We start from the raw sequence: 54,444 nt of genomic DNA, 5'->3' as shown, positions 1-54,444 counted from the left end.
CGCCGTCCTGCGCGATGAAGCCGAAGCCCTTTTCGGCGTTGAACCACTTCACAGTGCCTGTAGCCATGTCATTTCTCCTTCGGAAACGGTGCTCGGAGTACGCCCTGTGCGTCCTCCGTGTCGCCGCGACGATCAGCCCGTCGGAAAATGAACCTTTTGGCAACCACAACTGCAACCTGTCTCGACAGTAGCACGGCGCACCCGGCCGCCCGACCGCGAATAATTCTGCTCCGCAGGCTGGGCAGGGGCATATTCCTCGTCCCCCGTGCCTCATTCTCTCTTAGAGATCTCCTGGAGCCGACGAATATTTGCCACTATTTGCCACGTCAGCGGGTCAGGAGCGCGCTCGCGCCGAGGTGGAGCGCGGGGTCGGCCGCCGCGGTCATCGCTACTCCGCCCCGGCGCGTGGACGGGCGGGCCCGTCCGGTGGATTCTCCACGGCCCTCGAGGGGTTCTCACGCGGGGCGGGTCCACCTAGGCTCGCGGCATTCCGCCGTGCACAGATTTCGTCGGAACGCACGCCGGTCGGCAGCCCGTTGGCTGTCCGTGTCCCGGGCCCCGGGCAAGGATCGAGTCTCAGCCTCTGCAGAGCAGTCGGCTTTCGTCACACGTTGTGGTCGGCTCCCGTGCTCGCCATGTCCTGCTTCCCCTCGTCGCGAGACCGGCGCGGTGCCTCCCGCATGCCGTCGCGCGGTCCGATGCGGGGCACACGGCTCCCGATCGCGCGCCCGTGCCGCGCGGGGAGTCCCAGACGGCCGCCGCCGGGGATCGAACGACCGGCGGCGGCCGTCGGAAGGCGCTTGCGCGGGCGGACCTGTGGCCGTTCGTGCGCGCAGCATCCGCCCGGTTCAGGCGCGCAGCAGCCGCCCGGTGATCTCCCGGTACTCCCGCAGCGCGAGCCGGAGTTCGGCGGACTGCGTCTCGGGATCCCGGTCCTGCCAGCCCGCGCGCAGGGCGCGCCGACGTTCCGTGAGGGCGTTCATCAGCGCCTCGGTGGCTTCGTCGAAGGCGTTCTCTGCCTCCTCCAGGGCCTCGCCCGGAGCGTCCGCGAAGGTGTTCATGGCGTGTCCGAGGCGTCGGACGATCCTGTCCCGTTCGCCGGTCGGGAGCAGCGGTTCCACACCCGGGGCGCGGCGCCCGGCGAGGCCCGGGGGCCGGTCGGCGGGTTGTTGGGCGCGTGTCTGGTCGTACATCGTCGTATCCACCGTTCCCGTGGTGATGGGGGCCGTCGCCCGAAGACGCCTTTGGCCTTCTCGGCGGCCGGCTTCAGGCTGCCGGAAGCCCGATCGGCCCTGCCATCACGGCCCTGCGCCGTCCCGTCAGTCAACGTCCGGCGACGATCCGTGTCAACGCGGCACCGACCCGAGCGCACCCTGCCCGGGGGCCTGACCAGCGGTCTGCGAGGGCTTCCCGGCACGGGGAGTACGGTGGCGGGGAGAAGGAGGGTGCGTCGTGCCTGTCCGACAGGTCGTCTCCAGTACGCCACCCATCCAACCACGGGCAGCCCGTGACCCCGGCCGCACCTCCGTCCCAGCGGCCTCCGCCGAGGTCAAGGAGCTCCTCCATGTCACCCGGCTCCACCACACCCACCGTGGCGACCCCGCCCGTCACCGCATCGCCGCCCCGGGACCACGACGGCTCCTCCCCCTTCCCGCCGGACGGCCCGTTGCCCGTGAGCGGCGCGGGGGCGGCTGTATGTGGCCGCGCCGACGGTGATCGTGGTGGCCGTTGCCGGCTCTCGGCCTGGTCGGCCGGCTGTTGCGGGGTCGGCTCACCCACACCGTCGACATCCTGCTCGCCGTGGTCCTCTGCACGATCAAAACGATCACGGGCAGCCGCATGATCGGTTAGCCCCTTTCGCATGGTCACCACGACCGGGCCACCAGCCTGTGGCCGCCGGGCCCGCTCTCCTTCGGTGAGAGCCCGCACCCCCTCCACCACGCCGACCCCACCAGCGCACGGCACGGCGTCGACAGCGGTCGGCTCACCCGGTCGGCCGCAGTCATACGACTCCTCGAGCGCCTCGGCGGCTGCAGGACGCGCGCCGGCCGACGCAGGTTCGGGCCGCGGCCTGTCGTGCTGCGTCTGGCCCCGCACAGGGACCTGCCCCGGGCCATCGACGGCGCGTGGTGGCCTCGTTCGTACGACCTCCTCGCCGAACTTCCGCAACTGCTCGCCGGGTTGGCGGCCAGCGGGGTGAGTTCCTGTGTCAGTCACGTGAGCGGGGCCACCAGGGCGCCGCCCAGCTCGACGTGTTCCGGGGAAGGGCTCACGGGTTTGAGGGCGAGGCGTGCGGTCGGAGCCCCGAAGGGCATGGCGCTCAGCGGAGGACGGCCGGTGGTAGCGGACATCGTGCGGACCCGCCTCCGGACTCCCTGCGCGTGGGCAGTTGTCCGGCGTCGTTGCTCACCAGGAACGACACCGGCATCGGGGTCGGTGTGCGAAATGCTCCCGATGACCTCACGTTGCTCCTCGAACAGGCCGAACGGACCGCCGTCGGCCGTCGCCTCACTCGCGCCGGCTGTCCGCTCCCGGGGAGCGGCTGGTCTCCAGCCAGGACCGCGCCGGCTCCGCCGCCCGTGTCGTGTCCACGACGAGCTCGAGGCGCGTTCCTCCCCCGGCGCCCGCGGGATAGCTGCGCTGCTCGGTCGCCGCGAAGCAACGTCGGAGCACTTCCGCGACACGACGGGCGACCTCGGGTGAGGCCGCGACGATGCGTACGTCGGCGTGCCCTTCCGAGGGGGTTTGCCTGGGCTGCTGCATGGCGACCTCGGGTTGTCTGGGCACGGATGAACGGACCGGATGTTGACTCTACTCCGGCGCGTCCCGCGGCTCACGCGCGTGACCAGCGGCCTTCCCGGCCGCAGTGAGCCGCGGAGTACCGTGGAACGAGGAATCCACTCCGCGCTTCCGCCGGCGGACAGACAGGTGAGTGTGATGCCCGACTCCGACTCCCCGCGTGCGACCAGGCTCCTGCCGGACACGCTCCACCAGGTGGCGAAGCCCGGGACGGCCGTCGTACGGCTGGAGACGACACATGAACGGCAGGGCGTTCTGGACGGGGCATGGTGGCCGCGGTCCCGTGACATCGCAGCCGAGCTGCCCGCCCTGATCACCGCACTGACCGAGTATCTCGGGCCGGTCACACGCATCGGCCTGGACGCCAGCGCCTGGGAGGAACTGCCGACGCGACTGATCATCGACGACCGCGTCGTCCACATCGACTCCTTCCCGGTCGGCGACGACACCGTCCTCGTCACCAGGGGCGACCAGGACCACTTCTCTCTCCTGGTGGTCCCGCCGCATGCGACGCCTGAGGCGGCACGCGCCGCGATGGCCGAAGCGGTACGCGCCGACAACATCACCCAGGCCGCACAGATCCTCATCGACACCGGCACCGGCCGGGTGGAGCCGGGGACGTGACGACGGTCGGTCCGGTGCCGGGATGTCTGTCCGCGTCCGCTGCCGCGCGCTGGACGTCCACCTCGCCGACGTGGTGAACGTGGCGCTTGCCGCCGACCGCGACACGGACGCGATCCTCGCCACCACCCACGACGCAGCACGTGCAGGACGGTCGTCACCCTCGCCCGAGAGCACGAGCTGAGGACTCGCCTCCGCTCATCTACGTGAAAGTGCAGGTCTGCGCCATGCTTTGACGTGAGTGAGGCGCCTCCTCAAGGCGCACGTGCCCTCTGCGTGCCCAATCTCGGGGCACAGGAGTACCGGTAAAACGCAGCAACGGGTCCCAAATGAAATAAGCCCCAGGCCGCTGACCTGGGGCTTCAAGAAGAGCGGGTGACGAGAATCGAACTCGCGCTCTCAGCTTGGGAAGCTGATGTTCTACCATTAAACTACACCCGCGTAAGTACGGACCAACGGCCTGGTGGGGCCGGTGTCCGACGCTCGCTCACTGTACCTCATCGCGGACCCCCGGTGCTCGTACCTCGGGGGTCTGAGCGCGTTTCAGGGGGGTATCCGGCTGCGGGTGGGCCGAGTTGGGGCGTACCGTGGGGGGCTGGGAGAGGGTCCGGGTGGGGCCGGAGTGCCGCCTGGAGAGTCGTCTCTTTGATCCCGTAGTGTGGCTTTTGTCGTCGGGGCGGTAAGCCCGACGGGGCTCTTGGGGAAGGGACTTGAGGGACTTGATGGAACGCACCGTCGTCCGCTGTGCGGACGGGCACGTCTTCAGCACCGCTTCGTTCCCGATGCAGCAGGCCGAGCGGCTCGGCCCCGGCCGGCTCATGCGGTGCCCCCGGTGTGCCCGGCTCCGCAGTGTGGTGCCGGTCGCCCTGGAGAAGCAGGGATAGGGGCACCGGGAGGGAAGCAGTGGCGGACGCGTCGTAGTCGCGCGGTCACACAGGCGCGCGGAGTCGTCACGATTGTCACGGCTCCGCGCGCCTTGCGTATCCTCGCTACGTGCTTCTCTCAGACAAGGACATCCGGGCCGAGATCGACGCCGGGCGGGTACGGATCGATCCCTACGACGAATCCATGGTGCAGCCGTCGAGCATCGACGTACGGCTGGACCGGTACTTCCGGGTGTTCGAGAACCACCGCTACCCGCACATCGACCCCTCGGTCGAGCAGCCCGACCTCACGCGGCTCGTCGAGCCGGACGGCGACGAGCCGTTCATCCTGCACCCCGGGGAGTTCGTGCTCGCCTCGACGTACGAGGTCATCACGCTGCCCGACGACCTGGCGTCCCGGCTCGAGGGCAAGTCCTCGCTCGGGCGGCTCGGTCTGGTCACGCACTCCACCGCCGGGTTCATCGACCCCGGCTTCAGCGGGCACGTCACCCTGGAGCTGTCCAACCTCGCCACCCTGCCCATCAAGCTCTGGCCGGGGATGAAGATCGGGCAACTGTGCATGTTCCGGCTGACCTCGCCCGCCGAGTTCCCCTACGGCAGCGAGCGGTACGGCTCCCGGTACCAGGGGCAGCGCGGGCCGACGGCCTCGCGGTCCTACGTCAACTTCCATCGGACCCAGGTGTGAGGGCGGCCGCGGCATGAGCGAGGTGCGGGAGAACCTGACCTACGAGGCGTTCGGCGTCGCCGTGCGCGAGCTGGCGCAGACCATCGCCGACGACGGGTACGAGCCGGACATCGTGCTCAGCATCGCCCGAGGCGGTGTGTTCGTCGCCGGCGGGCTCGCCTACGCGCTCGACTGCAAGAACATCCATCTCGTGAACGTCGAGTTCTACACCGGCGTGGGGACCACCCTCGAGATGCCGGTCATGCTGGCGCCCGTGCCCAATGTGATCGACTTCTCCGACAAGAAGGTGCTCATCACCGACGACGTCGCGGACACCGGCAAGACGCTGAAGCTGGTCCGCGACTTCTGCCTCGACACCGTCGCGGAGGTCCGTTCCGCGGTGGTCTACGAGAAGTCCCACTCCCTGGTGAAGTGCGAGTACGTCTGGAAGCGCACCGACGACTGGATCAACTTCCCGTGGAGCGTTCTGCCTCCCGTGCACAGGTCGGGCCAGGCGCCGAAGGAGAACAAGGAAGCGGTGTGATCTGCCGCTTTCCGGTTCCTGCGGGCTGACGCTGCGCGGGGAGCCGTACCGACTGGCAGGGCCCTGGGCACCCTGTTACACAGAGGATGTGGGCATCCCTCGTGGTCCGGTCAGGGGGCTGGCCGCACTCCTTGCGGCGGTTGCGGTCCCGCTCGCCGTCTGTGCGCTCCTGCTGCCCGTACGAGGGAGCCTCTCCCAGACCAACGCGGTGCTGATCCTGATGCTGGTCGTGGCGGCGGTGGCCGCCCTCGGCAACCGCGGGGCCGCGATCATCACGGCCCTGTCCGCCGCCGTGTGGTTCGTCTTCTTCTTCACCACTCCGTTCGCCAGTTTCACCTATATCGACAACGCGGACGACATCATCACCGCCGGGCTGCTGCTCGTCGTCGGGCTCGCGGTCTCTCATCTGGCTCGCCACTACAACCGCGAGCGGGCCATCGCCACCATGCTGCAGCGCAGCCTGCTGCCTCGTGCGCTGCCGGACACCAGCGCCGTCCACGCGGCGTGCCGCTACGTGCCGGCCGGGGCCGAGGTCGGCGGGGACTGGTTCGACGTGATCCCGCTGCCGGGGTTCCGCACCGCTCTGGTGATCGGGGACGTGGTCGGCCACGGCCTGGGGGCGGCGGTCACCATGGGACGGCTGCGTACCGCGGTCCGCAATTTCTCCACGCTCGACCTGCCGCCCGACGAGCTGCTGGCCCGCCTCGACGATGTGGTTCTCCATATGGACGCGGAGGCGGCCGGTACGGGCGCGGAGGGAGCCGTCGTGTCCACGTGCCTGTACGCGATCTACGACCCGGTCTCCCGCAGCTGCGCGATGGCGAAGGCCGGTCACTTTCCGCCCGCCATCGTCCGTCCGGACGGCCGCGTGGAGCTGCTCGACCTGCCCGCGGGCCCTCCGCTCGGCATCGGCGGCCTGCGTTTCGAGGCCGTCGAGCGGCAACTGCCGAAGGACACACAGCTCGTGCTCTACACCGACGGGCTCATCGAGGACCCGGACCGCGACATCGGGACCGGCCTGGCGCTGCTGTGCGACGCGCTCTCCGGCGCGGGGACCGATCCGGAGCGGACGTGCGAGACGCTCCTGAAGGCGGTGCTGCCCGCCCGTCCCATCGACGACGTCGCTGTCCTGATCGCCCGCACCCGGGCGTTTCCGCGTGATCATGTTGCCGAATGGGACATTCCGGCCTCCCCCGAAGCGGTGGCCGCCCTGCGCATGGAGGTGTCCGCGAAGCTGGCCGAGTGGAACCTGGGGGAGGCGACCTTCACCACCGAGCTGATCCTCAGCGAGCTGGTCACCAACGCCATCCGCTATGGGGACCCCCCGGTCCACCTGCGCCTTCTTCGCGAAGCCAGTCTGGTGACGGAGGTCAGCGACGGCAGCAGCACCTCCCCGCACCTGCGCTACGCCGCGGCCATGGACGAGGGCGGTCGCGGAATCTTCCTCGTCTCCCAGTTCGCCGAGCGGTGGGGCACCCGCTTCACTCCCAGGGGGAAGACCGTGTGGGCCGAGCAGCCGGTCCCGACGGTTCCCCACGACGCCCCCGTCCTGGTACCGGTCGGGTGACCGGCCGTCGCCCAACTGCGGGCCCCGGACGGCCCGGAGACGTCCCGGCCCCTGGCCGGCCTCGCTCGCTCAGACGACCGCGGGCCTGCGCGGGTCGACGGGGTTGATCCCGGCTTCGTCGAAGCGTTGCTCCAGGGCCTCGGTGCCGTGCTCCCTGCGGAACGCGATCTCGGACGCGGTCACCGGGAGCAGCCAGAGCAGGCGGGCGTGCCCGTCCGGCAGGGCACACTGTTCGAGGTCGGGCCCGTGCAGGTAGGGCAGGCTGACCAGCAGGTGCTCGCAGGTCGAACCGGGCGTCCAGGGTTCCCCCATCGGCAGGCTGTGGCCCAGGTCCAGAAAGTGCGGCTCCGGCTCGCCGCAGTGGTAGTAGGCCGTCATCGCGAGAACGTCGGCGAAGCGTGGATCGCCGGCGGGCGCCGTCATGACGAACTCCAGGCCGTGCCCGTGATGGTGGGCCAGTGCCCAGCATCCGACCGTGACATAGGTCCACACGTTGCCGCGCGGCCCGGGTCCCACCTCGAGGATCCGCAGCTCTGGGACCATGCCGCGACGCCCGTCGCCCAGGTCGTAGGGCACCGCGTTCACCGAGTGCCCGGCGAAGAACTCGCGCACGTGTCGGTCGAGTGCTTCGGCGGCCCCATCCGTCGTCATACCGGGGATCATGCCAGGCGCCGCATGGGGGCGGGGCGGGGGCGGTCCGCCCCCGGCCCGCCCCGAAGGCCGGCTGACGACCGTCGGTCCGCCCCGCCCCAGCAGCCGAATCGCCGTCCGGCCGGCCGCCGCCGGACGGCGATTCACCGCTGAAGATGCCATATATGGCATGTGTGGAAGGATGGCGTTTGTGGCATTTGGTGCGAACTTTCGAACCCTCTGCTGGGAGGGCTCGGACAGGCGAGAGGAGTGCACCATGATCGCCAAGCTGCTCGGCAAGCTGTCCTTCACCCGGCACTTCGGTGCGTACGGTGCTCACGAATGGGACGCGTACGCCGGCGACTGAGTCTGACAGGACTCCCGGCGGGCGCCCGCGGGCGTCCGCCGACCCCTCTTCATGCTGCCGACGACATCGGCCTGGACAGGCACGGGAGTCGGGGGACGATCTCATGGGCCGAACCAATGAGCCGCCGCGGTTGCCCGAAGGCGGCTTCGCCGCCTGGAGTCGCGACCGGCTGGCGATGGCGCGCCGTGGCGCCGAGGAGTGCGGAGACGTCTGGCAGTTGGAGCCGGGCATCTACGTGGCCGCCGCGGCCGGGCCGTGCGAAGAAGTCCTGCGCCGCGCACAGGACTTCCCCAAGGCGCCCTCGCCCCTCTTCCCGCCGATGAGGCGGTCGAGCGGAGCACCGACGCCCGAGGAGCGTGCGTACGCGCACGCCGCCCGCATGCGCGGACTGCGCGCGCAGGCGGTCGCGGCCCGGATCGGCGAGATCGCGCCCGGGACCGCCCGGTTCGCCGACGAGTGGCCGACGGGCGAGGACGTCGAGATCCTGCCCCCGGTCCGGCACACCCTGGCGGAGATCGGCGTGCACTACCTCTTCTCCGAGGACGCCCCCGCCCTGCTGCCCTTCGCCGCACAGCTCTTCCTGGCCCGGGAGGTGCTCGTGCGCCCCTCGCGCTGGTCCTGGCCGCGCTGGGTCCCCACACCGGCACGGCGGTTCCGCACGCGGCAGCAGGTCGCCTTCACCGACGCGCTGCGGCCCGTCGTCGCCCGGCGCCGTTCATCGGGCCGGCTCGGTGACGACATGCTGGGACAGATGCTCCGCCCCTCCCCGCGCTACGGCCTGCTGCCCGAGGAGGCCGTTCTCGACACGCTCCCCGGCATCACCGTCGCCACCTTCGAGACGCCGTCCCGGGCAGCCGGATGGATCCTGCTCCACCTGGCCCGGTACCCCCAAGCGGCGGACCGCGTCGCGGCCGAAGCCGCCCTGCTGCCCGCGGACCCGGCCGCGACGACCATCACCCACCTCGAGAGCCTGCGGTACACCCAGGCCGTGGTGCGCGAGGTGCTGCGACTGCACCCCCCGAGCTGGCTGCTGACCCGTCGCGTCGCGCGGCAGACCCAGCTCGCCGACTACACCGTCGAGGCGGGGGCCACCATGCTCGTCTGCCCCTACACCGCCCACCGCGACCCGCGGGAACACCCCGAGCCGGACCGGTTCCGGCCCGAGCGCTGGCTCGACGATGCGGACCCGCCGGCGAAACCCGGCGCCTTCCTCTCCTTCGGCACCGGGCCGCACGGCTGCGAGGGAACCGCGCTGGCCATGGCGATGCTGACGCTCCTGACCGCGCAGACCGCCCGCCGCCGGCGGCTGAGCGAGCCGCCCGGACCGGACCCCAGCCATCAGGTCACCACCTTCGAGGGGCTCGCGCCCGCCGGCCTGCGCCTGCGTGCCGTGCCGCGCGGCTGACAGCGGTGGTCAGCTCCCCGCGGGCCGCCCGTCGAACTCGTCGGCCAGGATGCCCATCATCACCAGGTCGTGGTACCGGCCGGCGGAGAAGACGTGCTGGCGCAGACGCCCCTCCTCGGTGAAGCCGAGTCGACGGGTCAGTGCCAGTGACGCCTCGTTGTGGGCGAAGATCGCTCCCAGGCATTTGTGATAGCGCCGCTCGGCGAACATGAAGCGCAGCAGCAGGGCCACGGCTTCCGTCCCGTAGCCCTTGCGCCGGTGGTCGGCGCCGATCATGACGTCGAACTCGAACCAGCCCGAACGACGGCCGGTGCGATGTGAGCCGACCGTGCCGACCAGCTCCCCCCTGGCCGTCGTCTCGACCGCCAGCAGGAAGCGGTCGTCCGCGCCCTCGGTGACGGCCTGCCGCCTCGCCCAGGCACGGTAGCTCTCGGCGGACCGCGGCAGGTCCGGCCGGCTCCCTCGCGCGTCGCCGGCGAGGCGCATGAACGCTGTCCAGTCCTCGGGTTCGACGGCGCGCAGCCGTACCCGTTCACCGGTCCAGGACGATGCCATGCCCCATTCGATCACGCTGCGGTGCGCGTGCGGCCGAGGGGCACGCCGAACGCAGCGGCACCCGGCACCCGGCATCCGTCCAGGGTGCTAGAACGTGCCGAGCTTCACGATCGACAGCAGGGCGATCAGCTGGATCGCGGACGCGCCCAGTGCCTTCGGCCAGGGCAGGTCGTGGGAGCGGGAGACCATCATGGTCAGCAGGGCGCCCGCGCCGACCCAGGTGGCCCAGCCGAGCAGCTGGACGAAGCCGGCGTCGCCGCCGAAGAACATGGCGAAGACCAGGCGGGGGGCGTCCGTGAGGGCGGTGATCAGCATGGACAGGCCCACCGTGGGCTGCCAGGCGCCGTCGCCGCCGAGCTGGCGGGCCAGGGTGTGGGTGACCACGCCCAGGACGAACAGCCCCAGCACCATCACGACCGCGGTGATCAGCACGATCGGCACCGCGTTGGAGAGCGTGGCGCTGATCGCCTCCTTGCGGGCGCCGTCGAAGCCGAAGACGGCGAGCAGGCCGTACAGGAAGGTGACGATCAGGGCGGGGGCCCACATCGTGTAGTCCCGCATGCGCAGGAACGTACGGTCGGGGGAGAAGACGACCCCCTTCAGCAGTTCCTTCCAGTGCAGGGGCGGGCCGAGCGGAGCGGCGGGCGCGGCCGAGCCGGCCTGGTAGGTGGCGCCCTGGGTGTAGCCGGCGGCCTCGTCGACCGAGAACGCCTGGGTGTGGCCCGGGTTGTTGGCGGCGTACGGGTCCTGCACGCCGCCCTGGCCCGGGTAGCCGCCGTCGTCGAAGTACTCCGGGCCGTCGTCGCCCTGGCCCGGGTAGCCGTAGGACTGCCCCTGCTGCGGGTACGGCGGCTGCGGCGCCGACGGGTAGCCGTACGACGGTCCCGCGGGGCGCCCGTACGGCTGCCTCTGCTGCCCGTACGACGCTCCCTGCCGTCCGCTCGACGGTCCCGCGGGCCGGCCGTACGACGGTGCCTGCGGCGCCTGCTGTCCCTGGGGGGTGCGGTTGTCCCGGCCCCCGCGTCCGATCCTGAATCCAGCCACGCCTTCGAACGTACCTGGTCCCGGAGGGTGACGTGCCGGGCCCGGCGATCCGGGCCCGGCTTTGCGGCCGACCTGTGACATCCCCTAAGGGACCGTCAGGGGCGGAACCGGGGGTTCCTCAGGGGCGCCCCCCGTGGGCCGGCGGCTCAGTCGGCGAAGAGGGCGCCGAACTGGGGGGTGCCGTCGGTCGAGACGGCCACGTTGGACGGGCCGAAGGAACGCGACCCGCTCGTGGTGATCTTCGTGCCGTTGGACGGCAGGTAGGTGATGCCGCCGTTGCCGCTGTTCTCGTACGAGCCCACGACCAGGTCGGCCTTGCCGTCCCCGGTGACGTCGTCGAGCTTGACGTCGGCGCCGAACAGGTCGTTCTTCTCGTCGTTGCCCGGGACGCCCGCGGTGCTCTGGGCGAAGGACTGGGTGCCGGAGGCGGTGTTCACGCCGGAGGCGGAACCGTAGAGCACGGTGACCATGCCGGTGTTGCTGACGCCGGAGATGTCCTCGTCCGGGCTGCTGACGACGAGGTCCTGGTAGCCGTCGCCGTTGATGTCGCCGAGGTCGAGGTCCCAGCCGAAGCTGTCGCCCTTCTCGGAGGTGCCGGGCACGCTGCCGGTGTTCTGGTTGATGCCGGTCGTGCCGGCCGGGCCGGAGGCGGAGCCGTAGGTGACGTTCACCCGGCCGCCGTCGGAGGAGTCCGGGACGGGGGTGCCGTCGGAGGTCTTGGAGTCCCAGCCGGCCCCGCTGACGATGTCGCCGTACCCGTCGCCGTTGATGTCGCCGATCGCGGTGATGATGCCGGGCTTGAGGGCCTGGGCGGTCGAGCCGCTCAGGCCGCCGGCGCTGCCGGGCAGCCAGTAGTTGGTGTTCCAGCCGTACTGCGTCTGCGTCTCGAAGCCGTCGACCACCAGGTCGGTGCGGCCGTCGCCGTTGACGTCGCCGGCGGTCAGGCTCATCGGGCCGTACGGATCGTCGTTGGTGCCGGAGATGATCGGCGGCTTGACAGTGGTGCGGCTGCCGTAGCTGCCGGCGGTGGTGAAGCCGCCCTTGTAGAGGTACAGGGTGCTGGCGGAGCTGCCCACGACCAGGTCGGCCCGGCCGTCGCCGTCGAAGTCGCCGGCGGCCAGGTCCTTGCCCCAGAAGTCGTGGGAGCTCCGGGACGGGTCCGGGACGTCGATGCCCTTGCCGGTCAGGCCGCTCTTGGACCCCCAGAGGATGGCGAGGCCGCCGCCGTTGGTGTCGGTGCCGACCTTCTCGTCCGGGGTGCCGACGGCGAGGTCGTCGTACCCGTCGCCGTTGAAGTCGGCGTACGCCGTCTCGGCGCCGAAGAAGTCTCCGGCCTCGGCGGTGCCCGGGACGCCGGAGGTGTTCTGGCTGATGGTGGTGCGCTTGGTGGAGGTCACGCCGGAGGCGGACCCGTACAGGACGACGACCTGGCCGGCGTTCTTGTGGCCGCTGACGTACGCGCCGGGCGCGGAAGCCACGACGTCGCCGATGCCGTCGCCGTTGAAGTCGGCCTTCGCGACCTTGGTGGAGTCGGCGGCCGTGGCGGGCGAGGCGGCGAACGTCAGCAGACCGCCCGTCAGCGCGGCCGCGGCGGCCGTCGCGAGGGCGAGTCGCGTGTGCATGTGCATGCGGTCTCCTGCGGCATGCGGGGGATGCCTGGCGGGCATCCGCAGACGATGGTGTGCGGACCGTCCGGGTTCATCGCGAGTTGTCCCGCGGTCACCGGGCGGTCAGCGATCAGGAGACCAGCGAGGGGGCGTAAGGGTTGTACGTGAGTTCGGTAAACGTGTGAGCCTGCCGTGAGACGGGCACGGTTGCGGCGGCGGGGGGCGCGCGGTTACCGGAGGATGGTGCCATGAGCGTAGTGAAGATCAATGTGCTGTCGGTCCCCGCGGAGCAGCGGGAGACCCTGGAGAAGCGGTTCGCCTCGCGGGCCCACGCGGTGGAGAGCTCGGACGGCTTCGAGTGGTTCGAGCTGCTGCGCCCCGTCGAGGGCACCGACCAGTACCTCGTGTACACGCGCTGGCGGGACGAGGAGTCCTTCCAGGCGTGGATGGAGGGCCCGATGAAGGCGGCGCACCAGGGCGGCGCGGAACGGCCGCAGCCGGCCGCCACCGGCTCCACGCTGTGGTCCTTCGAGGTCGTGCAGCAGGCGGCGCCCGCAGGTGCTTAGCGGGATGTGACGAACGGGCCGGGCGGCACGTCCATGGCGGGCGCACCGAGGCGGCGTCCCGCGGCACCGGAGGGCCGGCGCCGCGGGGCCCGGCGCGGCCAGCTGCCGGTGTTCGCGGTCGTCGCCGTGGGCGGGTCCGTGGGGGCCTGCGCCCGGTTCGCCGCGGCGTTGCTGTGGCCCACGGCCGAGCGGGCGTTCCCGTGGACGACGCTCGGCGTCAATGCCGTGGGATGCCTGGTCATCGGCGTGTTCATGGTGGTGATCACCGAGGTGTGGGCCGCGCATCCGCTGGTCCGCCCGTTCTTCGGGACCGGAGTCCTCGGCGGCTTCACCACATTCTCGACGTACTGCGTCGACATCGACCGCCTGGTGCGCGACGACCTTCCCGGTCCGGCGCTGGCCTATATGGCGGGGACGGTGGTCGTCGCCCTGGGGGCGGCCAGGATCGGCATGGTCGGCGCCCGGTGGTTCCTCGTGACAAGGAGGTCGTGATGGGACTGGAGGGACGAGCGCTCTGTATGACGATCCTCGTCGACGACACCGACACCTGGCATCACAAGCCGCTGTTCACGGAGATCGTGGAGCGTGCCCACGCCTTCGGCCTGGCGGGTGCGTCGGTCTTCCGGGGTGTGGAGGGGTTCGGCGCGACGTCGATCGTGCACACCACGCGGTTGCTGTCCATGGCGGACGACCTTCCGACGGCGATCGTGATCGTCGACGAGGAGGACCGGATCCGGGCCTTCGTGTCGGAGCTCGAGGAACTGTCCATCGGCGGCCTGATCACTCTCCAGGAGGTGGAAGTGATCCACTACAGGGGACGGGGGGCCGGCGGCACATGAGATTCCTCCTCGTCGCGCTCGGCGGTGCCGTCGGTGCCCCGCTGCGGTACCTCATCGACCGCACGGTCCAGGCCCACCACGACACCCTGTTTCCCTGGGGAACTTTCGCGGCCAATGTCACCGGGTCGCTGATCCTCGGCATCCTGACCGGCGCGGCTCTGTCGGGCGCCGCCTCGCAGGACGTCATGGATCTGCTGGCCATCGGCCTGTGCGGCGCGCTGACCACGTATTCGACCTTCTCCTACGAGACGTGGAGCCTGATCGAGACGGGAGCGCGTTTCTTCGCGGCGGTCAATGTGCTGGCCTCGGTCGTCTCCGGTCTCGGGGCCGTGTACCTGGGCCTGACCTGCGCAGCTGCCGTCTTCACGTAGATCAATTCAGCAAGATTCCTCCAGCGCCGGGTAAATGCCGGATACATCCCTTGTGATTGAGTTCACCGGAGAATAGCTGGATCGCCCCCTATCCGGGCCTTTAGCCTCCTTGAATGGCACGCATTCCTCGCGGGTGAACCCGGCGTGAGGAAGATTCGGCGTGATCACGCCGGCATCACCAAAGAGCTGTTCGAGCTCGGAAGGCAGGAGAAGTGAGCGAAGACGCCGTATGGGTCCGAGGCGTGACAGGCATCCAGCTGCATCACGTCACCGATCTCCAGGATGCCCGGCGGTTTCTGGGCAATGCCGTCATGGCGCTGAACGCCGCCCATGTGCGCACCGGCGACACCAGGTTCTCCGGTCTCGCCGCCCAGATCAAGGGCATGCTCGCCACGACGAGCGACATGGAGGGCGAGGCGCGGGAGCGGATGGACCGTCTGCACGCCGCGGACCCCGAGCGGTTCGTGCGCTGCCGCGAGGGCGAGGAGCCCTGGCCGGACGAGCACCAGGCGGGCTTCGTCCCCCGCCACACCTGCCGGGACGAGTGCCTGTACCACGACCGTGATGTGCTGGACGCCCTGATGCAGTGCACCTGCGGCCGGCCGCCGTGCCGGGCCTGCGCGATCGTGGGCGCCCCCTGACGGGCCGCCGGAGTTCTCCCGGGATTTTCTCGTGACGGATTCCGGCGAAGGCGCTTCCATGTTTTGTCGAGGGTTCTGTCGAGGGGTTTTGTCGAGGGTTCTGTCGAGGGTTCCGCGGAAGGTTTTGCGGAAGGTTCCGCTGAGGGTTCCGTTGGTTTCGTTGATGGTTCCGTTGCGGGCGCTCCTGCACTGAGCAGACCGGCGGATCGGGCCGGGCCGCGTAAGCGCGGCCCGGCCCGCTTTTTTGCGCACGCCGAATCACGTCTCCGCCGCGTCGGTTCCCGGGCGCCTCATCGCTCGCCTTGACACCCCGTCGTTCGAGGGGTTGCCTTGTATGTAGGCGCAAGTTTCGCGACGTTCCATCGGCCCGCGGCAGTGCGTCCAAGGGCAGGAAACCCGGCGGGCGGAGATTTCCATGGCGACGTATGAGTATTCCTGCAGCCGCTGCGGATCGTTCGATGTGAAGTTGCCGATCGGCACCGCGCCGACGCGGCAGAGCTGCCCACGGTGCTCGGGCACCGCGCGGCGCGTGTACTCCTCTCCGGCGTTCGCCTCGACACCGCGGGCGATCGGGGCCCTGCGCGAGCGGGAGGAGAAGTCCCGGGAGAAGCCCGAGGTGGTGACCCGGGTTCCCGCCGGACCCAGCACGCCGGGCGCGACGCATCCGGCGCTCGCCCGGCTGCCCAGGACCTGACAGCCGCGTACCCACACCTGGTCCGGAGAGCGCGTTCGGGGCGGTCCCCGCGACGGCAGCGGATCATTCTGGAGGTGTGTCCTCTTGGCCAACGTCGGACTTCTCTTCGTGGGCGCCGTCCTGTTCATGAACGGGCTGATGCTGCTGGGCAAGGTGGACAGCCGGGCGGCAGCGATATTCAACCTGTTCGTCGGCGGGCTCCAGGTCGTCACACCCACCTACCTCATCATCGCCGCGAACGGGGATCCCACGCGCATCATGCTGGCGTCGGGAATATTCCTGTTCGGCTTCACGTACCTGTACGTGGGAATCGGCCTTCTCATGGGACTCGACACGAACGGTGTGGGTTATTACTCGCTGTTCGTGGCCATCGTGGCCCTGGGGTTCTCCTATGCCAGTTTCCGGCTGGTGAAGGACCAGCCCTTCGGTGTGATCTGGCTCTACTGGGCGTTCCTCTGGTTCCTTTTCTTCCTGCTGCTGGGACTGAAAATCGAGTCGCTGACGCCCTATGTGGGCTGGGTCACCGCGATCGAGGGCTGGGTGACCGGTGTCATTCCGGCGTTCCTGCTGCTGACCGGTTACTGGGTTCCGGGGAACTTCTCCGAGACGGCGATCGCGCTGGGTGCCTTCGCCGTGCTGACCTTCACCGCGCTGTGGTTCGTACTCCGCCACCGGGGGCCGCGCCGGCCCACGCAGGAGTACGGCGCCCCGGGGTACCCGGCCGGCAGCCACGGCTGACCCTGCGCGGAGAGGCACGGGAGGTGGTCGAGGAGACGCGAGCAACAGCGTGAGGGCGCCCGGGCAGGGCCCCGGGTGCCATGCCGTCTGGATCACCGGCAGCAGCACACGAGGAGTTGACATGCCTGACGTAGTCTTCAGCGTCGACCAGTCCCGGCCGATGGGCGAGCAGGATGTGCCCGGGCACAACAGGTGGCACCCGGACGTCCCCACTGTCGCCATGGTCCGTCCGGGGGACGAGTTCCGCGTCGAGTGCCGTGAGTGGACCGACGCGCAGATCGGCAACAACGACTCCGCCAACGACGTGCGCGACGTCGACCTCAAGCGGGCGCACATGCTCAGCGGGCCGATCGGTGTCGAAGGCGCGGAGCCGGGCGATCTGCTGATCGTGGACATCATGGACCTCGGGCCGGTGCCGCAGCAGACCGGGGACGCTCCCGGGCAGGGCTGGGGATACACCGGCGTCTTCGCCAAGGCCAACGGCGGAGGATTCCTGACGGACTACTTCCCGGACGCCTACAAGGCGATCTGGGACTTCCACGGCCAGGAGGCGACGTCCAGGCACCTTCCCGGTGTGCGCTTCACCGGTATCACGCACCCCGGCCTGTTCGGCACCGCGCCGTCCGCGGAACTGCTGGAGCGCTGGAACAGGCGTGAGCAGGCCCTGGTCGACACCGACCCGAACCGCGTCCCGCCGCTGGGCCTGACTCCCGACCCCGACCAGGCCCTGTGCGGCCGGGCGTCCGGATCGGAAGCCGAGCACATCGCCCGGGAGGGCGCGCGCACGGTGCCCGCACGGGAGAACGGTGGCAACCACGACATCAAGAACTTCACCCGTGGAGCCCGGGTCTTCTACCCCGTCCACGTCAAGGACGCCAAGCTCTCCGGCGGTGACCTGCACTTCAGCCAGGGCGACGGAGAGATCACGTTCTGCGGCGCCATCGAGATGGGCGGGTTCATCGACTTCCACGTCGATCTGATCAAGGGCGGCATGGAGAAGTACGGCATCAAGACGAACCCCGTCTTCATGCCGGGCAACGTCGAGCCGCGGTACTCGGAGTTCATGTCCTTCATCGGGATCTCCGTGGACCACGACACCGACACCAACTACTACCTGGATGCGACGGTCGCCTACCGCCGTGCCTGCCTCAACGCCGTCGAGTACCTGAAGAGGTTCGGGTACACCGGGGAGCAGGCGTACCTGCTGCTCGGTTCGGCGCCGATCGAGGGACGCGTCAGCGGGATCGTCGACATCCCCAACGCCTGCTGCTCCCTTTACCTGCCCACCGGGATCTTCGACTTCGACGTCCGTCCCACCGCGGAGGGACCGAAGGCCGCGGACCGCGGGCAGTGCGCCGTGGCCGGCTGAGCAGAGCCCGGCGGCCGGCAGGGCCCGAGCACGCGTACGCGAGGGCGCCCCCTGCCTGTGCGGCAGGGGGCGCCCTCGTTGTCGTAGAGCCTCGTAGAGCCTTGGGAGCCGCTGTTACTTCACCGGCTCCGGCTCCGGCTCGGTCTCGCTCTCCGCCTGGCCCGCCGGGTCGACCGGTGTCCTGACGGAGTCGAGGAGCAGCTGGGCCACGTCCACGACCTGGATGGACTCCTTGGCCTGGCCCTCGTTCTTCTTGCCGTTGACCGAGTCGGTGAGCATGACCAGGCAGAACGGGCAGGCGGTGGAGACGATGTCCGGGTTCAGGGACAGGGCCTCGTCGACGCGCTCGTTGTTGATGCGCTTGCCGATCCGCTCCTCCATCCACATCCGGGCGCCGCCGGCGCCGCAGCAGAAGCCGCGCTCCTTGTGTCGGTGCATCTCCTCGTTGCGCAGGCCCGGGACCTTGCCGATGATCTCGCGCGGAGGCGTGTAGATCTTGTTGTGGCGGCCCAGGTAGCAGGGGTCGTGGTAGGTGATGAGGCCCTCGACCGGGGTGACGGGGACCAGCTTGCCCTCGTCGACCAGGTGCTGCAGCAGCTGGGTGTGGTGGATGACCTCGTAGTCGCCGCCGAGCTGCGGGTACTCGTTGCCGAGCGTGTTGAGGCAGTGCGGGCAGGTGGCGACGATCTTCTTCGCCGACCTCGGCTTCCTCGACTCCGCGGTGACCTTGCCGTCGTCGTCCAGCTCCTCGCCGAACGCCGTGTTCAGGGCCATCACGTTCTCCATGCCGAGCTCCTGGAACAGGGGCTCGTTGCCCAGGCGGCGGGCGGAGTCACCGGTGCACTTCTCGTCGCCGCCCATGATCGCGAACTTCACGCCCGCGATGTGCAGCAGCTCGGCGAAGGCCTTGGTGGTCTTCTTCGCGCGGTCCTCCAGGGCGCCGGCACAGCCGACCCAGTACAGGTACTCGACCTCGGAGAGGTCCTCGATGTCCTTGCCGACGACCGGGACCTCGAAGTCGACCTCCTTGGTCCACTCCAGCCGCTGCTTCTTGGCCAGACCCCAGGGGTTGCCCTTCTTCTCCAGGTTCTTGAGCATCGTGCCCGCCTCGGAGGGGAACGCGGACTCGATCATCACCTGGTAGCGGCGCATGTCGACGATGTGGTCGACGTGCTCGATGTCCACCGGGCACTGCTCCACGCACGCGCCGCAGGTGGTGCAGGACCACAGCACGTCCGGGTCGATGACGCCGTTCTCCTCGGCGGTGCCGATCAGCGGACGCTCGGCCTCGGCCAGCGCGGCGGCCGGGACGTCCTTCAGCTGCTCCTCGGAGGCCTTCTCCTCGCCCTCCATGGTCTTGCCGCCGCCCGCGAGCAGGTACGGCGCCTTGGCGTGCGCGTGGTCCCGCAGGGACATGATCAGCAGCTTCGGGGAGAGCGGCTTGCCCGTGTTCCAGGCCGGGCACTGCGACTGGCAGCGGCCGCACTCGGTGCAGGTGGAGAAGTCCAGCAGGCCCTTCCAGGAGAAGTGCTCGACCTGGGAGACGCCGAAGACGTCGTCCTCGCCCGGGTCGCTGAAGTCGATCGGCTTGCCGCCGGAGGTCATCGGCAGCAGGGCGCCGAGGGAGGTCTCACCGGTGGCGTAGCGCTTGAAGAAGATGTTCGGGAACGCCAGGAAGCGGTGCCAGGCCACACCCATGTCGGTCATCAGCGAGACCGTGATCATCCAGATGAAGGACGTCGCGATCTTGATCATCGCCGTCAGGTAGACCAGGTTCTGCAGGGTGGAGACGCTCAGCCCGTGGAAGGCGGCGACCAGCGGGTACGAGGCGAAGTACCCGGCCTCGTAGTGGTCGACGCCGGCCATCGCGCCCTCCAGGCCGCGCAGCGTCATGATCGCCAGGCCGATGATCAGGATCACGGCCTCGACGAAGTAGGCCTGGCCGAAGTTGGAGCCCGCGAACCGGGACTTGCGGCCGGGCCGGCGCGGGTGGCTGAGCTGCCGGATGACGATCAGGGTGAGGATGCCGAGCGTCGTCATGGTGCCGATGACCTCGACGAACAGCTCGTACGGCAGCCAGTGACCGATGATGGGCAGCGCCCAGTCGGCCTGGAAGAGCTGGCCGAAGGCGTTCACCAGGGTCAGCACGAGCGAGAAGAAGCCGACGGCGACGAACCAGTGGGCGACGCCGACCACGCCCCAGCGGTTCATCCGGGTGTGGCCGAGGAACTCCCTGATCACCGTGGCGGCGCGGGCGGTCCAGTCATTGGTTCGGGTGCCCGCCGGCACGTCCTGACCGAGCCGTACGAACCGGTAGATCTGGGCGATGGCTCGGCCGAACAGCGCCACACCGACCACGGCGAGCACCAGCGACACGATGATCGCGGCGAGTTGCATTGGGGCTCCTGAGGCGGCCTCGAGTCAACTGAGCGAATTGACTGATCGTTATTACTAAGCGGTAACTTATCTAGTCCTCTGAGATTACCCCCATCTTCCGCCGGGATGCAGCCGAGCGCGGGGTGATCTGGATCGCTGAGCGTGCCTCCCTCATCATGTCGCAGGCAATCCGATCGTGTTATTCGTACCGAATTGCTACTTTCGCCCCTACCTTAGAGCCGTGCTCTACGGGATCGCCGCGGCCACGGCCGCCCTCCTTCTCACCGCCGTGCTGGCGGCACTGCTCCGGGTGCCCGCACTGCGGGCGGGAGTCGTCGACCGGCGCCGGCAGCGTCCCCTTCCGCTTCTCGGCGGCGTCGCCGTCGTCGGCGTCACCTGCCTGGTCGCCTGGATGGGGGAGTACACCGGGATCGCCCCGCTCGGCGAGGGCGTCGGGCGCCTGCTGGTGGCCGCCGCCGCGGTCGCCGCGCTGGGTCTGGTCGCCGACGTGTGGCGGCTGCGCGCGCGCGTGCTCGTCGCCGGGACGGCGGTCGCGGCGGCCTGTGTGGTGCCGTACGACGAGACCGGGGCGGTGGGCGGCGTCCTGGCCGTCGGCTGGATCGTCCTCGCCTCCCTGGCCTTCAAGGGGCTCGACCACGCCGACGGGCTGGCCGGCACGGTCGGGGTGATCACGGCCTTCGGGGCGGGCCTGGTCGCCGCCGCCGAGGTGATGGACGGGCTCGCCGTCCTGCTGAGCGTGTTCGCCGCCGCCCTCACCGGCTTCCTGATGCACAACTGGCACCCCGCGCGGATCGGGCTCGGCGCCTGCGGCTCGCTGTTCACCGGATTCCTGCTGTCCTCTGCCGTCGTCTTCACGCGCGCGGGGTACGCACTCGGGCCGAGCGTGGCCGTGGTGTTCTGCCTCGGCGCGGTCGCGGCGGCCGACGCCGTCCTGGTGGTGCTCGCCCGGCTGCTGGGCCGGCGCCCGCTGCTGCGGCGGGGCCCGGACCATCTCGCGCACCGGATGCGGCGGTTCGGGCTCACCCCGCCGGGTGCGGTGGTGCTGCTGGGGGCGGGCTCCTTCTCCACGGTGCTCGTCGGGGTGCTCGTGCACACCGGCTGGACCGGGGAGGGGGCCGCGCTGTGGGCGGGCGGAGGGGCGCTGTTCGCCGTGCTCGTACTCCTTCGCACCCCTGTTCCCCACCCCCGTCGGACGGCATCTACGCAGGTCAGCGCGCGGTTGCGTGTAAGGAGCGGATAAGAGTTGAGTCCAGTTGACTCAGGTCTGTTGACCCGGGCGGATCGCTCGTGCACACTTGAGCCTGTTCCACTCAAGTCAGCTGGAGGAATCAACCATGGCACGTGCGGTCGGCATCGACCTGGGCACGACTAACTCCGTCGTCAGCGTTCTGGAGGGCGGCGAGCCCACCGTCATCACCAACGCCGAGGGCGCCAGGACCACGCCGTCCGTCGTCGCCTTCGCCAAGAACGGCGAGGTGCTGGTCGGCGAGGTGGCCAAGCGTCAGGCCGTCACCAACGTCGACAGGACCATCCGGTCGGTCAAGCGCCACATGGGCACCGACTGGAAGATCAACCTCGACGGCAAGGACTTCAACCCGCAGCAGATCAGCGCCTTCGTGCTGCAGAAGCTGAAGCGGGACGCGGAGGCCTACCTGGGCGAGAAGGTGACCGACGCGGTCATCACGGTCCCCGCGTACTTCAATGACGCCGAGCGCCAGGCCACCAAGGAGGCCGGCGAGATCGCCGGCCTGAACGTGCTGCGCATCGTCAACGAGCCGACCGCGGCCGCCCTGGCCTACGGCCTGGACAAGGACGACCAGACCATCCTGGTCTTCGACCTCGGCGGCGGCACCTTCGACGTCTCGCTGCTGGAGATCGGCGACGGCGTCGTCGAGGTGAAGGCCACCAACGGCGACAACCACCTCGGTGGTGACGACTGGGACCAGCGCGTCGTCGACTACCTGGTCAAGCAGTTCCAGTCCGGCCACGGCGTGGACCTGTCCAAGGACAAGATGGCCCTTCAGCGCCTGCGCGAGGCGGCGGAGAAGGCCAAGATCGAGCTGTCCTCCTCCACCGAGACCTCGATCAACCTGCCGTACATCACGGCGTCCGCCGAGGGCCCGCTGCACCTGGACGAGAAGCTCACCCGCGCCCAGTTCCAGCAGCTGACCGCGGACCTGCTGGAGCGCTGCAAGACGCCGTTCCACAACGTCATCAAGGACGCCGGCATCTCCATCAACGAGATCGACCACGTCGTCCTCGTCGGCGGCTCCACCCGCATGCCCGCCGTCGCCGAGCTCGTCAAGGAGCTGACCGGCGGCAAGGAGGCCAACAAGGGCGTGAACCCGGACGAGGTCGTCGCCATCGGCGCCTCGCTCCAGGCCGGTGTCCTCAAGGGCGAGGTCAAGGACGTCCTGCTGCTCGACGTCACCCCGCTGTCCCTCGGCATCGAGACCAAGGGCGGCATCATGACCAAGCTGATCGAGCGCAACACCACGATCCCGACCAAGCGCTCGGAGATCTTCACCACGGCCGAGGACAACCAGCCGTCGGTGCAGATCCAGGTCTACCAGGGCGAGCGCGAGATCGCGGCGTACAACAAGAAGCTCGGCATGTTCGAGCTGACCGGTCTGCCGCCGGCCCCGCGCGGCGTCCCGCAGATCGAGGTCTCCTTCGACATCGACGCCAACGGCATCATGCACGTGACCGCCAAGGACCTGGGCACGGGCAAGGAGCAGAAGATGACCGTCACCGGCGGCTCCTCGCTGCCGAAGGACGAGGTCGACCGCATGCGCGAGGAGGCCGAGCGCTACGCGGAGGAGGACCACAAGCGCCGCGAGGCCGCCGAGACCCGCAACCAGGGCGAGCAGCTGGTCTACCAGACCGAGAAGTTCCTCAAGGACAACGAGGACAAGGTCCCCGGCGAGATCAAGACCGAGGTGGAGTCCGCCGTCGCCGAGCTCAAGGAGAAGCTCAAGGGCGAGGACACCGCCGAGATCCGCACCGCCACCGAGAAGGTCGCGGCCGTCTCGCAGAAGCTGGGCCAGGCCATGTACGCCGACGCCCAGGCCGCGCAGGCCGCGGGCGGCGCGTCCGCCGGTGCCGGTGAGGCCAAGGCCGACGACGACGTCGTCGACGCCGAGATCGTGGACGACGAGCGCAAGGACGGTGCCGCGTGACGGAGGAGACCCCGGGCTTTGACGAGAAGCCCGACGTCCCCTCAGGCGCCACACCCGACGACGCCGAGCCGAAGGCCGCCTCCCCCAAGGAGGGGGCGGCCCCGGCCGGGGACGCGAACGAGACAGCGGGCCTGGTGGCCCAGCTGGACCAGGTGCGCACCGCGCTCGGCGAGCGCACCGCGGACCTCCAGCGCCTCCAGGCCGAATACCAGAACTACCGCCGCCGCGTCGAGCGGGACCGGGTCGCGGTCCGGGAGATCGCCATCGCGAACCTCCTGACCGAACTCCTGCCCGTGCTCGACGACATCGGCCGCGCGCGGGAACACGGCGAACTGGTCGGCGGCTTCAAGTCGGTGGCCGAGTCGCTGGAGACCGTCGCGGCGAAGATGGGCCTGCAGCAGTTCGGCAAGGAGGGCGAGCCCTTCGACCCGACCATCCACGAGGCCCTGATGCACTCCTACGCGCCGGACGTCACGGAGACCACCTGCGTGGCGATCCTGCAGCCCGGGTATCGCATCGGCGAGCGCACCATCCGCCCCGCGCGGGTGGCCGTCGCCGAACCGCAGCCCGGCGCGCAGACCGTGAAGGCGGACAAGGCGGAGGGCGCCGAGGACAGCGCCCCGGCGGCCGACGACAAGGAGAACGGTGGCCCGGACGAGGGCTGACGTGAGGACCGAGGGGAAGGAGGGACGTCGAGGATGAGCACCAAGGACTTCATCGAGAAGGACTACTACAAGGTCCTCGGCGTCCCCAAGGACGCCACCGAGGCCGAGATCAAGAAGGCGTACCGGAAGCTCGCCCGAGAGTTCCACCCGGACGCCAACAAGGGCAACGCCAAGGCCGAGGAGCGCTTCAAGGAGATCTCCGAGGCGAACGACGTCCTCGGCGACCCCAAGAAGCGCAAGGAGTACGACGAGGCACGCGCCCTGTTCGGCAACGGCGGCTTCCGCCCCGGGCCGGGCGCCGGCGGCTCCTTCAACTTCGACCTGGGCGACCTCTTCGGCGGCGGAGGGGCCCAGAGCGGGGGCTTCGGCGGCGGACTCGGCGACGTCTTCGGGGGCCTGTTCAACCGCGGCGGCACCGGCGCGCCCCGGACCCAGCCGCGCCGCGGCCAGGACATCGACACCGAGGTCACCCTCAGCTTCACCGAGGCGATCGAGGGTGCGACGGTGCCGCTGCGGATGACCTCCCAGCAGCCCTGCAAGGCCTGTTCCGGCACCGGCGACAAGAACGGCACCCCCCGGGTGTGCCCGACCTGCGTCGGCACCGGCCAGGTGGCGCGGGGCTCCGGTGGCGGCTTCTCGCTCACCGACCCCTGCCCCGACTGCAAGGGCCGCGGCCTGATCGCCGAGCACCCCTGCTTGGAGTGCAAGGGCAGCGGCCGCGCCAAGTCGTCGCGCACCATGCAGGTCCGCATCCCGGCCGGGGTGACGGACGGGCAGCGCATCCGGCTGCGCGGCAAGGGCGCGCCCGGCGAGCGGGGCGGGCCGGCGGGCGACCTGTACGTCACGGTGCACGTCGGCGAGCACCCGGTGTTCGGGCGCAAGGGCGACAACCTCACCGTCACCGTGCCGGTGACGTTCGCCGAGGCGGCCCTCGGCGGCGAGGTCAGGGTCCCGACGCTCGGCGGCCCGGCCGTCACCCTCAAGCTCCCGCCCGGCACCCCGAACGGCCGTACGATGCGGGCGCGGGGCAAGGGCGCGGTCCGCAAGGACGGCACCCGCGGGGACCTGTTGGTCACCGTCGAGGTGCGTGTCCCCAAGGACCTGTCGGGGAAGGCTCGTGACGCGCTGGAGGCGTATCGCGAGGCGACCGCGGGCGAGGACCCGCGGGCGGAGCTGTTCGAGGCCGCGAAGGGAGCTTGAGAGTGATGGACGGCCGTCGACGTAACCCGTATGAACTGACCGAGGAGACCCCGGTCTACGTCATCTCGGTGGCGGCCCAGCTCTCCGGACTCCACCCGCAGACGCTGCGCCAGTACGACCGCCTGGGCCTGGTCTCCCCGGACCGCACCGCGGGCCGGGGCCGGCGCTACTCGGCCCGCGACATCGAACTGCTCCGCCAGGTGCAGCAGTTGTCGCAGGACGAGGGCATCAACCTGGCCGGCATCAAGCGCATCATCGAACTGGAGAACCAGGTCGCCGCCCTGCAGTCCCGCGTCGCGGAGCTCGAGGCGGCCCTGGACGGCGCGGCGGCCGCGATGCAGCAGCGCGAGGCCGCCGTGCACGCGTCCTACCGCCGCGACCTGGTCCCGTACCAGGAGGTCCAGCAGACCAGCGCGTTGGTGGTGTGGCGGCCCAAGAGGCAGCAGCAGCAGGACTGATATCCAGCCGAGCGGAACACGGCAGGGGCCGGGAGGACACGCGTCCTCCCGGCCCCTGCCGCTGTGCGGTCTTTGCCGTCTCATGGACACCTCCATGAACTTCCTTTGGATGGAGGGTCCGTAAAGAGCGTTTGCAGGTGGTTACGCGCCTTCTTCACATGGACAGCGGAGCGTGGTGTTGCGGACTCGTTAAGTTGTGGCGCTTGACGCCGGGTGTGGCCTACGCGTTGTCTTTTCAGACACCTGGGTCGTATAGCAGCGCCCACGTCCGAACGCACCTGAAGTGAGCCCTCGAATGCGTCGTATCGCCATATCCGTGGCCGCGTCCACGATGACCCTCTCGCTCGCCGGCTGCGGTGTGCTGAACGCGACGGGAGACGGCGCGAGCGCAAGCCCCACCAAGGGCAACGACATCACCGTGGGCCTGCTGCTGCCGGAGAAGGCCAACACCCGCTACGACAAGTTCGACTACCCCATCATCAAGAACAAGGTCGCCGAGCTGACCGGCAAGCAGGGCAAGGTCGAGTACCTCAACGCCAACGCGGACGCCGCCCGGCAGAGCGGCCAGATGCAGAAGATGATCGACGACAAGGTCGACGTCATCCTGGTCGACGCGGTCGACTCGCACGCCATCGCCGGCGAGGTGAAGAAGGCCAAGGACGCGGGCATTCCGGTCATCGCCTACGACCGTCTCGCCGAGGGCCCGATCGACGCCTACATCTCCTTCGACAACGAGCTCGTCGGCGAGGTGCAGGCCCGCTCCCTGCTGGGGGCGCTCGGCTCGAAGGCCGGCCTCTCCGACAAGATCGTCATGATGAACGGCTCGCCCACCGACCCGAACGCCAAGCAGTTCAAGCAGGGCGCGCTCTCCGAGCTGACCGGCCACGTGACGATCGCCAAGAGCTACGACACCACGGACTGGAAGCCGGAGAACGCCCAGGCCAACATGGCCCAGGCGATCGCCGCGATCGGCAAGGACAACATCGCGGGCGTCCTCGCCGCCAACGACGGCATGGCGGGCGCTGTCATCAAGGCCCTGAAGGCCTACGGCGTCACCACCCTGCCCCCGATCACCGGCCAGGACGCGGAACTCGACGCGGTGCAGCGGGTGCTGATCGGCGAGCAGTTCATGAGCGTCTACAAGTCCTACCCGGAGGAGGCGGAGGCCGCCGCGGAGATGGCCGTCACCAAGGTCCAGGGCAAGGACATCCAGTTCGATGCCCTGACCCAGGACAAGGCCAGCAGCCCCACCACCAAGGACATCCCGTCCAGGCTGGTCCAGCCGGTCGCCCTGACCAAGAAGAACATCAAGGACACCGTCATCGCCGACGGCATCTACACCGTGGGCGACATCTGCACCCCCAAGTACAAGGCGGCGTGCGAGGCGGCCGGACTGAAGTAGCCCACGCATCCCCGCCGTCGGGCGGAGCGCCTGGACGATACCGCCCCGTAACGGTGGTTCACGGCGGCCACGTCGGGGTGAGCCGTGTTGCGGACCCGGTCGGCGCCGCGCATAGTTGCGCTGCGGAAGTGGCAGCACACCGGGGGTGGAATGGGCGATGGCCGGGCGGAGGGCGGAGGGGCATCCTCACGGTGCCGACCGGCTGTGCGAGGCCGGGGATCGTGTGTACTCCCGGGCCGTACGCCGGGGACGCGTGCCGCGCACGGACGCCGAGGTGGTGCCCTGCCTGCTAGAGCTGGGCCTGCTGCACCCGGACCCCGACGACATGGACTGGCTGGTGCCGACCGCCCCGCAGGAGGTCATGACCAGGCTGCTGCGCGGGGTCTACGACGAGGTCAGCGCGAGCCAGCGCAAGGTGGGCGCGGCGGTGGCCGCCTTCGAGTGGTACGCCGGCCTCGGACAGCAGCCGCACGCCCTCCCGGCACCGGCGGGCGGCAACGCCGTACGGGTCCTGGAGGGGCTCTCCCGGATCCAGGCCGCGATGGACGAGGCGACCGAGGCGTGCACCACCGAGGTGCTCACCGTGCAGCCCGGCGGCATCCGGCGGGAGGCCGAGCTGAGCGAGGGGCTGCACCGGGCGCTGGCCCTGCGCGGCCGGGGCGTGCGCATGCGCGACCTGTACACACATGTCGCCCGGCACGGCCAGGGCCTGCTCAACTACCTGGAGCTGATGGGGGACGCGGTCGAGGCCCGTACCCTGGACGAGGTCATCGACCGGCTCATCCTCTTCGACCGCACGGTGGCCTTCATCCCGGCCAACGCCGACCGCACGATGGCCCTGGAGCTGCGCCACCCGGCCCTGGTGCAGTACCTGGTGACCGTCTTCGAACGCCTGTGGCGCCTCGCCATCCCGCTCACCGCGCCGCTGCCCGACACCGGCATCGAGGGCATCTCGCACCGCGAGCAGTCCATCGCCGCGCTGCTCGCCGAGGGCCACCAGGACGCGGTGATCGCCGAGCGGCTCGGGATCAGCGTGCGCACCTGCCGCGCGCACATCGCCCGGCTGTCGGAGACGCTCGGCGCGGCGAGCCGTACCCAGCTGGGCGTCCGCATCGCCCAGGTGGGCCTGGACGGCCGGCAGCGCGGCCCGGCCGCCGCTCTCACCGCTCCCGACCAAGAATCCCCGAGCGTGCGATGAGGTAGCCGAGCTGGGCGCGGCTGTCGCTGCCGAGGGTGGCGGCGAGCTTGGCGATGTGGACGCGGGCGGTGCGGATGTTCATGCCGAGGCGTTCGGCGATCACCGCGTCGGTGTGGCCCTCCACCAGGAGCGCGGCGATGGCCCGCTGGCGCGGGGTGACACCGCCCAGCGACGGCCGCTGGACGGCCTGCGGGTACATGGGCGTGGCCAGGCGCCACAGCCGGTCGAAGGCGGTGACGAAGAAGGCGAGCAGCGCCGGGTGCCGTACCTCCAGGGCGAGCCGCTGGTCGTCGCCGGCGGGCACGAACGCGACCGTCCGGTCGATGATGATCTGCCGGTCCGGCAGCTCGTCCAGGGTGCGGGCCTCGGCGTGGCCGCGCAGCTGCTCGTAGCGGGCGAAGGTGAGCGGCAGATGGCGCTGGGTGTGCTGGTAGAGGGTGCGGATCCGGCCGCCCCGGCTGAGCAGCGCCTGGTCCCGGTCCATGGCACGGGCCTGGGCGATCCGCCCGCGCTCGTCGTGGTAGTGCGCGTTGGGCTGCACGCAGCGCACCTCGCCGGTCGCCCCCGCCATGGCCTCGCCGATCGCCCCGTTGATGCGCTCGGTGCCGCTGAGCAGGCGCAGGGTGGGCGCGTCTCCGGGCGCACCGGCGGGGCCGTCGGCCCGCAGCAGGCGCTCGAAGAGTTCGGTCAGCCGGTCCGTCCGCCGGCGTTCCTCGGCGATCCGGGCGCGCGAGGCACGCAGGAAGCGGTTGAGTACGGCGGCGGGCGCGAGGGGCTCCAGGCGGCTCAGGTCCTCCAGGGCGGGGTGCAGCAGCCCGAGAGCGGTCAGGCAGGGCGCCTGGGCGGCCGCCTCGGCGCCGATGCTCCCCTCGCGCAGGGCGCGCTCGTACAGCGTCCTGCCGGCCGTGCACAACTCCTCGGCGCCGTGCTCGTGGTGGGTCACCGCGCGGTCTCCTCCTCTTGGTCGAGGAGGCCGGACCGTGCGATGAGGTAGCCGAGCTGGGCGCGGCTGTCGCTGCCGAGGCCGGCGGCGAGCTTGGCGATGTGGACCCGGGCGGTGCGGACGTTCATGCCGAGGCGCTCGGCGATCACCGCGTCGGTGTGGCCCTCGACGAGCAGGGCGGCGATGGCGCGCTGGCGCGGGGTGACGCCGTCCACGGTGGGCTTGCGGACGGCCTGCGGGTACATGGGCGTGGCCAGCTGCCACAGGCGGTCGAAGGTGGTGGTGAAGTAGGCGAGCAGGGCCGGGTGGCGCACCTCCAGGGCGAGGGAGCCGTCGGCGTTCGCCGGTAGGAAGGCGACGGCGGCGTCGATCACGAGCAGCCGGTCGGTGACCTCGTCGAGGCTGCGGACCTGGTGGTCGCCGGTCAACTGCTGGTGGTAGGCGAGGATGTCGGGGGAGTGGCGCAGGGTGTGCTGGTAGAGGGTGCGCATGCGGCCGCCGCGGTCCAGCAGCGCCTGGTCGCGCCGCCGGGCCAGGGCGCGGGTCTCGGCGCCGCGCCCGCCGCCGCGGACGGTGTGCGGCTGGACGGACAGCAGTTCCCGGTGCGCCTCCTGCATGGCCTCGGTGATGGCCTGGTTGATCCGCTCCCCTCCGCTGAGCAGCCGCAGGGTCGGGGTGTCCGCGGCGTTCTCGGTCCGCCGCCCGCCGATCCGCATCAGGGGCTCGAACGTCTCGGCCAGCAGGGCCTCGCGGCGGCGCTCCCCGGCGATCCGGTCCTCCGCCGGCCGCAGCAGCCGGTGCAGCGCGAGCGCGGGCGGCACCGGCTCCAGCCGCTCAGGCTCGGCCGGCGCGGGCCGCAGCAGCCCGAACTGCACCAGGCAGGGCGCCCGTTCGGCGTCGGCGGACTCGACGCGGCCCTCGCGCAGCGCACGTTCGTACAGCTCCATGCCCGCGGGGCACCACTCCTCGGCGCCGTGCTCGGGGTGCGGTATCGGCACGGTCATCGCGTCAGTGGTCCCGGTCCAGCAGGCCCGACTGCGCGATGAGATAGCCGAGCTGGGCGCGGCTGCCGCTGCCGAGGGCCTGCGCCAGCTTGGCTATGTGTGCCCGGCAGGTGCGCACGTTCATGCCCAGGCGGCGGGCGATCGCCTCGTCCACGTGGCCCTCGACGAGGAGCTTGGCGATGGAGTGCTGGATCTCGCTGATGCCGTCGGGTGCCGTCTCGTAGCGGGCGCCGGCGTTCAGCGGGACCGCCCGGTCCCACATGAACTCGAAGACCTTGATCAGGTAGCGGACCAGGCCCGGGTGGCGCAGTTCCAGGGCGACCTGCTGGTCGTCCCGCACGGGGATGAAGGCGACGGTCTCGTCGCAGACGATGAGGCGTTCCACCAGTTCGTCGATGGTGCGGTACTCGGCCTTGCCGTTGGCGAGCTGGGCGACGTAGGCCAGCTTCTCCGGGTTGTACCGCGCGGTGTGCTGGTAGAGGGTGCGGATGCGTACCCCGCGCTCGATGAGCGGCCGGTCGCGTTCCAGGCCGCGCAGCAGGCTCCGTTCGGACAGGCGCTCGCTGGGCTGGACGGTGAGCACCTCGGTCTGGCACTGCGAGGTGGCCTGGTTGAGGGCCGCGTTGATGCGTTCCCCGCCCTCCAGCACCGTGAGGGAGTCGGAGCTCGCCGCGATATGGCTGCTCAGCCCCATGAACGGCTCGAATGCGTCGGCAAGCCGGATGGACAGGCGCCTGCGCTCGGTGATCTCGCGTTCTATCGGGCCGAGCCGCTGGGCGAGGGCCACGGGAGCGGGAAGCGGGCGGAGCCATTCCGGATCGTCGGGATCGGGGTCCAGCAGGGCGAACTCCAGCAGGCAGGGCGCCGGTTCCACCTCGGCCCGCGCGATGCGCCCGGCGCGCAGCGCATCGGCGTAGAGGCGGCTCCCTTCCTCGCACATCTCGGTCACCGCATGGGGATGTGCAGCTTTAGTCCGATTCGTTGCCAAATCTCCACCCCCCAGGGTCCTGAACATGCAGGAACATGATGCATCGATTATGTGGCCACGACGTGCCCGAATGAGCCATCGTCGTAGTCGACGGGGGAAGAGGGGACCTTCAAGTGAGGACGAAGCCGACTATGGGTAAGAGACTGCTTCGCTCGATACTTGTCGCCGCATTCTCCGTCCTGGTGACCGTGGGGGCGCTCGGCGGCCTCGCGAGTGAGAAGGGTGACGCGCGGGCGGACACGACCTGGCCGATGGTGGTCTCGAAGACCGCCTCCGCCAGCGACACGACCTGGCCGACGGTGGTCGCGAGGACCGCCTCGCCCGGTGACACGACGTGGCCGACGGTGGCCGCGAAGACCGCCTCGCCGGGTGACACGACCTGGCCGACGGTGGCCATGAATCCCGCCTCCGCCGACGACACCACGTGGCCGATGCACGCGGACGGTGTGAGGAGCTGACGTGACGACCCCGCCTGACGACCGCTCCTTCCGTCGCGAGATGGCCACCGCCTACCGCTCCGGCTGGCACTTCATCGACCTGGTCACCGCCATCCCCCACAGCGGTGACTCGCTGATGGTGACCGTGTTCGGTGAGCCGGTCGTCGTCACGCGGGACGAGGACGGCGACGTGCGGGCGTTCCGGTGCCTGCGCAAGCCGCGTGGTGCACCCCAACCGGTGCGCTGTGCCATCCGGTACGGAATGATCTTTGTGAATCTGGACCAGCGGGACCACCGGCTCGCCGAGCCGGCGGACAGCGACCTGAGGACCATCTCGGCCACCCCCCGCAGTGCCTGACGCGATTCCCCCGTCGTAAAAGATCGCTCAGGTGCTTCCCCCCGCAGCGGCGTCACCGTGACCTGAACACGGTGACGCCGCTGCAGTTTGTGGGGACATTTCCGGCTATCGGCGCTCCGCCACACTGGCCGAAAACAGCCGGGCGTCAGCCCCGCCCGAGCGCCCGCTCCAGCTGGATCTCGATGACCACGCGGGCCGGGTTGGGCGCCGGGACGCGCGCGTAGCGCTGGGCGTAGCGCCGCTCCGCCTCCGCGATCCGCTCCGGCTCCGTGCGGACGTACGCCCGCCCCTCCAGCGTCGCCCAGCGGCGCCCGTCCACCTGGCACACGGCCACCCGGGCGCCCGAGGGGCCGGCCGCCCGCACATGCGAGACCTTCGCGCTCGACTTGTTCGTGATGATCCGCGCCAGCCCGGCCCCGGGGTCGTACGTCACCCCGACGGGCACCACGTGCGGGCTGCCGTCGGGGCGGAGCGTCGTCAGCGTGCACAGGTGCCGCTCCCGCCAGAAGCGGAGGTAGGCCTCGTCGGGGGCGCCCGGATCCACGGAGTATGTCGCCATGCCCCGAAACCTAGCCTGAGGACCGTGCGCCGGCCGCCTTGAGTGGAATAGACTCAACTTTGTGCACGTTGGTTAAGTCAGCAGTGGGATGTCGAGGAGGAGAACGGACACGTGGACGCCGAGCTGACCAACAGGAGCCGTGACGCGATCAACGCGGCGAGCAACCGCGCCCTGACCGAGGGGCACCCGGACCTCACGCCCGCTCACCTGCTGCTGGCTCTGCTCCAGGGGCAGGACAACGAGAACATCACCGACCTGCTCGCGGCCGTCGAGGCCGACCAGGCCGCCGTACGCTCGGGTGCGGAGAAGATCCTGGCCTCGCTGCCCAGCGTGACCGGGTCCACCGTCGCGCCCCCGCAGCCCAACCGGGAACTGCTGGCCGTGATCGCCGACGCCGGCGAGCGCGCGAAGGACCTCGGTGACGAGTACCTGTCCACCGAGCACCTGCTGATCGGCCTCGCCGCGAAGGGCGGCGCGGCGGGCGAGGTGCTCGTCCGGCAGGGCGCCGAGGCGAAGAAGCTGCTGGAGGCCTTCAAGAAGGCCAGGGGAGGACGCCGCGTGACCACTGCCGACCCCGAGGGCCAGTACAAGGCCCTGGAGAAGTTCGGCACCGACTTCACCGCCGCCGCGCGCGAGGGCCGACTCGACCCGGTCATCGGCCGGGACCAGGAGATCCGGCGGGTCGTGCAGGTGCTGAGTCGCCGCACCAAGAACAATCCCGTCCTCATCGGTGAGCCCGGTGTCGGCAAGACCGCCGTCGTGGAGGGGCTGGCCCAGCGGATCGTGAAGGGTGACGTGCCCGAGTCGCTGAAGGACAAGCGGCTCGTCGCGCTGGACCTCGGCGCGATGGTGGCGGGCGCCAAGTACCGCGGCGAGTTCGAGGAGCGGCTCAAGGCCGTCCTCGCCGAGATCAAGGACTCCGACGGGCAGATCATCACCTTCATCGACGAGCTGCACACCGTCGTCGGCGCCGGCGCGGGCGGCGACTCCGCCATGGACGCCGGCAACATGCTCAAGCCGATGCTGGCCCGGGGCGAGCTGCGCATGGTCGGCGCGACCACGCTGGACGAGTACCGGGAGCGGATCGAGAAGGACCCCGCCCTCGAGCGCCGGTTCCAGCAGGTGCTGGTCGCGGAGCCGACCGTCGAGGACACCATCGCCATCCTGCGTGGCCTGAAGGGCCGCTACGAGGCCCACCACAAGGTGCAGATCGCGGACAGCGCGCTGGTGGCCGCCGCCACCCTCTCCGACCGCTACATCACCTCCCGCTTCCTGCCCGACAAGGCCATCGACCTCGTCGACGAGGCCGCCTCCCGCCTGCGCATGGAGATCGACTCCTCCCCCGTGGAGATCGACGAACTGCAGCGCGCCGTCGACCGGTTGAAGATGGAGGAGCTGGCGATCGCCAAGGAGACCGACCCGGCCTCCGTCGCCCGCCTCGAGAAGCTGCGCCGCGACCTCGCCGACAAGGAGGAGGAGCTGCGGCACCTCACCGCCCGCTGGGAGAAGGAGAAGCAGTCCCTCAACCGGGTCGGCGAGTTGAAGGAGAAGCTGGACGACCTGCGCGGCCAGGCCGAACGCGCCCAGCGCGACGGCGACTTCGACACCGCCGCCAAGCTGCTCTACGGCGAGATCCCGCAGCTGGAGAAGGAACTGGAGGCCGCCTCCGAGGCCGAGGAGGAGGCCTCCCGGGACACCATGGTCAAGGAGGAGGTCGGCGCCGACGACATCGCCGACGTCGTCGCCGCCTGGACCGGCATCCCCGCCGGGCGCCTGATGGAGGGCGAGACGCAGAAGCTGCTGCGCATGGAGGACGAGCTGGGCAAGCGGCTCATCGGCCAGGGCGAGGCCGTCCGGGCCGTCAGCGACGCCGTACGGCGTTCCCGGGCCGGCATCGCCGACCCCGACCGCCCCACCGGGTCGTTCCTCTTCCTCGGCCCGACCGGCGTCGGCAAGACCGAACTCGCCAAGGCGCTCGCCGACTTCCTCTTCGACGACGAGCGGGCCATGGTCCGCATCGACATGTCGGAGTACGGCGAGAAGCACAGCGTGGCCCGGCTGGTCGGTGCGCCTCCCGGCTACGTCGGCTACGAGGAGGGCGGCCAGCTGACCGAGGCGGTGCGCCGCCGCCCGTACAGCGTGGTGCTGCTGGACGAGGTGGAGAAGGCCCACCCCGAGGTCTTCGACGTCCTGCTCCAGGTGCTGGACGACGGCCGTCTGACGGACGGTCAGGGCCGCACGGTCGACTTCCGCAACACCATCCTCGTGCTCACCTCCAACCTGGGCAGCCAGTTCCTGGTCGACCCGCTCACCAGCGAGGCGGAGAAGAAGGAGCAGGTCCTGGAGGCCGTCCGGGCCTCCTTCAAGCCCGAGTTCCTCAACCGGCTCGACGACCTGGTGGTCTTCTCGGCGCTGACCAAGGCCGAGCTGGAGCGGATCGCCCAGCTGCAGATCGAACGGCTCGGCAGGCGGCTGGCGGAGCGGCGCCTCACCCTGGACGTCACCCCCGAGGCGCTGGCCTGGCTCGCGGAGGAGGGCCTGGACCCCGCGTACGGCGCCCGCCCGCTGCGCCGCCTGGTGCAGACCGCCATCGGCGACCGGCTCGCCAAGGAGATCCTCGCCGGCGAGATCAAGGACGGCGACACGGTCCGCGTGGACCGCTTCGGCGAAGGGCTGCTGGTGGGACCGGCGACCGGCAAGACGCTGTAGGACCGCCCACGCGTTCGCTGCGGGCCCCTCCTTCCGTACACGGAAGGAGGGGCCCGTCGTGCGTGGGCAGCCGGATCAGACGCTGCTCATGGCCTCGTACAGCGACCAGAAGACCCAGACCGAGAACGCCAGACAGCCCCACCACAGGGCCCACAGCCCCCACCGGACCAGTTTGGGTATGCGCATGCCCGCATCATCGCCCCCCGGCGTCACACGGTGAAGGCGAAGAAGGTCACCCGCGCGGTCGTGGGCTCCTCGTACGTCACGTCGATCTCCACGGCGTCCGCGTCGACACCGGGCGGCACCGTGGCGGCGGAGTTCATGTGCAGGCACAGGTCGGCGCCGTCGTCGCACGACTCGGCCCCGGGCTCCGGCGCCACCGGGTAGGTCCTCTTCAGCCATCTCACGACATCCGCCCGGGGCATCCGGAACTCGACGTCGTACTCGGTGTCCAGCCACACCTGGACGGTGCACTCGGCCTCGTACGCCCCCTTCGGCAGCCGCGCCCCGCCGAAGTCCAGCGCCTCCGCGCACGGGACCTTCTCCGGGGCCCCGCCGAGCGGGTGGCCGGAGGTCATGAACCTGATCGCCATCGCGGCCACCCCGGCCAGGATCAGCGCGGGAAGCGCCATGATCGCCGCGAACACACCCCACCTGGTACCACCCCGCGCCGCCACGCCGACCCCCCGTCGTCCGCCGTTCACCGCCCGCCCGGACGGATCATGTCAGCTCCTGGCCGACAGGGCCCCGCCGGGGCTTGCCACGCCCCTCCCCTCCTGGGGGAGGATGGCGGAATCCGCATGAAGGGAAAAACACGGTGACCATCGACCCGTCCTCGATTCCGAACTTCGGGGGCCAGCCCGAACCCCAGCCCCAGGGACCCGTTGGCCCCGTCGTCCCGGATCAGGACCTCGTGAAGCAGCTCCTCGACCAGATGGAGCTGAAGTACGTCGTCGACGAGGAGGGCGACCTCGCGGCTCCGTGGGAGCAGTTCCGCACGTACTTCATGTTCCGCGGGGAGGCCGAGCAGGCGGTCTTCTCGGTGCGGACCTTCTACGACCGCCCCCACAAGATCGACGAGAAGCCCCAGCTTCTGGAGTCCGTCGACGACTGGAACCGCCGCACCCTGTGGCCCAAGGTCTACACGCACACCCACGACGACGGCACCGTCCGCCTCATCGGCGAGGCGCAGATGCTGATCGGCACCGGCGTCGACATCAACCACTTCGTCTCCTCCACGGTCAGCTGGGTGCGGGCCGCGATCGAGTTCGACCGGTGGCTCGTCGAGCAGCTCGGCCTGGAGCAGGAGGTCAACGACTCGGAGAACGAGGACGGCGAGGAGTAGACCGCGCCGTCCGCGGGATCGCCGCGGCTGTCTACAGCGGCGCGTGCGCGAGCACGACCAGGTACGCGCCGTAGAGGTAGGAGAGCCCGGCCAGGGCCGCGACCATCACGGTCGCGTGCCAGGGCCGGGCTCTCGCCGTCCGCACCAGCGCCCGGGCCGCCGGCAGCAGCAGCGGGAAGGCGGGCAGCAGGAACCGCGGCTTGGACTCGAAGACGCCCGACCCGCCGACCGCGACCAGCAGCAGCACCCCGCTGTACACCAGGAGCGGCAGCGGGGCGCGGTCCAGCGCCAGCAGGACGTACAGCAGCAACCCCACGGCCACCAGGAGCAGCGCCATGGGGAAGACCAGGCGGCTCCCGTGCAGCAGCATCGCGCGCACCGTGTGCAGCGAGCCCCGCCCGAAGTCGAACCGCGACCCCCAGCGCGCCTGCACGGCGAAGTACCCGCCCAGCAGATCGCCCCGGGACCGGCCGACCCACAGCAGATACCCCGTCCAGCCCAGGGGGGCGAGCGCCGCGCCCGTCCACAGCCTGTGGGAAACCCGGCCGCGCCGCCGCCACACCTCCCAGCAGGCCGCGGCCACCACCGCGGCGGCGACCGCGAACCCGTTCGGCCGGGCGAGGCCCGCGAACGCCGCCAGCGCGCCCGCCCACAGCCATCGCCCGGCCAGCACCGCGTACAGCGACCAGGCCCCGAACGCGGTCAGCACCGGCTCGGTGTACGCCATCGACAGCACCACCGAGTGCGGCAGCAGCCCCCACAGCAGCACCAGCGCGGTGCCCACGGCCCGCCCGTACACCCGGGACCCCACCGCGTGGATCCCGGCCGCCGCCACGGCCGCCGCCGTCCACGACACCAGCAGCCCCGCCCCGCCACCGCTGAGGTGCGCCACCGCGGTCACCGACCGCACCAGCGCCGGATAGAGCGGGAAGAACGCGAGGTCGCTGTAGCCGTACCGGCCCAGGGCGTGGCCGTAGCCGTGCGCGGCGATGCCCAGGTACCAGACCGAGTCCCAGGACCGGCCCAGCAGCGTCAGCGGATGCCTGCCCACGGCCTGGGCGAGCAGGGCGAGCACGACGGCCCCGGCGAGCCGCGCGCCGAGGAACAGGCCGACGGCGACACCGCTCGTCCTGACAAGCGACGTCCCGGCGCGCTCCCCGGGCGCCGGCTCGGGTGCGGTGACGGGCGGAGCGAGAACGGTGCTGGCGTGGGTCACACCTCCGCACCTTGCAAGGGGGAGGGCGCGAACGCGAGCAGGGCTGCGCCAAGTGGCGGGCCGCTTTCGCTCACATGGCCCGCAGCCGCTCCGCCGCCGCCCGCAGCACCTCCTCGCGCTTGCAGAACGCGAACCGCACGAGCGGCGCGCCCGCCTCCCGGTCGTCGTAGAAGACCGCGTTGGAAGGGGCCCGAGGAGACGTAGGTCAGGAACTGCTTCGCCGAGCGGACCGCGCCGACCAGCTCCGGCGGGGCGGTCACCCAGCCGACACTGTGTCCGCACACCTATTCGTGTGCGGCAACGGGGCAAGGTGCGAGAAGGGTGCTGTGCCCGATCCCCGAGTTCCGTCAGCTTTCGTAGTGGTAGCGGCACTGTGCGATCAGGACGGCGTCCTCGGTGGCCTTGTAGATCAGCCGGTGCTCGTCGTTGATGCGGCGCGACCAGTAGCCCTGGAATCCGTGCTTGAGCGGTTCCGGTTTGCCGATGCCCTCGTTGCCGTTCCGGGTGATGTCCGCGATGAGTGTGTTGATGCGCTTCAGGATCTTCCGGTCCTGAAGCTGCCACCACAGGTAGTCCTCCCAGGCGCGGGAGGAGAAGGTGATCTTCAACGCGCGGCCCTTACTCGTCGGTCGCCAGCTCGCGCACGGTGCCGCCGCCGTTCTCCAACTCGTCGATGGACGCGAGCAGGCGCCGGGCGTTGGCCGGACTGCGCAGCAGGTACGCCGTCTCCTTCAGGGACTCGTAGTCCTCGAGGGAGACGATGACGACCGGCTCATGGCCGGCCCGGGTGATGACGACCTCTTCGCGGTCGTCGGTGACGGAGTTGAGCACCTCGGCGTACCGCGCGCGCGACTCGGAATACGTCATGGTCTTCACAGTCGACCCTCCTTCCACGTACAGAAAATTGTACGTCCGTCTCTGTCGGTGCGGCAAGCGCCGAAAGGACGGCCCAGGCGCGAAAGCGCTGGGCGGGCGAAGCGTGGCAGGCGGCGGGGAACGCGTCGACCAGACCCGCGGGGCGCCGGTCAGCCCGCGAATGCCTTGCGGAGCCGTTCCGCCGCCTCTGTCAGCACCTCGGTTTGCTTGCAGAAGGCGAACCGTACGAAGGGCGCGCCGGCTTCGCGGTGGTCGTAGAAGACGGCGTTCGGGATGGCCACCACGCCCGCCCGTTCGGGCAGGGCGCGGCAGAAGGCGAAGCCGTCGGTCTCGCCGAGGGGGCGGATGTCGGTGGTGATGAAGTACGTGCCAGCCGTCCGGAACACCTCGAAACCGGCGTCCGCCAGCCCCGTCGCCAGGAGGTCCCGCTTGGCCAGCATGTCCGCGCGGAACGCCTCGAAGTAACTGTCCGGCAGCGCGAGCGCCTCGGCGACGGCGTACTGGAACGGTCCGGACGACACATACGTCAGGAACTGCTTGGCGGAACGGACGGCGGTCACGAGTTCCGTGGTTCCGGTAACCCAGCCGACCTTCCAGCCGGTGAAGGAGAACGTCTTGCCGGCCGAGCCGATGGTCACCGTGCGCTCGCGCATCCCGGGGAACGTGGCGAGCGGCAGATGCTCCGCGCCGTCGAACACCAGGTGCTCGTACACCTCGTCCGTCACCACCAGCAGGTCCCGCGCCACCGCCAGCTCGGCGATCGCGGCCAGCTCCGCGCGGGTGAGGACCGTGCCGGTGGGGTTGTGCGGGGTGTTGATCAGCAGCAGACGGGTGCGGTCGGTGACGGCCGCGCGCAGCTCGTCGAGGTCGAGGCGGAAGCTGCCCTCGTGCGGCCGCAGGGTCACGGGGACGCGGCGGCCGCCCGCCATGGCGATGCTCGCCGCGTAGGAGTCGTAGTACGGCTCCAGCGCCACCACCTCGTCGCCGGGCTCCAGCAGGGCCAGCAGCGAGGCGGCGATGGCCTCCGTGGCGCCCGCCGTGACCAGCACCTCGGTCTCGGGGTCGTACGACAGCCCGTAGCGGCGCAGCTGGTGCGCGGCGACCGCGGTGCGCAGCTCGGGGATGCCCGGGCCCGGCGGGTACTGGTTGCCGCGGCCGTCGCGCAGCGCCCGCACGGCCGCCTCCCTGATCTCCTCGGGGCCGTCGGTGTCGGGGAAGCCCTGGCCCAGGTTGATCGACCCGGTCGCGACGGCGAGGGCGGACATCTCGGCGAAGATCGTCGTCCCGAACTCGGCGAGCCGTCGATTCAGGTGGGGGCGCGCGGTGGAGGTCATGCGGGCCATCCTGCGCCCAAGCCCGGCGCTCGCTCAACTCACGTTCGGGGCAGCCACCCGCTTCGGCGCACAGGGCGCCGCCGGGCGGGCACGGCTCGGCACGGTCTTTCGTCAAGCTCAGCTCTCGCTCAAGCTTTTCGGCTTTCCTTGACGATCACCCCGGTACTCCATGATTGTTCTGTACATGCCGCTCCTGAGGGGAGCGGTCAAAAAGGGGGAATCATGAATTCCGCGCTGACCCGCGCCTGCACCGCCGCCGCACTGACCGCTTTTCTCGCCCTGGGGGCCGGCGGAGTGGGCACCGCTTATGCGGCAGACGCCCCGACGACGGTCAATGCCGACCAGGACGGCAATCCCATTCCGCAGGCGCCGGCGGACGCCGATGTCGACGGTCCGATGCACCCGGACGGCTGCCCGCCCGACCCGGGCTTCTCCTTCTCCAAGGTGAAGAGCACGTTCGTCGGCGACAAGAGCAAGACCGTCTACGGGGCCTCCGGTGTCACGCTCTCGGTCTCAGTGGCCAAGGGCCACACCTGGACCGGCACCGTGACCTATTCGGCGAAGCTGAGCGAGTCGATGCTCATCGCCTCCGCCGAGGAGAGCATCAGCGGCTCGATCTCCTACGCCAAGACCACCACCGTCACCCTCGGCGGCAGCTGGAAGGTTCCGGCGAGCCAGAGGGACGGCTGGCTCGCCCTCGGCTCGAAGGGATACTCCTTCAACTGGCAGTACGGCTCCTACAACGGTGGCTGCAAGTGGATCGTCTCGAACCACGGGACCGCCAAGCTCCCGGCACTCTCGCCCTACATCGCCCACTCGTGAGTCGAGGACGATCTGATGAAGCTGCCCCTGCTGGCCGTCGGCCTGTCGGCCCTGGTGCTCGTGTCGGCCTGTTCCGGGAGTGACCATCCCCGGGCCACCGCCGGCCACCGGGGGGCGTCGGCTCCGGCGAAGGCGTCAACGGAGCCCGGCGCCACTCCCTCTCCGGTGGGTACTCCCACGAGCCCCGACCGCCTTCCCGACCCGGTCCAGTCTCCGCTGCCCGTCGGGACGAAGACGCTGTACACCGGCTCGGGCCACGGTGCGGGCGGTGTCACGCTTCCCCTGTCCGCGGGGAAGGCCTCGTCCGTCACGGTGAGGTGGACCTGCGCCGGGCCCTCCAAGTTCGGCATCAGCGCCGCCGGAAGGCCCCTCGCCGGGTCCCAGTGCGGTGACGGGAGCGGTGTGTTCACCGCCGAGATACCGCGGGCCCGTCTCCACGAACTGAAGTGGAGGCTCTCCGCGGTGAACTCCGTGGTCTGGCGGATCGTCATCACCCAGCCCCCCGGCGCCTGAGGCCGGGCGGACCCTCTGAAGTTGCTCAACTCTGCTTCGCTGATGGGCGCCTGCGCCGGTACCCAACCCACCATTGCTCACCAGCGGAAGGGCGGTCCCCGGCTGTCGCCATCTGTCGTCGTCGGCCGCCCTCGTACGGCCCGCAGACGGCCCCAGGGATACCCCGGGGCCGCTAAAGGAACCCGGGGTCCCTCTCGGCCCCGGGTTCTCGCGTTCCCGCTCAGCAGGATTCGTCCGCTTTCCTCCTGAACTCCTTCAGGGACATGACCTTGTCGCCGGCCAGGACCTCCCCGGGCCCGAGCTTGTTGACGTCCGCCGGGCGGAACGTGGTCTCTCCGCGGTAGTCGACGCTGTTGCCGTGCCCCGAGGTGAACCTCAGCGTGTAGGACCTTCCGGCGGTCAGCCCGCCGGTCCCCTGCTGCCGAGCCCGCCAGTCCGCGGGCAGGGAGGACAGGTCGAGGTCCTGCTCCCCCTTCAGGGGCTTCGGCGGCGCGCCCAGCCAGTAGTCCAGCCCGGGGAGCGTGGCCTTGCCGGACGGCTCCCCACCCAGGCGGATGACCTTCACCGAGGTGACCGCCGACCCCGGGCACGGCCGCAGCCGGACCCGGACCTCGCCCCCCTGCGTCAAGTAGACGGCGATCAGGGGGTGGTCCGGCGGACTGCACCCGGCGGCCATCACCCCGGCCAGAGCAACCACGGCGTGTATCCGACGCCGGGGCCATGCCATCGTCTGTGCCACCGGGCCCCCATCTGCTGAAGTGTGGTGGGACCCTACCTGGCTGTGAGGGACTTGAGGTCCCGGGACACCTGACTGCATAGGCTTTTGTGGGCCCGCCCGTAGATCCTCTGCCCGGCCTGCGCCCGGACCTGCGCCGGGGACACCTACCACCTGATCCGGGCCGGGATCACCGGCGACGAACGCAAGGGCGTACCCGCCACCGTGCGGGAGCACCCCCGCGTCTTCGCCACCCTCACCGCCCCTTCGTTCGGCCCGCTCCGGGTGTACGCCCACCTGATGCCCGACAGCCGCGAGCGCGCCCTGCGCGCCATTGCCTCCGTGTTTCAGCGTCTCACTCAGGGAGATCACGGCCCACAGACGGCCCAGCGACACCCGGACGGCCCCTGAACTGCCCTTCTATGCAGGTCAGGGGTCATCGTCGTGCGAGAAGCCTCTGAAGTTGCTCAACTCTGCTTTGGCCTTTGGGATGCCCGGGCATCCCCGGGTCACCGCGGCAGACGCGGCAACGGACGAGGGGCCCACGGGGGGCCGCTTCGGGGGTACGGAAAGCAGGTGGCGAGATGGGCACCTTCTTCGGCGTGGCGGTGGTCGCGATCGTGTGTGTGCTGATCGTCGGGTCCGCGGTCGGCAGGAGCGGCAAGCGGAACGGCCGGCGGCCGTCCCGCACGCGGTCCGCGTCGTCTTCGTACGGCGGCGGGAGCAGCTGGTGGGCGGGCGGCTCGGACGGCTCGTCGGGCCACCACGGTGGGGGCCACCACGGTGGGGGCCACCACGGTGGGGGTCACTCCTGCGGCGGCGGCCACTCGTGCGGCGGACACTCCTGCGGCGGGGGTTCGTCGTGCGGCGGTGGAGGCGGCTGCGGGGGAGGTAGCTGACACGGGCAGCCGAGCCTCGGGTGCAACGGAGGCGCGGCTGCCCGCCGGGGCAGCGGGGCGTCCGCCGGGCGGCGGTGCCCGACGGGCGGCGGTGGCGCTCACGTGGCGGTGCAGCCCGCCGCCGGTCCCGCCGAGTGGCGGTGTCTGGTCGTCAAGGCCCTGCCGAGTGGCGGCGTCCCGTCGACAAGGTGCCCGCCGGGCCACGGTGTTGGCGGGGCCGGTCGGCGGCGGTGGGCGCCCGGTGAGGGCGTTCCGTGGGCGCTCGTCCGTGGCCGGTTCACGCGCCGGGCGCTCGCCGTGGTTGAACAGTTGAGCTGTGGAGCCCTCTGAGGGATGGAAACCCCACGAAGTTGGGTAAAAACGCTGTGGCGATGCCACTGTTCATGATTCCCTCTAAATCGCCAACGCAGCCCCTCGGACGTCCCACAGACTCCCCACCCCGGCCGGGCCGGCTGGGCTGACATGGCCGATCTCCCCCTCATTCGCGTGTTAGCGGAGCCGATCCATGCTCACGACCCTGAACACCACCTACACCGATACGCGCGCGGCCGACCTCGCCTGGGCCCTGGGGCGCGAGCCGCTGCCCGCCCTGGCCACCCTGGACCTCGAACTGGACCGCGCCAAGCTGCAGTTGCGCCTGCTCGGCGCCTCCCACCAGGTGCTCCTCGAGGAGGAGCGGGGCAACTGTTCGGAGACGGTCGCATGCATCCCCGGCTCCAGCACCCCCCTGCCGCTCGGCGTCGCCAAGCGGGTCGGCGACTGGGAGTACGAGTTCGCGGCGCGCGTCGAGGTGCTCACTCCCGGCACGTTCGCCGGCCGCGCCCAGGAGCTGCTGGCGCTCGTCTCCGAGCATCCGCACGGCCTCGCCGGAGTCTTCCCCGGCAGCCCGCACGCCTTCACCGCGATGCTGGCCCAGCGGCACGGGGGCCAGGTGCACTGGCGGACCTGGCACGCCTACCCGCAGGACGGCCAGTTGGTGGCCACCCGCACCCGGGTGGGCGCGCGGGCACGGGTGGCGCAGCCGGGCTGAGGCACCCGGTGCCATCGGCGAGCGGCATAAACCCGCCATGCGCCGATCCACCCCAGATCCACACGTGTGGGTGACGAAGCGTACTGAGCATGTGACGTAACGTCGCAGCGTGATCGAACCGCACGCCCCCGCGCCCCCGGGCGCCCCGCCCTCCTGGACAGGCCCCGCCCGGCTGCCCGTCCGGCCCGGCACCGGGCGGTTCCTGGTCCTCGTGTGCGTCTTCGTCTGCGCGGCCTGCGGCCTCGTGTACGAGCTCGAACTGGTCGCGTTCGCCTCGTACCTGATGGGCGACTCGGTCACCCAGGCGTCCGTCGTGCTGTCCGTGATGGTGTTCGCGATGGGCATCGGCTCCCTCGCCGCCAAGCGCCTGCGCTGGCACGCGGCCGCCGGCTTCGGCGCGGTCGAGACGGCGCTCGCGCTGATCGGCGGCTGCAGCGCGATGACCCTGTACGCCGTGTTCGCCTGGACGGGCGGCTGGGGCGGTCTGTGGGCCGACGGCCCCCGCTGCCTGCTGGTCGCCTTCTCGCTCGCCATCGGCCTGCTCATCGGCGCCGAGGTCCCGCTGCTGATGGAGCTGATCCAGCGCATCCGCCGGCAGGACGCGGGCGGCGCGGTGGCCGACCTGTTCGCCGCCGACTACGTGGGCGCGCTGGTCGGCGGCCTGGCCTTCCCCTTCCTGCTGCTGCCGTTCCTGGGCCAGTTGACCGGCGCCCTGCTCACCGGGACGGTCAACGTCGTCGCGGGCGGCGCCCTGGTGCTGGGCCTCTTCCGCCGCGACCTCACCCACCGGGCCCGCTGGATCCTGCTCCTGCTCGGCGTCGTCGTCCTCGGCGTCCTCGCCTCCGCCGCCGCCCTCACCGACGACTTCGAACGCGCCGCCCGGCGCGCGGTGTACGGCACGGACGTGCGCGTCGCCGTGCGGACCGGGGTCCAGGAGGTCGTCCTGTCCGGCGGCACCGACGGCAAACCCCTCGAACTCTTCCTCGACGGCCGCCTGCGCGTCGGCGGCCGCGACGAACGCCGCTACCACGCGGCCCTCGTCGACCCGGCCATGTCCGGGCCCCACGCGCGCGTGCTGATCCTCGGCGGCGGCGACGGTCTGGCCGCCCGCGAGGTGCTGCGCCACCGCGGGGTGCGCCGCGTCGACGTCGTGGAGCTCGACCCCGCCCTGATCCGCCTGGCCCGCCACGACCCCGGCCTGTCCGCGGCCAACGGCCACGCCTACGCCGACCCCCGCGTCCACCCCGTCGCGGCGGACGCCCTCGGCCGGCTGCGCGGCGCGCCCCCGGCGTCGTACGACGTCGTGATCGCCGACCTCCCCGACCCGGGGATCACCGCCAGCACCAAGCTGTACTCCCAGGAGTTCTACGGCCTGGCCCGCCGCGTGCTGGCCCCCGGCGGCCGGCTCGTGGTGCACGCCGGGCCCGTCGCCACCCGCTGCCACGCCTTCTGGACGGTCGCCGCGACCCTGCGCGCGGCCGGCTTCGCCACCACCCCCTACCGCGTCCTCAGCCACGACTCCGGCTTCCCGGCGGGCGCCGACCGCTTCGCCGACGCCTCCCGGGCACCGCACGACTGGGGCTTCCTGCTGGCCGCACCCGGCCCCTCAGCGCCCCCCTTGCGCCCCGGCTCCCCGGGCGGGTGGACCCCGACTCCGGCCGAACTGGCGGCGGACCGGAGCGCGGCCGAGCGGACCCGGATCACCGGGCTGCCGGCCTCCACGCTGGTGCACCCGCGGTACTGAGACACACACCGGCAGGCGCACGGTCACGCGAGGGTACGATCCGGCCACTCCTGGGTAGGCTCAGCCGACATGGAGCACCAGGTCTTCGTTCCGGTTCCGGCCGCTCGTCTCGCCACGGCACTCGCCGATCCCGCGCGAGTCGCCCGGGCCGTCCCCGGGCTCCAGCAGGACGCCGGGGCGGAACCCGTCGCCGGCCGGCTGAAGCTGCGCGTCGGCGGACACTCCGTCACCTACCGGGGCGCGCTGCGGGTGACCGCCCGCGAGGACGGCACGTACGCCGTCGAGGGCGACGCCGGCGAGGCCCGTGGCACCGGTGCCGTGAAGTTCGCGCTCACCCTGCGCCTTGCCGACAGCGAAGGCGGCTGCACGGTCACCGCCGAGGGCACGGCGGAGGCGGACGGCCGGATCACGGAACTGCCGGCGGAGGCGGTGAACGCGGCCGTGACGAGGCTGCTGAGCCGCTGCATGGAGAACCTGGCGGCGGCGCCGGAGGAACACGAGCGGGCAGAGGCAGAGGAAGCGGAACCGGAGCAAGGGCCGGCGCAGGAGCCCGAGGCCGAGCGCGCCTCCGTGTTCGACACCGAGGTCCCCCCGCCCTCCCTGGACCCGGAGGCCGACCGCCTCGCCGAGGACTTCGCGGACACCGGCGAACCCCCGGCGGAGGCCGCGCACGCGCGCCGCACGATGATCGGCCGCAGCGCCGAGGAGGTCGACCACGCCCCGCCGCGGGGACGCTATGCCCCCGTCCCGCCACCCCAGGCGGTCTCGGCGACATCGGCCCTGCGCTGGGCCGCACCGGCCGCGGCACTCGCCCTCGCCTCCGCGATCGTCGTCGGCAGGGCGCTGCGCAGACGCCGCTGAGAGGGGGCCGAGGCGTTCCGGCCGGCCGCGCGACGGCCCCACCGCTCCGCGGCCGTCCGCCCCCCTCGCCCGCTCCCCAGTAGTGTCTTCCCGTGAGTAACGAAGACATCACGCTGACCGCAGGCACCGCAGAAGCACACGTCAGCCCCGCCAACGGCGGCCGCATCAGCAGCCTCAGGATCGACTCCCTGGAACTGCTCAGGCAGGGGCAGCGCTACGGCTGCTTCCCCATGGTGCCCTGGTGCGGACGGATCCGCGACGGCCGCTTCCTGGACGGCGGCATCGTGCGCCAGATGCCCCTCAACTCCCCGCCCCACGCCATCCACGGCACCGCCCGCGACGGCGCCTGGCGCACCGCGCGCACCGCGGATCACGAGGCGGTGATCACGTACGACCTGGTCGAACCCTGGCCGCACCGCGGCCGCGTCACCCACGTCGTCACGCTCACCGAGGACAGCCTGACGCTGACGATGTCCGTGGAGGCGTACGACGACTCCTTCCCGGCACAGCTCGGCTGGCACCCCTGGTTCCACCGCAACCTCGGCGGCGAGGACGTCCGGCTCGACTTCAAGCCCGCCTGGCAGGAGGAGCGCGGAGCCGACCACCTGCCCACCGGCAACCGCATCGACCCCGGGCCCGGCCCCTGGGACGACTGCTTCGGCATGCCCGGCGGCACCGACGTCACCCTCACCTGGCCGGGACAGCTGGAGCTGAAGGTGACCAGCCGTGAGGAGTGGGTGGTCGTCTACGACGAACAGGCCGAGGCCGTGTGCGTCGAGCCGCAGACCGGCCCGCCCGACGGTCTGAACACCCACCCGCGCCTGGTCACCCCGCTGGAGCCGCTGGAGGCGACGACGACCTGGAGCTGGCGGCGCATCTAAGCTGGTCGGCATGACGGACGTACGCGGCGCGCTGCTGCAGCAGATCAAGGACAAGGCCGTGGTGCACGGCAAGGTGACCCTCTCCTCGGGTCTGGAGGCCGACTACTACATCGACCTGCGCCGCATCACCCTCGACGGCGAGGCCGCCCCGCTGGTCGGCCAGGTGCTCCTGGATCTGACCGCGGACCTCGAGTTCGACGCGGTGGGCGGGCTCACCATGGGCGCCGACCCCGTCGCGGCCGCCATGCTGCACGCCGCCGCCGCGCGCGGGAAGCGGCTGGACGCCTTCGTCGTCCGCAAGGCGGCCAAGGCGCACGGGCTGCAACGGCGCGTGGAAGGACCGGAGATCGCGGGCCGCCGGGTCCTCGTCGTCGAGGACACCTCCACCACCGGCGGATCTCCGCTGACCGCCGTCGAGGCCGTGCGCGAGGCCGGTGCCGAGGTCGTCGCCGTCGCGACCATCGTCGACCGGGCGACCGGCGCCGCCGAGAAGATCGAGGCCGGTGCGGGCGTTCCGTACCGGTATGCCTTCTCGAAGGATGAACTGGGTCTGGACTGACACGCGCAAGAGCCCTGGACTTGAGGGCGCCGACCAGCACCCCGTGTCTGGAAAGATGGGGGCGACGACGACGTCACCCCCCAGGTCTAGGTCAGGGCCGTTACGCACAACGTCAACCCGCAACACAAGGAGCGGACAGATGCCCATCGCAACCCCCGAGGTCTACAACGAGATGCTCGACCGGGCGAAGGCAGGCAAGTTCGCCTACCCGGCCATCAACGTGACCTCGAGCCAGACCCTGAACGCGGCGCTGCGCGGCTTCGCGGAGGCGGAGAGCGACGGCATCGTCCAGATCTCGACGGGTGGCGCCGAGTTCCTCGGCGGTCAGTTCAGCAAGGACATGGTCACCGGCGCGGTCGCCCTCGCCGAGTACGCCCACGTCCTCGCCGAGAAGTACCCGGTCAACATCGCGCTGCACACCGACCACTGCCCGAAGGACAAGCTCGACGGGTACGTCCGCCCGCTCCTCGCGATCTCCGAGGAGCGCGTGAAGGCCGGCCGCAACCCGCTCTTCCAGTCCCACATGTGGGACGGCTCCGCCGAGACCCTCGCCGACAACCTCGCCATCGCGCAGGAGCTGCTGGAGCGCACCCACGCCGCGAAGATCATCCTCGAGGTGGAGATCACCCCGACGGGCGGCGAGGAGGACGGCGTCTCCCACGAGATCAACGACAAGCTGTACACGACGGTCGACGACGCGATCCGCACCGCCGAGGCCCTGGGCCTGGGCGAGAAGGGCCGCTACCTGCTGGCCGCCTCCTTCGGCAACGTGCACGGCGTGTACAAGCCGGGCAACGTCGTGCTCCGGCCCGAGCTGCTGAAGGAGCTGAGCGAGGGCGTCGCCGCCCGGTTCGGCAAGGAGTCCCCGTTCGACTTCGTCTTCCACGGCGGCTCCGGCTCCAGCGAGCAGGAGATCCTCACCGCGCTGGAGAACGGCGTGGTGAAGATGAACATCGACACGGACACCCAGTACGCCTTCACCCGCCCGGTCGCCGACCACATGTTCAAGAACTACGACGGCGTCCTGAAGGTCGACGGCGAGGTCGGCAACAAGAAGACCTACGACCCGCGCACCTGGGGCAAGCTGGCCGAGGCGTCGATGGCCCGCCGCGTCGTGGAGGCCACCCAGCACCTGCGCTCCGCGGGCAACCGGATCAAGTAAGCGGTACGTCCCGCGGGCCCGGCGGGACGTCAGCGGTACGTGCCGGCGGGCCCGGCGGCTGTTCACGCCGCCGGGCCCGCCGTCTCGCTGTATACCTGGGTACGTGCCCGACGTCCGGCTGGCCTCGTCCCGCGGCAAGTGGATCCTGCTCACCACGATCCTCGGCTCCAGCATGGCCATGCTGGACTCGACGGTCGTCAATGTGGCGCTGCCCCGCATCGGCCACGACCTCGACGCGAGCCTCGCCGCGCTGCAGTGGACGGTCAACGCGTACATGGTCACGCTGGCCGGCCTGATCCTCCTCGGCGGGTCCCTCGGCGACTACCACGGCCGCCGGAAGATCTTCGTCCTCGGCGTGGTCTGGTTCGCCACCGCCTCACTGCTGTGCGGCCTGTCCCCGAGCCCCGGCCTGCTCATCGCCGCGCGGGCGCTGCAGGGCGTCGGCGGCGCGCTGCTCACCCCCGGCTCCCTTGCCCTGATCCAGGCCTCCTTCCATCCGGACGACCGCAGCCGGGCCGTCGGGCTGTGGTCCGGGTTCGGCGGGATCGGCGCGGCGGTCGGCCCGTTCCTCGGCGGCTGGCTGGTCTCCGGCCCCGGCTGGCGCTGGGTGTTCCTGCTGAACGTGCCGCTGGCCCTGCTGTGCGTGCCGGTGGCCCTGCGGCACGTTCCCGAGTCCGCCGACGACCGCGCCCACGGCCGTTTCGACGTGCTCGGCGCGGCACTGGGGGCCCTCGCCCTGGCCCTGCTGACGTACGCGCTCATCGAGGCCCGCGGCGCCACCCTGCCGGTCGCCCTGACCGGGGTGGCCGGTCTGGCCGCGACCGCGGCCTTCGTGCACGTCGAACGGCACCGCCCGGACCCGATGCTCCCGCCGGACATCTTCGCCTCCCGCCAGTTCACGGCGGTCAACCTGGTCACCCTGTGCGTGTACGCGGCCTTCGGCGGCTTCTTCTTCCTCACGGCGCTGCAGCTCCAGGTGGTGGTGGGCTACTCACCCCTGACGGCCGGTACGGCCCTGCTGCCGACGACGGCCCTGATGCTGCTGTTCTCCTCCCGCTCGGGCGCCCTGGCCGACCGCACGGGCCCCCGGCTGCCGCTCACCGTCGGCCCGCTGCTGTGCGCGACGGCGATGCTGTTGATGCTCCGCGTGGGCCCGGGCGCCGACTACGCCACGGACGTCCTGCCCGCCCTGCTGGTGATGGGCATCGGCATGGTCACCCTCGTCGCCCCCCTGACCGCCACGGTCCTGGCCTCCGTGGACACCGCCCGGGCGGGCCTGGCCAGCGGCATCAACAACGCGGCGGCCCGCGCGGCAGGCCTGGTCGCGGTGGCCGCGCTGCCCCTCCTCACGGGTATGGGCCCGGACGCGTACCGCTCGCCCGCGGCCTTCGACGCCGCCTTCGGACGAGCCATGCCCCTCTGCGCGGGCACGCTTGTCGTGGGCTCCGCCCTGGCCTTCACCCTGGTCCGCCGCCCACCCCCGGACTGCCGCCACCCCGAGTGCAGAATCCACGGCAACGTGACGGCTCCGCCGCTGGAGAGGGGGCGGGGGTGAGGAGGGTCTCTTCGAGGGCCTCTGCCCGCGGACGCCTGAAGCGAGACCCGCGCCGGGCCGGCATCAGCGCCGGGCGCTTGAGCGGATGCCGGTGAGCGTCCGGACGCCGGCACCGGTGCCGGGCGTCCGTGGAGGCGCTGGTGAGCGTCCGAAGGCCCAGTACCAGCACAGCGCGCCCCTACGGCACAGGGCACCGCACCACCACCGGGGATCCTGCGGAGCCAGGTGCGGGAAACTGAACGCATGACCATTCACGAAAACCTCCTCGGCGGCCCGCCCCCCACGCACCTCCCCGACGACCCGGAGCCCCGCGAGCTGCTTGCGGCCGGCACCGCGCCCGCGGACGTCGCCGCCAAGCACCCCACCTCCTCGCTCGCCTGGGCCCAGCTGGCGGACGACGCGTTCGAGCGCGGCGCGGTCGTGGAGTCGTACGCCTATGCCCGTACGGGCTACCACCGCGGTCTGGACGCCCTGCGCCGCAGCGGCTGGAAGGGACACGGCCCGGTCCCCTGGGAGCACGAGCCGAACCGCGGCTTCCTGCGCGCCCTGCACGCCCTGGCCCGCGCCGCCCAGGCGATCGGCGAGCAGGACGAGTACGCGCGCTGCACCCAGTTCCTGAAGGACTCCTCGCCCACGGCGGCCCAGACCCTCGGCTGACGCACCCGCAGTCACCGGTGTGGCCCGTCTGGCGGCAGGCGGGCCTTGCCGTGACGGGGGTGATTGCGGAGGATGCGGGTGGGGACCGGGGCCCCCGTGCCGGCATCGGCAGGGGCGGACCGCTACCCGGAGTAACAACAGGAGACAGCGATGTCCCAACAGGCTCACCCCCACGAGGCCGCTGAGCCCGAGATCCCGCCGATCGACCCGAACCTCGACTTCGCGGGCACGACCCCGTACGAGGACTACGTCAAGGCGGACGTGCTGACCCACCTCCAGCAGACCCTCTCCGACGACCCGGGAGAGATGGTCTTCCTCGTGACCACGCAGGTCATGGAGCTGTGGTTCACGGTCATCGTCCACGAGTGGGAGACGGCGTCCCACGCCCTGCGCTCGGACGACGTCCCGACGGCGATCGCCGCCCTGAAGCGTTCCGTACGCGAACTCGAGGCCCTGAACGCCTCCTGGACGCCGCTCGGCCAGCTCACCCCCGCCCAGTTCAACTCCTACCGCAGCGCCCTCGGAGAGGGCTCCGGCTTCCAGTCCGCGATGTACCGCCGCCTGGAGTTCCTGCTCGGCGAGAAGTCCGCGTCCATGCTCGTACCGCACCGCGGCGCCCCGCGCGCGCACGCGGAACTGGAGAAGGCGCTGCACGAGCCCAGCCTCTACGACGAGGTGCTGCGCCTGCTGGCCCGCCGCGGCCACGCGATCCCCGACTCCGTCCTGCACCGCGACGTCTCCCAGCGCTACGAGCCCTCGGACGCGGTCGAACGGGCCTGGGCGGCGATCTACTCCGGCGACGAGAACGCCGAACTCGCCCGGCTCGGCGAGGCGTTGACGGACGTCGCCGAACTGGTGTGGCGCTGGCGCAACGACCACCTCGTCGCCACCCGCCGCGCGATGGGCGCCAAGCCCGGCACCGGCGGCTCCGCCGGCGTGGCCTGGCTGGAGAAGCGCGCCCGCAAGAACGTGTTCCCCGAGCTGTGGACGGCGAGGTCCCATGTCTGAGCCGGCACTGCGGGCGGAGAAGCTGGACGCCGCGGACGACCTGGCCCCGCTGCGGTCCCGTTTCGTCCTCGACGGCGTCGTCTACCTCGACGGCAACTCCCTCGGCGCCCTCCCCGCGAACGTCCCGGACCGCGTGGCGGACGTCGTCCGCCGCCAGTGGGGCGAACTGCGCATCCGCTCCTGGGAGGAGAGCGGCTGGTGGACGGCGCCGGAGCGGATCGGCGACCGGATCGCCCCGCTGGTCGGCGCGGCGCCGGGCCAGATCGTGGTCGGCGACTCGACAAGTGTCAACGTCTTCAAGGCACTCGTCGCGGCGGCCCGCATGGCGGGCGAGGACAGGACCGACATCCTGGTCGACGCCACGACCTTCCCCACCGACGGCTACATCGCCGAGTCGGCGGCCCGCATGACCGGCCGCACGCTGCGCGTCGTGACGCCGCAGGAGGTGCCCGCGGCCCTTGGCCCGCGTACGGCGGCGGTCCTGCTCAACCACGTCGACTACCGCACCGGCCGCCTGCACGACCTGCCGTCCCTGACGGCCGCGATCCACGCCTCCGGCGCCCTCGCGGTCTGGGACCTGTGCCACAGCGCGGGCGCCCTGCCGGTGGGCCTGGACGAACACGGCGTCGACCTGGCGGTCGGCTGCACCTACAAGTACCTGAACGGCGGCCCGGGTGCGCCCGCGTACCTCTACGTCCGCCGCGACCTGCAGCCCCGTTTCGACTCGCCGCTGCCCGGCTGGAACTCCCACGCCGACCCCTTCGGCATGAGCCCGTCGTACACCCCGGCCCCCGGCGCGCTGCGAGGCCGCGTCGGAACCCCGGACATCCTGTCCATGCTGGCGCTCGAGGCCGCCCTGGAGGTCTGGGACGACGTCGACATCACCGCCGTCCGCGCCAAGTCCCTCGCCCTGACGGACTTCTTCCTCCAGTGCGTGACCGCGTACACCGAGCCGGGCCGCGTGGAGTCCCTGACGCCCGTGCCCCACGAGGAGCGCGGCAGCCAGGTCGCCCTGCGCTGCGAGGACGCCGGCGAGGTGATGAAACGCCTGATCGCGGGCGGCGTCGTGGGCGACTTCCGCCACCCCGACGTGCTCCGCTTCGGCTTCACCCCCCTGTACGTCTCCTACGCCGAAACGGAACGCGCGGCCCGCCTCCTGGCCAACGTCCTGACCTGACCCCCCGACCCGCTGACCCCTGACCCCGGCCGCGGCTCTCTGGGCAGCGGCCGGGCACGACCCGCACACCTGCGGCCGGCCGGGCGTCCGTACCGGCACGGGTGCGGGGCTCGTTCCTGCGCGGATGCGGGCGCCGTGCCGGGCGATCAGCCCAGTACCGGCAAGCGCGGCCCACTTGCGGCGCGGTGCGGTGAGGGCGCACGGCATGCGCTGCCCGCGCGTGGCGCGGTGTGGTGAGGCCGGGGGAGGAGCGGAGCCCGCGGGTGGCTTGGTGGGTGAGGCCGTGGGAGGAGCGGAGCCCGCGGGTGGCTTGGTGGGTGAGGCCGGGGGAGGAGCGGAGCCCGCGGGTGGCTTGGTGGGTGAGGCCGTGGGAGGAGCGGAGCCCGCCCGCGGCTCAGTGCAGCGACGCCGCACGACAAGCGAAGCCCGCCCGCGGCTCGTGACGGTCGGTCCGGCACCGGCAACCACCCCAGCCCCGCCCACCACCAGCGCACGGCCTCCGCTACCAGCCTGATACCGTCCCCGCCAACGGCCGACAGGCAGTCCCCACCTGGTCCGCCACACACACAAACACGTTCCATCGCTGAGAGGTTGGAGCATGCCGGACGACGCCGCCGCAGCCCGCGCCGCCGCCGAAGAGGAGTCGGCCTTCTCGCACCCCCCGGTCGCCCCGGACGCCACCGCCTCC

The 54,444-nt window shown here is 71.1% G+C and carries 58 protein-coding genes, 1 tRNA gene and 3 pseudogenes (1 of these 62 only partly in view); 41 read left to right on the top strand and 21 right to left on the bottom strand.

Annotated elements, in window-relative coordinates:
* Positions 1 to 67, bottom strand: partial view of a cold-shock protein gene (locus ACLU3S_RS07720; RefSeq protein WP_030952702.1) — the 5' end (the start) only. 137 nt of this gene lie to the left of the window's left edge; only the first 67 of its 204 coding nucleotides appear in the window; its start codon is at positions 65 to 67; its stop codon lies off the left edge, out of view.
* Positions 68 to 848: 781 nt separating this feature from the next.
* Positions 849 to 1,193, bottom strand: a complete 345-nt coding sequence (locus ACLU3S_RS07715) for a hypothetical protein (RefSeq protein WP_413950996.1) — start codon at positions 1,191 to 1,193, stop codon at positions 849 to 851.
* 535 nt (positions 1,194 to 1,728) lie between these two features.
* Here ACLU3S_RS07715 and ACLU3S_RS07710 point away from each other — a divergent pair.
* Together ACLU3S_RS07710 and ACLU3S_RS07705 are read left to right on the top strand one after the other, a co-directional pair.
* Positions 1,729 to 1,851, top strand: a complete 123-nt coding sequence (locus ACLU3S_RS07710) for a hypothetical protein (protein WP_413950995.1) — start codon at positions 1,729 to 1,731, stop codon at positions 1,849 to 1,851.
* Positions 1,852 to 2,076: 225 nt separating this feature from the next.
* Positions 2,077 to 2,139, top strand: a pseudogene (locus ACLU3S_RS07705) (hypothetical protein); the annotation flags it as partial.
* Between the two features lie 74 nt (positions 2,140 to 2,213).
* On the opposite strand, the gene ACLU3S_RS07700 reads toward ACLU3S_RS07705, so the two are convergent.
* Together ACLU3S_RS07700 and ACLU3S_RS07695 are read right to left on the bottom strand one after the other, a co-directional pair.
* Positions 2,214 to 2,351 carry a hypothetical protein gene (locus tag ACLU3S_RS07700; RefSeq protein WP_413950994.1) on the bottom strand — a complete coding sequence of 46 codons (138 nt, stop codon included), beginning with the start codon at positions 2,349 to 2,351 and terminating at the stop codon, positions 2,214 to 2,216.
* 157 nt (positions 2,352 to 2,508) lie between these two features.
* Positions 2,509 to 2,763: a hypothetical protein gene (locus ACLU3S_RS07695; RefSeq protein WP_413951030.1), complete on the bottom strand. Its 255-nt coding sequence runs from the start codon at positions 2,761 to 2,763 to the stop codon at positions 2,509 to 2,511.
* A gap of 174 nt (positions 2,764 to 2,937) precedes the next feature.
* Here ACLU3S_RS07695 and ACLU3S_RS07690 point away from each other — a divergent pair, with 174 nt between their 5' ends.
* Positions 2,938 to 3,423, top strand: coding sequence for a DUF5994 family protein (locus ACLU3S_RS07690; RefSeq protein ID WP_413950993.1), 486 nt, complete (start codon positions 2,938 to 2,940; stop codon positions 3,421 to 3,423).
* A gap of 22 nt (positions 3,424 to 3,445) precedes the next feature.
* Complete coding sequence (locus ACLU3S_RS07685; RefSeq protein WP_413950992.1) at positions 3,446 to 3,604, top strand: hypothetical protein; 159 nt, start codon at positions 3,446 to 3,448, stop codon at positions 3,602 to 3,604.
* Between the two features lie 186 nt (positions 3,605 to 3,790).
* Here the strand turns inward: ACLU3S_RS07685 and ACLU3S_RS07680 are convergent.
* Positions 3,791 to 3,861: transfer RNA gene (locus tag ACLU3S_RS07680), tRNA-Gly, on the bottom strand.
* Between the two features lie 281 nt (positions 3,862 to 4,142).
* Between ACLU3S_RS07680 and ACLU3S_RS07675 the strand changes: the two genes are divergently transcribed.
* From ACLU3S_RS07675 to ACLU3S_RS07660, 4 genes are all read left to right on the top strand, one after another.
* Positions 4,143 to 4,304 carry a hypothetical protein gene (locus tag ACLU3S_RS07675; protein ID WP_167381418.1) on the top strand — a complete coding sequence of 54 codons (162 nt, stop codon included), beginning with the start codon at positions 4,143 to 4,145 and terminating at the stop codon, positions 4,302 to 4,304.
* Positions 4,305 to 4,413: 109 nt separating this feature from the next.
* Complete coding sequence (gene dcd, locus ACLU3S_RS07670; protein WP_413950991.1) at positions 4,414 to 4,989, top strand: dCTP deaminase; 576 nt, start codon at positions 4,414 to 4,416, stop codon at positions 4,987 to 4,989.
* Between the two features lie 13 nt (positions 4,990 to 5,002).
* A complete protein-coding gene (locus tag ACLU3S_RS07665) occupies positions 5,003 to 5,512 on the top strand; it encodes a phosphoribosyltransferase (RefSeq protein WP_413950990.1) in 510 nt (169 codons plus the stop codon).
* Between the two features lie 88 nt (positions 5,513 to 5,600).
* A complete protein-coding gene (locus ACLU3S_RS07660; RefSeq protein WP_413950989.1) occupies positions 5,601 to 7,079 on the top strand; it encodes a SpoIIE family protein phosphatase in 1,479 nt (492 codons plus the stop codon).
* Positions 7,080 to 7,148: 69 nt separating this feature from the next.
* On the opposite strand, the gene ACLU3S_RS07655 is transcribed toward ACLU3S_RS07660, so the two are convergent.
* The gene (locus ACLU3S_RS07655) at positions 7,149 to 7,730 is read right to left on the bottom strand and encodes a suppressor of fused domain protein (RefSeq protein ID WP_413950988.1); all 582 of its coding nucleotides are present in this window, start codon (positions 7,728 to 7,730) and stop codon (positions 7,149 to 7,151) included.
* 449 nt (positions 7,731 to 8,179) lie between these two features.
* On the opposite strand from ACLU3S_RS07655, the gene ACLU3S_RS07650 reads away from it, so the two are divergent.
* Positions 8,180 to 9,481 carry a cytochrome P450 gene (locus ACLU3S_RS07650; protein ID WP_413950987.1) on the top strand — a complete coding sequence of 434 codons (1,302 nt, stop codon included), beginning with the start codon at positions 8,180 to 8,182 and terminating at the stop codon, positions 9,479 to 9,481.
* A gap of 9 nt (positions 9,482 to 9,490) precedes the next feature.
* Here ACLU3S_RS07650 and ACLU3S_RS07645 read toward each other — a convergent pair whose 3' ends face one another.
* The 3 genes from ACLU3S_RS07645 to ACLU3S_RS07635 form a co-directional block, all read right to left on the bottom strand.
* Positions 9,491 to 10,036 carry a GNAT family N-acetyltransferase gene (locus ACLU3S_RS07645; protein ID WP_413950986.1) on the bottom strand — a complete coding sequence of 182 codons (546 nt, stop codon included), beginning with the start codon at positions 10,034 to 10,036 and terminating at the stop codon, positions 9,491 to 9,493.
* Positions 10,037 to 10,123: 87 nt separating this feature from the next.
* On the bottom strand, positions 10,124 to 11,161 hold the full coding sequence (locus ACLU3S_RS07640; RefSeq protein ID WP_413950985.1) for a YIP1 family protein: 1,038 nt from the start codon (positions 11,159 to 11,161) through the stop codon (positions 10,124 to 10,126).
* Positions 11,162 to 11,226: 65 nt separating this feature from the next.
* Positions 11,227 to 12,708, bottom strand: a complete 1,482-nt coding sequence (locus ACLU3S_RS07635) for an FG-GAP-like repeat-containing protein (RefSeq protein WP_413950984.1) — start codon at positions 12,706 to 12,708, stop codon at positions 11,227 to 11,229.
* 227 nt (positions 12,709 to 12,935) lie between these two features.
* Between ACLU3S_RS07635 and ACLU3S_RS07630 the strand changes: the two genes are divergently transcribed.
* From ACLU3S_RS07630 to fmdA, 8 genes are all read left to right on the top strand, one after another.
* Entirely contained in the window at positions 12,936 to 13,253 is a 318-nt protein-coding gene (locus ACLU3S_RS07630; RefSeq protein ID WP_413950983.1) for an antibiotic biosynthesis monooxygenase family protein, read from the top strand.
* 33 nt (positions 13,254 to 13,286) lie between these two features.
* Positions 13,287 to 13,745, top strand: coding sequence for a fluoride efflux transporter FluC (locus ACLU3S_RS07625; protein ID WP_413951029.1), 459 nt, complete (start codon positions 13,287 to 13,289; stop codon positions 13,743 to 13,745).
* Positions 13,745 to 14,092, top strand: coding sequence for a DUF190 domain-containing protein (locus ACLU3S_RS07620; protein ID WP_413950982.1), 348 nt, complete (start codon positions 13,745 to 13,747; stop codon positions 14,090 to 14,092). Before ACLU3S_RS07625 ends, ACLU3S_RS07620 begins: the two co-directional genes overlap by 1 nt.
* Positions 14,089 to 14,463 (top strand): fluoride efflux transporter CrcB, encoded by a 375-nt coding sequence (gene crcB / locus ACLU3S_RS07615; protein ID WP_413950981.1) that lies wholly within the window; start codon positions 14,089 to 14,091, stop codon positions 14,461 to 14,463. Before ACLU3S_RS07620 ends, crcB begins: the two co-directional genes overlap by 4 nt.
* A gap of 242 nt (positions 14,464 to 14,705) precedes the next feature.
* Positions 14,706 to 15,104: a hypothetical protein gene (locus ACLU3S_RS07610; RefSeq protein ID WP_413950980.1), complete on the top strand. Its 399-nt coding sequence runs from the start codon at positions 14,706 to 14,708 to the stop codon at positions 15,102 to 15,104.
* Positions 15,105 to 15,519: 415 nt separating this feature from the next.
* A complete protein-coding gene (locus ACLU3S_RS07605; protein WP_413950979.1) occupies positions 15,520 to 15,798 on the top strand; it encodes an FmdB family zinc ribbon protein in 279 nt (92 codons plus the stop codon).
* Between the two features lie 84 nt (positions 15,799 to 15,882).
* Positions 15,883 to 16,536: an AmiS/UreI family transporter gene (locus ACLU3S_RS07600; protein ID WP_413950978.1), complete on the top strand. Its 654-nt coding sequence runs from the start codon at positions 15,883 to 15,885 to the stop codon at positions 16,534 to 16,536.
* A gap of 121 nt (positions 16,537 to 16,657) precedes the next feature.
* Positions 16,658 to 17,905 (top strand): formamidase, encoded by a 1,248-nt coding sequence (gene fmdA, locus ACLU3S_RS07595; protein WP_413950977.1) that lies wholly within the window; start codon positions 16,658 to 16,660, stop codon positions 17,903 to 17,905.
* A 114-nt stretch (positions 17,906 to 18,019) separates the two neighbouring features.
* Here fmdA and ACLU3S_RS07590 read toward each other — a convergent pair whose 3' ends face one another.
* Positions 18,020 to 20,302, bottom strand: coding sequence for a (Fe-S)-binding protein (locus tag ACLU3S_RS07590; RefSeq protein ID WP_413950976.1), 2,283 nt, complete (start codon positions 20,300 to 20,302; stop codon positions 18,020 to 18,022).
* A 220-nt stretch (positions 20,303 to 20,522) separates the two neighbouring features.
* Between ACLU3S_RS07590 and ACLU3S_RS07585 the strand changes: the two genes are divergently transcribed.
* The 7 genes from ACLU3S_RS07585 (at position 20,523) to ACLU3S_RS07555 (ending at position 28,404) form a co-directional block, all read left to right on the top strand.
* Entirely contained in the window at positions 20,523 to 21,542 is a 1,020-nt protein-coding gene (locus ACLU3S_RS07585; protein ID WP_413950975.1) for an MraY family glycosyltransferase, read from the top strand.
* A gap of 94 nt (positions 21,543 to 21,636) precedes the next feature.
* Positions 21,637 to 23,481: a molecular chaperone DnaK gene (gene dnaK, locus ACLU3S_RS07580; RefSeq protein ID WP_413950974.1), complete on the top strand. Its 1,845-nt coding sequence runs from the start codon at positions 21,637 to 21,639 to the stop codon at positions 23,479 to 23,481.
* Positions 23,478 to 24,146: a nucleotide exchange factor GrpE gene (gene grpE / locus ACLU3S_RS07575; protein WP_413950973.1), complete on the top strand. Its 669-nt coding sequence runs from the start codon at positions 23,478 to 23,480 to the stop codon at positions 24,144 to 24,146. The genes dnaK and grpE overlap by 4 nt, the downstream gene beginning before the upstream one ends.
* Positions 24,147 to 24,179: 33 nt before the next feature.
* Positions 24,180 to 25,346: a molecular chaperone DnaJ gene (gene dnaJ, locus ACLU3S_RS07570; RefSeq protein WP_413950972.1), complete on the top strand. Its 1,167-nt coding sequence runs from the start codon at positions 24,180 to 24,182 to the stop codon at positions 25,344 to 25,346.
* A gap of 5 nt (positions 25,347 to 25,351) precedes the next feature.
* A complete protein-coding gene (locus ACLU3S_RS07565) occupies positions 25,352 to 25,804 on the top strand; it encodes a heat shock protein transcriptional repressor HspR (protein WP_330338735.1) in 453 nt (150 codons plus the stop codon).
* A gap of 295 nt (positions 25,805 to 26,099) precedes the next feature.
* A complete protein-coding gene (locus ACLU3S_RS07560) occupies positions 26,100 to 27,206 on the top strand; it encodes a sugar ABC transporter substrate-binding protein (RefSeq protein ID WP_413950971.1) in 1,107 nt (368 codons plus the stop codon).
* Positions 27,207 to 27,363: 157 nt separating this feature from the next.
* A complete protein-coding gene (locus ACLU3S_RS07555) occupies positions 27,364 to 28,404 on the top strand; it encodes a LuxR C-terminal-related transcriptional regulator (protein WP_413950970.1) in 1,041 nt (346 codons plus the stop codon).
* On the opposite strand, the gene ACLU3S_RS07550 is transcribed toward ACLU3S_RS07555, so the two are convergent.
* The 3 genes from ACLU3S_RS07550 to ACLU3S_RS07540 are packed head-to-tail and all read right to left on the bottom strand — an operon-like array spanning position 28,367 to position 31,366.
* Positions 28,367 to 29,347: a LuxR C-terminal-related transcriptional regulator gene (locus ACLU3S_RS07550; protein WP_413950969.1), complete on the bottom strand. Its 981-nt coding sequence runs from the start codon at positions 29,345 to 29,347 to the stop codon at positions 28,367 to 28,369. The two genes, ACLU3S_RS07555 and ACLU3S_RS07550, sit on opposite strands and share 38 nt — an antisense overlap.
* Complete coding sequence (locus tag ACLU3S_RS07545) at positions 29,344 to 30,351, bottom strand: LuxR C-terminal-related transcriptional regulator (protein ID WP_413950968.1); 1,008 nt, start codon at positions 30,349 to 30,351, stop codon at positions 29,344 to 29,346. The genes ACLU3S_RS07550 and ACLU3S_RS07545 overlap by 4 nt, the downstream gene beginning before the upstream one ends.
* 4 nt (positions 30,352 to 30,355) lie before the next feature.
* Complete coding sequence (locus ACLU3S_RS07540) at positions 30,356 to 31,366, bottom strand: helix-turn-helix transcriptional regulator (RefSeq protein ID WP_413950967.1); 1,011 nt, start codon at positions 31,364 to 31,366, stop codon at positions 30,356 to 30,358.
* Positions 31,367 to 31,470: 104 nt separating this feature from the next.
* On the opposite strand from ACLU3S_RS07540, the gene ACLU3S_RS07535 reads away from it, so the two are divergent.
* Positions 31,471 to 31,797, top strand: coding sequence for a hypothetical protein (locus tag ACLU3S_RS07535; protein ID WP_413950966.1), 327 nt, complete (start codon positions 31,471 to 31,473; stop codon positions 31,795 to 31,797).
* A gap of 1 nt (position 31,798) precedes the next feature.
* Positions 31,799 to 32,134: a hypothetical protein gene (locus tag ACLU3S_RS07530; protein WP_413950965.1), complete on the top strand. Its 336-nt coding sequence runs from the start codon at positions 31,799 to 31,801 to the stop codon at positions 32,132 to 32,134.
* A gap of 145 nt (positions 32,135 to 32,279) precedes the next feature.
* On the opposite strand, the gene ACLU3S_RS07525 is transcribed toward ACLU3S_RS07530, so the two are convergent.
* A complete protein-coding gene (locus ACLU3S_RS07525; protein ID WP_413950964.1) occupies positions 32,280 to 32,693 on the bottom strand; it encodes a pyridoxamine 5'-phosphate oxidase family protein in 414 nt (137 codons plus the stop codon).
* A 111-nt stretch (positions 32,694 to 32,804) separates the two neighbouring features.
* On the opposite strand from ACLU3S_RS07525, the gene clpB reads away from it, so the two are divergent.
* Positions 32,805 to 35,402 (top strand): ATP-dependent chaperone ClpB, encoded by a 2,598-nt coding sequence (gene clpB, locus ACLU3S_RS07520; RefSeq protein WP_413950963.1) that lies wholly within the window; start codon positions 32,805 to 32,807, stop codon positions 35,400 to 35,402.
* A gap of 209 nt (positions 35,403 to 35,611) precedes the next feature.
* Here clpB and ACLU3S_RS07515 read toward each other — a convergent pair whose 3' ends face one another.
* Entirely contained in the window at positions 35,612 to 36,049 is a 438-nt protein-coding gene (locus ACLU3S_RS07515; protein ID WP_413950962.1) for a hypothetical protein, read from the bottom strand.
* A gap of 170 nt (positions 36,050 to 36,219) precedes the next feature.
* Here ACLU3S_RS07515 and ACLU3S_RS07510 point away from each other — a divergent pair, with 170 nt between their 5' ends.
* Complete coding sequence (locus tag ACLU3S_RS07510; RefSeq protein ID WP_413950961.1) at positions 36,220 to 36,747, top strand: YbjN domain-containing protein; 528 nt, start codon at positions 36,220 to 36,222, stop codon at positions 36,745 to 36,747.
* Between the two features lie 31 nt (positions 36,748 to 36,778).
* Here ACLU3S_RS07510 and ACLU3S_RS07505 read toward each other — a convergent pair whose 3' ends face one another.
* The 5 genes and pseudogenes from ACLU3S_RS07505 to ACLU3S_RS07485 form a co-directional block, all read right to left on the bottom strand.
* Positions 36,779 to 37,963 (bottom strand): hypothetical protein, encoded by a 1,185-nt coding sequence (locus ACLU3S_RS07505; protein ID WP_413950960.1) that lies wholly within the window; start codon positions 37,961 to 37,963, stop codon positions 36,779 to 36,781.
* 70 nt (positions 37,964 to 38,033) lie between these two features.
* Positions 38,034 to 38,241 (bottom strand): annotated as a pseudogene (locus ACLU3S_RS07500) (hypothetical protein); the annotation flags it as partial.
* A 69-nt stretch (positions 38,242 to 38,310) separates the two neighbouring features.
* Positions 38,311 to 38,571 (bottom strand): Txe/YoeB family addiction module toxin, encoded by a 261-nt coding sequence (locus ACLU3S_RS07495; RefSeq protein WP_413950959.1) that lies wholly within the window; start codon positions 38,569 to 38,571, stop codon positions 38,311 to 38,313.
* Between the two features lie 10 nt (positions 38,572 to 38,581).
* The gene (locus ACLU3S_RS07490) at positions 38,582 to 38,839 is read right to left on the bottom strand and encodes a type II toxin-antitoxin system Phd/YefM family antitoxin (RefSeq protein ID WP_037676836.1); all 258 of its coding nucleotides are present in this window, start codon (positions 38,837 to 38,839) and stop codon (positions 38,582 to 38,584) included.
* Between the two features lie 149 nt (positions 38,840 to 38,988).
* A complete protein-coding gene (locus ACLU3S_RS07485; RefSeq protein WP_413950958.1) occupies positions 38,989 to 40,182 on the bottom strand; it encodes a pyridoxal phosphate-dependent aminotransferase in 1,194 nt (397 codons plus the stop codon).
* A gap of 213 nt (positions 40,183 to 40,395) precedes the next feature.
* On the opposite strand from ACLU3S_RS07485, the gene ACLU3S_RS07480 reads away from it, so the two are divergent.
* Together ACLU3S_RS07480 and ACLU3S_RS07475 are read left to right on the top strand one after the other, a co-directional pair.
* A complete protein-coding gene (locus ACLU3S_RS07480; RefSeq protein WP_413950957.1) occupies positions 40,396 to 40,995 on the top strand; it encodes a hypothetical protein in 600 nt (199 codons plus the stop codon).
* A 15-nt stretch (positions 40,996 to 41,010) separates the two neighbouring features.
* Complete coding sequence (locus ACLU3S_RS07475; RefSeq protein ID WP_413950956.1) at positions 41,011 to 41,508, top strand: hypothetical protein; 498 nt, start codon at positions 41,011 to 41,013, stop codon at positions 41,506 to 41,508.
* A 220-nt stretch (positions 41,509 to 41,728) separates the two neighbouring features.
* Here the strand turns inward: ACLU3S_RS07475 and ACLU3S_RS07470 are convergent, their stop codons facing one another.
* The gene (locus ACLU3S_RS07470) at positions 41,729 to 42,205 is read right to left on the bottom strand and encodes a hypothetical protein (protein ID WP_413950955.1); all 477 of its coding nucleotides are present in this window, start codon (positions 42,203 to 42,205) and stop codon (positions 41,729 to 41,731) included.
* Between the two features lie 150 nt (positions 42,206 to 42,355).
* Here ACLU3S_RS07470 and ACLU3S_RS07465 point away from each other — a divergent pair.
* From ACLU3S_RS07465 to kynU, 11 genes and pseudogenes are all read left to right on the top strand, one after another.
* A pseudogene (locus tag ACLU3S_RS07465) lies at positions 42,356 to 42,538 on the top strand (replication initiator); the annotation flags it as partial.
* A 1,089-nt stretch (positions 42,539 to 43,627) separates the two neighbouring features.
* Positions 43,628 to 44,152, top strand: a complete 525-nt coding sequence (locus tag ACLU3S_RS07460; RefSeq protein WP_413950954.1) for a DUF2617 family protein — start codon at positions 43,628 to 43,630, stop codon at positions 44,150 to 44,152.
* Positions 44,153 to 44,261: 109 nt separating this feature from the next.
* A complete protein-coding gene (locus ACLU3S_RS07455) occupies positions 44,262 to 45,896 on the top strand; it encodes a polyamine aminopropyltransferase (protein ID WP_413950953.1) in 1,635 nt (544 codons plus the stop codon).
* Positions 45,897 to 45,965: 69 nt separating this feature from the next.
* Complete coding sequence (locus ACLU3S_RS07450) at positions 45,966 to 46,757, top strand: SRPBCC family protein (protein ID WP_413950952.1); 792 nt, start codon at positions 45,966 to 45,968, stop codon at positions 46,755 to 46,757.
* A gap of 92 nt (positions 46,758 to 46,849) precedes the next feature.
* Positions 46,850 to 47,638, top strand: coding sequence for an aldose 1-epimerase (locus tag ACLU3S_RS07445; protein WP_413950951.1), 789 nt, complete (start codon positions 46,850 to 46,852; stop codon positions 47,636 to 47,638).
* Between the two features lie 10 nt (positions 47,639 to 47,648).
* Positions 47,649 to 48,197: an orotate phosphoribosyltransferase gene (pyrE, locus tag ACLU3S_RS07440; protein WP_413950950.1), complete on the top strand. Its 549-nt coding sequence runs from the start codon at positions 47,649 to 47,651 to the stop codon at positions 48,195 to 48,197.
* A 139-nt stretch (positions 48,198 to 48,336) separates the two neighbouring features.
* Positions 48,337 to 49,359: a class II fructose-bisphosphate aldolase gene (fbaA, locus tag ACLU3S_RS07435; protein ID WP_413950949.1), complete on the top strand. Its 1,023-nt coding sequence runs from the start codon at positions 48,337 to 48,339 to the stop codon at positions 49,357 to 49,359.
* Between the two features lie 103 nt (positions 49,360 to 49,462).
* The gene (locus ACLU3S_RS07430) at positions 49,463 to 50,914 is read left to right on the top strand and encodes an MFS transporter (RefSeq protein ID WP_413950948.1); all 1,452 of its coding nucleotides are present in this window, start codon (positions 49,463 to 49,465) and stop codon (positions 50,912 to 50,914) included.
* A 243-nt stretch (positions 50,915 to 51,157) separates the two neighbouring features.
* Complete coding sequence (locus ACLU3S_RS07425) at positions 51,158 to 51,571, top strand: DUF3151 domain-containing protein (RefSeq protein ID WP_413950947.1); 414 nt, start codon at positions 51,158 to 51,160, stop codon at positions 51,569 to 51,571.
* Positions 51,572 to 51,721: 150 nt separating this feature from the next.
* Positions 51,722 to 52,579, top strand: coding sequence for a tryptophan 2,3-dioxygenase family protein (locus ACLU3S_RS07420; protein WP_413950946.1), 858 nt, complete (start codon positions 51,722 to 51,724; stop codon positions 52,577 to 52,579).
* Positions 52,572 to 53,756, top strand: a complete 1,185-nt coding sequence (gene kynU / locus ACLU3S_RS07415) for a kynureninase (RefSeq protein WP_413950945.1) — start codon at positions 52,572 to 52,574, stop codon at positions 53,754 to 53,756. The genes ACLU3S_RS07420 and kynU overlap by 8 nt, the downstream gene beginning before the upstream one ends.
* Positions 53,757 to 54,444: the final 688 nt, after the last annotated feature.

The organism is Streptomyces sp. AF1A (assembly GCF_047340315.1).
Taxonomy (GTDB): Bacteria; Actinomycetota; Actinomycetes; order Streptomycetales; family Streptomycetaceae; genus Streptomyces.
This window is presented reverse-complemented; position numbering and strand designations above follow the sequence as displayed.

Bases quoted from the DNA above. Each gene is read 5' to 3' on its own strand.
- ACLU3S_RS07715 (WP_413950996.1), bottom strand. From the start codon at position 1,193: ATGTACGACCAGACACGCGCCCAACAACCCGCCGACCGGCCCCCGGGC.
- ACLU3S_RS07700 (WP_413950994.1), bottom strand. From the start codon at position 2,351: ATGTCCGCTACCACCGGCCGTCCTCCGCTGAGCGCCATGCCCTTCGGG.
- ACLU3S_RS07695 (WP_413951030.1), bottom strand. From the start codon at position 2,763: ATGCAGCAGCCCAGGCAAACCCCCTCGGAAGGGCACGCCGACGTACGC.
- ACLU3S_RS07690 (WP_413950993.1), top strand. From the start codon at position 2,938: ATGCCCGACTCCGACTCCCCGCGTGCGACCAGGCTCCTGCCGGACACG.
- ACLU3S_RS07685 (WP_413950992.1), top strand. From the start codon at position 3,446: ATGTCTGTCCGCGTCCGCTGCCGCGCGCTGGACGTCCACCTCGCCGAC.
- ACLU3S_RS07675 (WP_167381418.1), top strand. From the start codon at position 4,143: ATGGAACGCACCGTCGTCCGCTGTGCGGACGGGCACGTCTTCAGCACC.
- ACLU3S_RS07665 (WP_413950990.1), top strand. From the start codon at position 5,003: ATGAGCGAGGTGCGGGAGAACCTGACCTACGAGGCGTTCGGCGTCGCC.
- ACLU3S_RS07655 (WP_413950988.1), bottom strand. From the start codon at position 7,730: ATGACGACGGATGGGGCCGCCGAAGCACTCGACCGACACGTGCGCGAG.
- ACLU3S_RS07650 (WP_413950987.1), top strand. From the start codon at position 8,180: ATGGGCCGAACCAATGAGCCGCCGCGGTTGCCCGAAGGCGGCTTCGCC.
- ACLU3S_RS07645 (WP_413950986.1), bottom strand. From the start codon at position 10,036: ATGGCATCGTCCTGGACCGGTGAACGGGTACGGCTGCGCGCCGTCGAA.
- ACLU3S_RS07640 (WP_413950985.1), bottom strand. From the start codon at position 11,161: ATGTCACAGGTCGGCCGCAAAGCCGGGCCCGGATCGCCGGGCCCGGCA.
- ACLU3S_RS07635 (WP_413950984.1), bottom strand. From the start codon at position 12,708: ATGCACATGCACACGCGACTCGCCCTCGCGACGGCCGCCGCGGCCGCG.
- ACLU3S_RS07630 (WP_413950983.1), top strand. From the start codon at position 12,936: ATGAGCGTAGTGAAGATCAATGTGCTGTCGGTCCCCGCGGAGCAGCGG.
- ACLU3S_RS07625 (WP_413951029.1), top strand. From the start codon at position 13,287: ATGGCGGGCGCACCGAGGCGGCGTCCCGCGGCACCGGAGGGCCGGCGC.
- ACLU3S_RS07620 (WP_413950982.1), top strand. From the start codon at position 13,745: ATGGGACTGGAGGGACGAGCGCTCTGTATGACGATCCTCGTCGACGAC.
- crcB (WP_413950981.1), top strand. From the start codon at position 14,089: ATGAGATTCCTCCTCGTCGCGCTCGGCGGTGCCGTCGGTGCCCCGCTG.
- ACLU3S_RS07605 (WP_413950979.1), top strand. From the start codon at position 15,520: ATGGCGACGTATGAGTATTCCTGCAGCCGCTGCGGATCGTTCGATGTG.
- fmdA (WP_413950977.1), top strand. From the start codon at position 16,658: ATGCCTGACGTAGTCTTCAGCGTCGACCAGTCCCGGCCGATGGGCGAG.
- ACLU3S_RS07590 (WP_413950976.1), bottom strand. From the start codon at position 20,302: ATGCAACTCGCCGCGATCATCGTGTCGCTGGTGCTCGCCGTGGTCGGT.
- dnaK (WP_413950974.1), top strand. From the start codon at position 21,637: ATGGCACGTGCGGTCGGCATCGACCTGGGCACGACTAACTCCGTCGTC.
- dnaJ (WP_413950972.1), top strand. From the start codon at position 24,180: ATGAGCACCAAGGACTTCATCGAGAAGGACTACTACAAGGTCCTCGGC.
- ACLU3S_RS07565 (WP_330338735.1), top strand. From the start codon at position 25,352: ATGGACGGCCGTCGACGTAACCCGTATGAACTGACCGAGGAGACCCCG.
- ACLU3S_RS07560 (WP_413950971.1), top strand. From the start codon at position 26,100: ATGCGTCGTATCGCCATATCCGTGGCCGCGTCCACGATGACCCTCTCG.
- ACLU3S_RS07555 (WP_413950970.1), top strand. From the start codon at position 27,364: ATGGCCGGGCGGAGGGCGGAGGGGCATCCTCACGGTGCCGACCGGCTG.
- ACLU3S_RS07545 (WP_413950968.1), bottom strand. From the start codon at position 30,351: ATGACCGTGCCGATACCGCACCCCGAGCACGGCGCCGAGGAGTGGTGC.
- ACLU3S_RS07540 (WP_413950967.1), bottom strand. From the start codon at position 31,366: ATGTTCAGGACCCTGGGGGGTGGAGATTTGGCAACGAATCGGACTAAA.
- ACLU3S_RS07535 (WP_413950966.1), top strand. From the start codon at position 31,471: ATGGGTAAGAGACTGCTTCGCTCGATACTTGTCGCCGCATTCTCCGTC.
- ACLU3S_RS07525 (WP_413950964.1), bottom strand. From the start codon at position 32,693: ATGGCGACATACTCCGTGGATCCGGGCGCCCCCGACGAGGCCTACCTC.
- ACLU3S_RS07485 (WP_413950958.1), bottom strand. From the start codon at position 40,182: ATGGCCCGCATGACCTCCACCGCGCGCCCCCACCTGAATCGACGGCTC.
- ACLU3S_RS07480 (WP_413950957.1), top strand. From the start codon at position 40,396: ATGAATTCCGCGCTGACCCGCGCCTGCACCGCCGCCGCACTGACCGCT.
- ACLU3S_RS07475 (WP_413950956.1), top strand. From the start codon at position 41,011: ATGAAGCTGCCCCTGCTGGCCGTCGGCCTGTCGGCCCTGGTGCTCGTG.
- ACLU3S_RS07460 (WP_413950954.1), top strand. From the start codon at position 43,628: ATGCTCACGACCCTGAACACCACCTACACCGATACGCGCGCGGCCGAC.
- ACLU3S_RS07450 (WP_413950952.1), top strand. From the start codon at position 45,966: ATGGAGCACCAGGTCTTCGTTCCGGTTCCGGCCGCTCGTCTCGCCACG.
- pyrE (WP_413950950.1), top strand. From the start codon at position 47,649: ATGACGGACGTACGCGGCGCGCTGCTGCAGCAGATCAAGGACAAGGCC.
- fbaA (WP_413950949.1), top strand. From the start codon at position 48,337: ATGCCCATCGCAACCCCCGAGGTCTACAACGAGATGCTCGACCGGGCG.
- ACLU3S_RS07425 (WP_413950947.1), top strand. From the start codon at position 51,158: ATGACCATTCACGAAAACCTCCTCGGCGGCCCGCCCCCCACGCACCTC.
- ACLU3S_RS07420 (WP_413950946.1), top strand. From the start codon at position 51,722: ATGTCCCAACAGGCTCACCCCCACGAGGCCGCTGAGCCCGAGATCCCG.
- kynU (WP_413950945.1), top strand. From the start codon at position 52,572: ATGTCTGAGCCGGCACTGCGGGCGGAGAAGCTGGACGCCGCGGACGAC.